The following is a 44,179-nucleotide window of genomic DNA, read 5'->3' as shown; positions in this document are numbered from 1 at the left end:
GGTCGAGCAGGCGGGCCTGGTGGGGGGCGTCGGTGCCGGTGAGGGCGGCCAGGACGCGGCGGCGCAGGGCGCTGGGGACGGCCTGCGGTGCCTTGACGGCGGTGACCGGGTCGGCGGGTTCCCCCGCCCCCGCCGCGCGCCACTCCTCGGCCAGGGCGGCGTGCCCGGTGGCGGTGAGCAGGTCGGGGACGGTCGCGGAGGTGAGGGTCGCGTGCAGGACCAGGCCCCGGCAGGCGTCCAGGGCCTGGAGGGCCTCCTCGGGGCGGTCGTCCTTCAGGCACCAGCCGGCCACCTCGAGCGCGGCGCCGGTGGCCTGGGCCGCGGCGACCGTCGCGTGGTCGGTACCGGACTGCAGCAGCGCCGCCCAGGCGTGCCCGCGCAGCGACTTCAGGCCGAGGGAGCGGGCGCTGGACCGGTCGCGGCGGTGCAGGTCGTCGCGGGTGCGGTGGGCGCGGGCGAGGGCGAGGCCGGTGTCGGCGTACAGCCGGTGCTCGGGGCCGCCGGTCTCCTCGAAGGCGCCCTCCAGCAGGGCGATGCCCTTGGCCAGCCGCTCCCGGCGGCGCACCCGGTCGATCTCCAGCTCGGACAGCGCGCAGTGGGCGATGCCGAGGCCGTTGGCGTAGCGCAGGCGGCTGTCGCTGCCCGGCTCGCACAGCTCGTGGGCCTCACGGAGCAGCCCGATGGCGGCGACGATGCCCGGCCCGTCCTGCTGGGTGACGGCGCGCACGAAGCGGGTCATGCCGGTGTCGCCGAGCACCCAGGCCCGGTGGTCGCGGGGCAGCCGGCGCGCCTGGCGGCGCAGTTCGGCGGGGCCGGGGCGGGCCGCGAGCATGGGCAGCGGCGGGACGCCGAGGTGCTGGGCCAGGTTGTCACGGCCGGCCCGGGCGTTCTCCAGGAGGGTGAGGATCTCGATGCGGGTGGGGTCCTCGTCGCTGAGCGCGGCGTGGCCGTCGGTGAGCAGGGCGATGTGCCGGTCGGCGGCGGCGAGGTCGCCGCGCCGGACGGCGGCGTGCGCCTCGAACCCGGCCTGCTGGAGGTCCATCAGCCGGCGCACGTGCCCGGGCAGGGCGGGGTCGGTGCGCAGCCGCCGCCAGGTCGCGGCGCCGGCCTCCATGTCGTCGTCGGCGCCGCCGGTCTGGCCGCGCTGGCTCTGGGCCACGAACCGGGCGAGGGTGAGGCCGTAGGCGTGTTCGTCGCCGCCGAGGCCGCCGCCCGCCTCCGCGAGGTCGAAGTCGGCGAGCACCTGGTCGAGGCCGGCGCCGGAACCGGCGCTCATCTCCTCGTGCAGGCGGGCGACGCCGGTGACGGCGTGCGCCCTGCCCCGCCAGGCCGGGTCGTGTTCCGCGCGCCGGAGCACCGCCTCGGTCAGTTCCCGGCGGTGCGCGGCGGTGATGTAGGTGCCCTCCGGATCGACGACGGTGAGGTTGCACAGCATCAGGGCGGCGAGTTCGGCCCGGCCCGGTGTGTCCGGGTCGAGGGAACGCAGCTGGGCGAGGGCCTGCTCGAAGCCCTGGATGCGGCGGTGCTGTCCGGCCACGTCCCGGGTCATGCCGCGCAGGAACTCCTCCTCGCCGAAGTCGACGAAGGCCCGGCCCTCGCGGAAGTCGTCCAGGAGGGTGGCGACGGACTCGCGCAGCAGGTCGGTGTCGAGTCCTTCCGGGCGCCCGTCGGTCTGGGGCAGGACGCCGTGGTCGGCGAGGGTGAAGCGGGCCCAGCCCTCCAGCATGCGGGCGGTCTGGGCGAGGTCGTGGACGTCGTGTTCGGCCTCCAGGACCAGGGTGGCCGCGCGCAGCACGTCCTGCGCGCGGGCGGGGTCGGGGTCGTCGTGGTGGCGGGCCTGCTGGAAGAGGGCGAGGAAGAGCGCGGCGGCGGTGACGTCGCCGTCGCGGGCCGGCTCCCACTGGTCGACGGCCCGGCGCACCAGGGCGATGCCGCGGTCGCGGCCCCCGGCGTCGTCGCGGGCCGCGGCCCGCTCGTACAGCAGCCGCCCGAACAGGTCGAGGTACTGAGGCAGCATCCGGTCCTCGGCGCCGGGCCGCTCCAGCAGCCGGCGCAGTTCGGTCTCGGCGGCGAGGCTCTGGCCGAGGTCCTTCCAGGTGGACCAGATCATGGCGCGTACGAAGAGGGCGTTGACCTCGGCCTCGAAGGCCCATTCGGGCTCGGGGCCGCCCGCCCGGCGGGTCTCGGTCAGGGCGGTGTCGAAGGCGTCGAGGGCGGATTCGAGGCGGGCGCGGTCGGCCCGGACGCGGCCGTGCACGAGGTCGGCGAGGCCCAGGCCGTAGCGCAGCAGGGGGAGGTCGGCGGGCGGGGCGGTGCCGAGCAGGGTGCGGTAGTGGCCCGCCGCCTCGGCGGCGGCGTCGGCGTCGGCGAGGTTCAGTGCGCGGTGCAGGTGCAGGTGGGCCGCCCCGGTCCGCAGCACCGTCTCCTCCTCGCCGCCCGGCTCGGTGTGCGCGAGCGCGTCGGTGTGCCGGTGCAGGGCCTCCTCCAGCAGCGGCGCGGAGTCCGGTTCGGCGAGGGCGCGCAGCTTGGCGCACAGGGCGAGCATGTAGCGCCCCCACGCCCGTTCCCAGGCGGAGCCGGGGTCGTCGGGGGGCAGGGCGGCCACGCCGTCGGACAGCAACCGCCAGGATTCCTCGACGAGTTGGCGGTCACCGCCGTCGGTGCCGCCGTCGTTCTCGTACTGCACGCCGCGCAAGTGCCCGAACCGGATCCGCCAGGACGCCCACCGCGGGCCCTGGCCGGGCGTGCGGAAGGCGTGCTCGAACGCCTCGGCGGCGAGGTCGAGTTCCTCGTCGCGGCCCGGGTCGTCGCGGAGCAGGTACAGCCGGTGGCTCAGCTCACCGGCGTACCCGCACAGGCCGGGCGCCTCCGGGTCGTCGGCGGACAGTCCCGCCAACCGGTCGTAGACGGCGTCCCGTTCGGCGGTGAGGTCGCCGAACGGGTCGGCCGGCTGGGCGGAGTGGTCCGGGTAGGAGGTCACCCGCCCATATTGCCTACACGAACACGCTCACCGCGCCCGCCATCGCGAACCCCGCCACGGAGAGCACGGACTCCAGGACGGTCCAGGTGCGCAGGGTGTCGCGTTCGCTGATGCCGAAGTACTTCGCCACCATCCAGAAGCCGCCGTCGTTGACGTGCGAGGCGAAGATGGAACCGGCCGAGATGGCCATGATGACGAGGGCCGTGAAGGCCTGGGAGTGGTGGCCCTCCGTCAGCAGCGGGGCGACGATGCCCGCCGTCGTGACGATGGCGACCGTCGCCGAGCCCTGGGCGACGCGCAGCACGAGCGAGATCAGGTACGCCAGCACGATCACCGGCAGGCCGACGCCGTCGAAGGTGTCGGACAGGGCCTGGGCGACCCCGCTGGCCTTCAGGACGGCGCCGAAGACCCCGCCCGCGCCGACCACCAGCAGGATGTTGCCGACCGGCTTGAGGGACGAGGTCGACACCGCCTCCAGGGACTTGCGGGACCAGCCGCGTCGGATGCCGAGCAGGTAGTAGGCGAGCAGCAGGGCGATGGTGAGCGCCACGAAGGGGTGGCCGAAGAACTCCAGGACCGAGCGGCCCGGAGAGGGGTCGAGGGCGATGGAGGAGAAGGTGGCGGCGAGGATCAGGACCAGGGGTGTGCCGATGATGGCGAGGACCGTGCCGAGCGGCACCGGCGTCTCCCGCGGCTGAACGCCCTGGGCCCGCTGTTCGGCGACGATGGCCCGCCTGGCCTCCTCGGCCGCCTCGACCATGTCCTGCGGTACGGCGACGAAGATCCGCCTCCCGATCCAGGCGGAGTACGCCCACGCGGCCAGGACGGCCGGGATTCCGCAGACGACACCCATGAGGATGACCCAGCCGAGCTGGACGTGCAGCAGTCCGGCGGCGGCGACCGGGCCGGGGTGTGGCGGCAGGAAGGCGTGGGTCATGGACAGGCCCGCGAGGAGGGGCAGGCAGTAGAGCAGGATCGACCTGCCGCCGCGCTTGGCGGCCGCGTACACGAGCGGCGCGAGCACGAAGATGCCGACGTCGAAGAAGACCGGGATGCCGAAGATCAGACCGGTCAGGCCCATGGCGAGGGGGGCGCGCCGCTCGCCGAAGAGGCCCAGCAGGCGGGAGGCCAGCACCTCGGCGCCGCCGCTGACCTCGAGGATCGCGCCGAGCATGGTGCCCAGGCCGATGATGATCGCGACGTGGCCGAGGATGCCGCCCATGCCGGACTCGACGGTGGAGACCGCGTCGGAGCGCTGGACGGTGCCGAAGAGTTCGGTGACCGAGAGGCCGGCCAGCAGGCCGACGGCTATGGAGACGGCGAGGAGGGCGACGAACGGCTGCAGCCGGACCTTGATGATCAGGAAGAGCAGCAGGGCTATGCCCACGGCGGCGACCGTGAGGAGTCCGGCGGTGCCGTCGACGAGGAGGAGCAGTCCTCCGGTGTGGGGTGGGGCGGCGGGGGCGGTTGCGGCGAGCGGAACGGGCATGCGGGGGTCCTCTGGGTAAGTGCATCGTGCTTTCGGGCAGGGGAGAGCGCGGCACGGCACCCGAAGGGGGTGCCGTGCCGTGCGGGACATGCGGGACATGCGGGAACTGCGTGATCGGCGGGATCGGCGTGATCGGGGGGGACTCGCGCCCGGAGGAGTTCCGTCAGCTCAGGACGGCGAGGGCGTCGATCTCGATCAGGAGGCCGGCCGGGAGACCGACGTAGACCGTGGTCCGGGCCGCGGGCGGCTGGGTGAGGTTCTGCTCGCCGAAGTACGCGTTGTAGATCTCGTTCATCTCCGGGAAGTGGTCCACGTCCGTCAGATAGACGCGGATCATCATGACGTCGTCCCAGCTCGCGCCGCCCTCTTCCAGGATCGCCTTGACGTTGGCGAGGGTCTGCAGGGTCTGCTCGCGCAGGGTGGGACCGGCCGGCGTGGGGGGCTTGCCCTCCTCGGCGGGCAGGAAGCCGACCTGGCCGGCGACCTGGAGGATGTTGCCCTTCCTCACGCCGTGCGAGAACCGCGCGGGCGGGGTGGTGTGGGTCTTCGGGGTGAGCGCGATCTTGTCGGTCATCGGGTCTCCTTCGTGGATAGCCGGGCCTTCAGGCCGGGGAGGAAACGAAGCTCCCGCGTAGGGGGGCAGGGAAAGACGAATCGCCGCCAGGGCGATGCGGCGTCTATGGCCACCGGCTGACACCCGCCGTTCACACGGAAACTGATAGAGTGTGAGCTATGGCGCAGCAGGTCAAGCGGGCGTTCAAGTACCGCTTCTACCCCACGGACGAGCAGGCAGCAGAGCTGTCGCGCACGTTCGGCTGCGTCCGTCTCGTGTACAACAAGGCGTTGGAGGAGCGCACGCGCGCGTGGTACGGCGAGCAGCGCCGCCTGTCCTACGTGCAGTCGTCGGCGGCGCTGACGGAGTGGAAGAAGACCGGGGAACTGGCCTTCCTGGCGGAGGTGTCCTCCGTCCCTCTTCAGCAGGCGCTGCGCCACCTTCAGACCGCGTTCGCCAACTTCTTCGCCAAGCGAGCGAAGTACCCGCGCTACAAGAGCCGGAAGAAGTCCCGAGCGTCGGCCGAGTACACCCGCAGCGCGTTCACGTGGCGTGAGGGGAAACTGACGCTGGCGAAGATGGTGCAGCCGCTGGACATCCGCTGGTCGCGTCCGCTGCCCGAGGGTGTGGAGCCGACTACCGTGACCGTGTCCCGCGACGCGGCCGGGCGTTGGTTCGTGTCCCTGCTGTGCGAGGACACCATCACCCCGGCCCCCGCCACCACGGCGGCTGTGGGCATCGACGCCGGGATCACTTCCCTGGTGACGCTGTCCACCGGGGAGAAGATCACCAACCCGAAGCACGAACGCCGCGACCGCGCCCGCCTCGCCCGCGCACAGCGCGAGCTGTCGCGGAAGGCGAAGGGCTCGGCCAACCGCGAGAAGGCCCGACATAAGGTCGCTCGCATCCACGCGCGGATCGCCGACCGGCGCCGCGACTTCCTGCACAAGCTGTCCACTCGGCTCGTCCGTGAGAACCAAACGGTCGTGATCGAGGACCTCACCGTCCGCAACCTGCTGAAGAACCACTCGCTCGCGCGAGCCATCTCGGATGCGTCGTGGACCGAACTTCGCTCCATGCTGGAGTACAAGTGCGCCTGGTACGGGCGCGAACTCGTCGTGATCGACCGCTGGTTCCCGTCCAGCAAGCTGTGCGGGGTCTGCGGCACGGTCCGCGAGAAGCTGCCGCTGAACGTCCGCGAGTGGACGTGTGCCTGCGGCGCCGTGCATGACCGCGACGTGAACGCGGCACGCAACACCCTGGCCGCCGGGCTGGCGGCGTCTGCCTGTGGAGACGGTGTAAGACCTCAACGGGAGTCCTCCCGGACGGGGCGGTCGTCGACGAAGCAGGAACCCCAGCGGGCGACCGCTGGAATCCCCCGCCTTTAGGCGGAGGAGGAAGTCAAACGGTGCGGTCCTTCACTGGGGTTCTTCCGGAGTACTCGCCGCTGATCGCGTCCGCCGTACGGCGCACCTGCGGGAGGAGGGAGAGGAGTTCCTCGGCGGTGACGACGACGTTCGGCGCGGAGACCGACATCGCGGCGACCACCCGGCCGTCGGCGCCCCGGACGGGGGCCGCGACACAGTTGATGGACTCCTCGTGGCCACCGAGGTCGGTGGCCCAGCCCTGTTCGCGCACCTGCTCCAACTCCCGCAGGAACGCGGCGGCGTTGGGGGTGGAACGGGACGTGTAGAGGGGATAGTCGAGCTTCTCCGCGAGAGCGCGGCGCTCGGTTTCGGGCAGGTCGGCCAGGAGCAGCTTGGCGACCGCGGCGACGGTGATGGCGACGGGCTTGCCGATGCGCGAGTACATGCGGACCGGGTAGCGGCTGTCGACCTTGTCGATGTAGAGGACCTCGTTCTCCTCGTGGACCGCGAGATGCACGGTGTGGCCGCACTGCTCGTTGAGGCGGACGAGGTGGGGGTGGGCGATCTCGCGGATGTCGAGGTTCTCCATCGCCTCCTGGGCGAGCGCGAAGAGGCGGGCGCCGAGGCGGTAGCGCTGGTCGGACTGGCGGTAGACCAGGCCGTGCTCGTGCAGGGTGCGCAGGAGGCGCAGGGCCGTGGACTTGTGGACGCCGAGCCGGTCGGCGACCTGTCCGAGGTCCGCGGGGCCCTCGGCGAGCAGCGGCAGGATGCTCAGGGCGCGGTCGACGGTCTGACTCATGGGGTGTTCGCCTCCTCCGGGGCCCGTTCGGCGTGGGTCCAGCCGGGGCCGAGTCGAAGTCTCCCCCATGCCCCGTCGTCCAGGGCGGCCAGCCGGTCGGCGTGGCTCCGGGCGGGCGGGGCGGCGAGGTCGCCGGGGACGGTGAGGGTGGCGGCCGCCACGAGGTGGCCGTGCCGGAGCCGTTCCCGCAGCGGCAGCCCGCGCAGGGTGCCGGAGAGGAAGCCGGCGGCGAAGGCGTCGCCCGCGCCGACGGTGGCCACGACGTCCACGGCCGGGGCGGGCTGGAAGACGGGCCGGGTGCCGTCCGGGTCGCCGTCCCCCCGCGCGAACACGGTCGCGCCCCCGCTCCCCTGTTTCACCACCAGCAGGCGCGGCTCGGGCAGCGCCGCCCGGATCGCCTCGGGTCCGCCGCCGGTCCCCCACGCCTGTGCGGCCTCGTCCTCGCCGACGAACACCAGGTCGGCGCGCCGGGCGAGGCCGAGCAGCACCCGGGCCGCGGCGGGGTCGGGCCACAGCCCGGGGCGGTGGTTGACGTCGAAGGAGACCAGGGGGCGCCCGGCGGCGGGCGCCGTGAGGACGCGCAGCAGTTCCAGGCAGTCCCCGGACAGCGCGGCGGTGATGCCGGACAGGTGCAGTACGCGCCCGGCGCGCGTCGCGGCCAGGTCGACGTCGGCGGGGCTCATCGCGGAGGCCGCCGAGCCCGCCCGGTAGTACGCCACCTCGTGGTCGTCCGTGTCCCGGTCCCCGGCGGTGCGGAAGTACACGCCGGTCGGCCGCTCGGGGTCCCGTCGTACCCGCGAGACGTCGACCCCGTACCGCCCGACCGCCTCCACCAGGTGCTGCCCGAACCCGTCGGCGCCGACCCGGCTCACCCACCGCGCCGAGTGGCCGTAGGCGCTCAGCGCGCAGGCCACGTTGGACTCCGCTCCCCCGATGCCCCGGTCGAAGGAGGGGACGTCGGCGAGGCGGCCGGGGCGGGTGGGCCGGAAGGTGACCATGGACTCGCCGAGCGCGACGACGTCCACGACGTCGGGTGCGGCGCTGAGGTGGCCGTCGGCGGTCACGATGGGAGAGGCTCCTCGTCGGTCGTCGGTCGTCGGGTGGCGGGCGTCGGTTCGGTCGTCGGGTGGCGGGCGTCGGTCGCCCGGTGGCGGCGGGAATCGTTGACCCCGTGTCGGCCGAGATGTTAGACAGCAGTGAGCGACATACGCAACGGACGTTGCATATAACGCAACGCACCAGATCAGGAGGCTTGGATGGCCCGCGACATCGGCACCGAAGCGCTCGCCCACCTCGCCGAGGACCGGGTCGACCACCGCTTCAAGGGCCTTCCGCCGGATGCCGTGGGTCTGACCGTCGCCGAGCTGGCCGGCCAGCGCCGCAACCTCTTCACCGACGGCTTCACCACCCCCGTGCTCGCCCTGTCCGCCGAGCGCCTGGAGCACAACCTGGCGCTCATGGAGACGTACACGGACCGGCACGGCCTGGCCTTCGCCCCGCACGGCAAGACGTCGATGGCCCCGCAGCTCTTCCGGCGGCAGATCGAGCACGGCGCCTGGGGCATCACGCTCGCGGTGCCGCACCAGGTGTGGGTGGCGCGGGCGTTCGGGATCGAGCGGATCTTCCTGGCCAACGAACTGGTCGACCCGGCCGCCCTGCGCCGGATCGCCGAGGACCTGGCGGCCGACCCGGACTTCCGCTTCGTCTGCTATGTCGACTCCGTGCGCGGGGTCGAGCTGATGGACGCGGCGCTGCGCGGCTCCGCCCGGCCGGTGGACGTCGTGGTGGAGCTGGCCGCGGGCGAGGGCGCCCGCACCGGCGTGCGCACGGAGGCGCAGTGCGCGGCCGTCGCCGACGCGGTGGCCGCCGCGGCGACGCTGCGGCTGGTCGGCGTCGCGGGGTACGAGGGCGAGGTGCCGCGGGCGGACCACCAGCGGGTGACGGCCTACCTGCGGCGGCTGACGGCGCTCGCCGCCGAGCTGGACAAGGGCGGACACTTCGCCGACACGGACGAGATCGTGGTGAGCGCGGGCGGCAGCGCCTGGTTCGACGCCGTCGCCGAGGTCTTCGCGGAGCTGCCCGCGCTCTCCCTGCCGGTCCTGAGGCTGCTGCGGTCGGGCGCGTACGTCTCGCACGACGACGGGCACTACCGCAGGCTCACCCCCTTCGCCCGGGTCCCCGAGGAGGGCGCCCTGGAACCGGCCTTCCGGCTGTGGGCGCAGGTCGTCTCCCGCCCCTCCGCCGAGCAGGCCTTCGCCAACGCGGGCAAGCGGGACGCGGCCCACGACCTGGACCTGCCCGACGCCCAGGTGATCCGCCGGGGCGGCACCGAGCGGCCGGCCGCCGGGGTGACCGTGACCGGCCTGTCCGACCAGCACGCCTGGCTGCGCACCGAGCCGGAGGCGGACCTGGAGGTGGGCGACTGGGTCGGCTTCGGCCTCTCGCACCCCTGCACGTCCTTCGACAAGTGGCAGCTGATCCCGGTGGCCGAGGCGGACGGAACGGTCGTCGACTACATCCGCACGTTCTTCTAGCCCGTACGTCCATCGAGCCCGTTCGTCCAGCCCGTTGGTCCAGCCCGTTCGTTCGTCCAGCCCGTTCGCACTTCGAGGGAGTGTCATGGAGGACCTGGTCATCCGGGACGCCGACGTCGTCGACGGCAGTGGCGCCGACTCCTACCGCGCCGACGTGGTGGTCGACGACGGCCGGATCGTCGCCATCGTCAAGGAGGCCGCGGCGGCCGGCTGCCAGCGGCCCGGCGCGCGGCGGGAGCTGGACGCGGAGGGGCTGGTCCTCTCCCCCGGCTTCATCGACATGCACGCCCACTCCGACCTCGCCCTGCTGCGCGACCCCGACCACAGCGCGAAGGCCGCGCAGGGGGTCACGCTGGAGGTGCTCGGTCAGGACGGGCTGTCGTACGCCCCGGTGGACGACCGCACGCTGGAGGAGGTCCGCCGGGCGATCACCGGCTGGAACGGGTACGGCGAGGAAGTCGACTTCGACTGGCGGTCGGTGGGCGAGTACCTGGACCGGCTCGACCGCGGGATCGCCGTGAACGCCGCCTACCTCGTCCCGCAGGGCACGGTCCGCGCCCTCGTGGTCGGCTGGGAGGACCGCGAGGCCACCCCGGCGGAGCTGGACCGGATGCGGCGCCTGGTGGCGGAGGGCCTGGAGCAGGGCGCGGTCGGCCTGTCCTCCGGGCTCACCTACACGCCCGGCATGTACGCCGGGGACGCCGAACTGACCGAGCTGTGCCGGGTGGTGGCGCGTTACGGCGGCTACTACTGCCCGCACCACCGCTCCTACGGCGCCGGCGCCCTTCAGGCCTACGCCGAGATGCTGGCGCTGACCCGGGAGGCGGGCTGCCCGCTGCACCTGGCCCACGCGACGATGAACTTCGGCGTGAACCGGGGCCGGGCACCCGAGTTGCTGGCCCTGCTCGACGAGGCGCTGGACGCGGGCGCGGACGTCACCCTGGACAGCTATCCCTACACCCCCGGCTGCACCACGCTGGCCGCGCTGCTGCCGAGCTGGGCGAGCGAGGGCGGCCCGGAGGAGGTCCTGGCCCGGCTCACCGACCCGGCGACGTCCGAGCGGATCCGGCACGACCTGGAGGCGACCGGCTCGGACGGCTGCCACGGCGTGCCCGTGGAGTGGGAGACGGTCGAGATCTCCGGGGTGGCCGACCCGGCGCTCGCGGACCATGTCGGCCGCACCGTGCGGGAGTCGGCGGAGCTGCGCGGCGAGAGTCCCTGGGCGACCGCGCGCCGGCTGCTCGTCGCGGACCGGCTCGGCACCACGATCCTCCAGCACGTCGGGCACGAGGAGAACGTCCGCGCCATCATGCGGCACCGCGCCCACACCGGCGGTTCGGACGGCATCCTGCGGGGCGCCAAGCCCCACCCGAGGGCCTACGGCACCTTCCCGCGCTATCTCGGGCACTACGTGCGCGAGCTGGGGGTGCTGACGCTGGAGGAGTGCGTCGCGCACCTCACCGGGCGCCCGGCGGCCCGGCTGCGGCTGCCGGACCGCGGGCTGGTGCGCGAGGGCCACCGGGCCGACCTGGTGCTCTTCGACCCCCGGACGGTGGGGCCCGGCGCCACCTTCGCCGAGCCCCGGACGCTGCCGACCGGGATCCCGTACGTCCTGGTCGACGGCCGCTTCGTCATCGAGGACGGCCGCCGCACGGACGTGCTCGCGGGCCGGGCGGTCCGCCGGACACCGGTGTGACCGCCCGGACCGGCGCTACGGCTTGGGCAGGGCGCAGCCGGACGCGCTCAGGTCGAGCTTGTTGCCGGTGGTGAAGCACGCCGGGATGAGGTAGGTCTCCTCGGCGTAGTTGATGCCCTGACGGACGGTCACGTTGCCGTTGGCGTCGACCTCGCAGGGGTTGTTCTCGGTGCAGCGCTCGCCGTCCTCGTTGCCCGTGTTGTTGACGGCGACCACCTTGCCGGTGGTCGTGTCGATCACGGGCGATCCCGAGGTGCCTCCGATGGTGTTGCAGGCGGAGGTGTAGCGGACCGAGTCCTTCCAGGTCCAGTCGCCCTCCTTCAGCCGGTACACGAACCCGTCGATGTTGCAGCTGTAGGTGCGCTTCCAGTAGCCGGAGACGACCTTGATGGCGGTGCCGGCGGTCGGGTGCGTGTCCTGCACGGTGAGCGGGCTGATCCCGTAGGTGCTCCTGATCGCCGCGTAGGTGGTGGTGGTGCGGTAGATCGTGACGTCCGTGTCCGTCATGGTCGAGTAGACGACCTGGTTGGCGCGGAGCGTGCCGACCCGGCTGCCGGAGGCGTTCAGCAGTCCGAAGCTGCGGCTGGAGGACTGGCCGGTGATGACCTGGCCGGGTGCCGGGAAGCCGGTCTCCAGGCAGTGACCGTTGGTCAGCACCAGCGCCGGGTCGGTGTCCGCCGAGTTCGGGAAGCGGATGACCGAGCCGGAGCAGTTGCTGAGCGAGACGGTCCCGGCGAAGTTGACGGTCACCGCCGCGGCCGCCTTGGCCTGGGGTGCGGCGACCGCGGGGGCCGCACCGACCCCGGCGATCGCCAGGGAGGAGAGTGCGGCCAGGAGAGGCTTGTTCATGTGGGGGTCCCCTCTGCAGACGTGAGCGACCGGAGATCTTCCGGCCGCCCGCTGTCTTGTCATGAGCATTCTCACGAGAGGGGCATGCCTGGGCAAGGAGGCGTCGGTGAGAGGTTTTCCCGACGGAGTGTCAGCGCTGGTCGCCCGCGGGCTTCCGGCCGCCGCCGTGACCGTGGCCCGGGCGCCCGGGGGTCCAGGTGGCCGTCGGCGTGCCGCTGAGCGTCGGTCCGGGCGCGGCGGACGTCGGGGCGGACGACGATCCGGACGGCGTGGCGGGCGGCGTGGTGGCCGCGCGCGTCGACCCGCCGGCCGTCGAGGCCGGCGCCGGGACGGCCGGGCTCGCCGGCGTGCCGGGCGGCGAGGAGACGACGCCGGGCGCGCCGGTGGTGGCCGTGACGGTCGGCGAGCCGCTCTCGGTCCCCGCGGACGCGGCATCCGGCGACACCCGGCCCCCGCTCGCCGGGTGCTGCCGGCCGCCCGGGGAGGAGGAACCGGTCAGCGCGGCGATCACCGCGACGGCACCGGCCGTGCCGAGTACTCCGGCGACGACGGCGACCCGCCGGCGCCCGCCCCGCTTGCGCCGCCGCCGGGCGTCGGCACGGCCCGGCCTCCCGGCGGGCTCGCGCGGCGCCGGGGGCACCGGGACGGGGGCGGACTCGGCCCCCGGCAGGGGTATCTGCACCGGCGGCAGCTCGCGGGTCTCGTCGTAGGCGTTCTGCCAGCCGTGGGCGGTGGCCGGATCGGCGTACTCGTCGTACGACGGGGCCGGCGCGTTCCGGGGGTGGTACACGTTCGGCGTGCCCCCCGGTTCGCCACCCGCTCCGTGTGCTCCGGACGCCCCCGCCCCTTGGTCGCGTTCGGTGGACATGGGCGCGAATTGTAGAGACGGGAGGGACTCCTGAGACAGCTACCGGCGATAACGGTGCAAAACTCCGTGTCTCACGTGGCGGATAACACGACCCGTGAGGCGTTACCGGGCCGTAAGCTCACGGGCATGCAGGTGATCCAGTCGACGAAGCTCGCCAACGTCTGTTACGAGATCCGGGGCCCGGTCCTCGAGGAGGCGATGCGGCTGGAGGCGGCCGGTCACCGCATCCTGAAGCTGAACACCGGCAACCCCGCCGCCTTCGGCTTCGAGTGCCCGCCGGAGATCCTGGAGGACATCCTCCGCAACGTCTCCACGGCGCACGGCTACGGCGACGCCAAGGGCCTGCTGGCCGCCCGCCGCGCGGTCGTCATGCACAACCAGACCCTCGGCATCGAGACGGACGTCGAGCACGTCTTCATCGGCAACGGCGTCTCCGAGCTGATCGTGATGGCGATGCAGGGCCTGCTGGACGACGGCGACGAGGTGCTCGTACCGGCTCCGGACTACCCGCTGTGGACCGCCGCCGTCTCCCTCTCCGGAGGCACCGCCGTCCACTACCGCTGCGACGAGCAGTCCGACTGGATGCCCGACCTCGCCGACGTGGAACGCAAGGTCACCGACCGCACCAAGGCGATCGTGATCATCAACCCGAACAACCCCACGGGCGCGGTCTACGACGAGGCGGTGCTCAAGGGCCTGACCGACATCGCCCGCCGGCACAACCTGCTGGTCTGCTCCGACGAGATCTACGACAAGATCCTCTACGACGGCGCCACGCACACCCCGACCGCCAAGATCGCCCCCGACCTGCTGACCCTCACCTTCAACGGCATGTCCAAGGCCTACCGGGTGGCCGGCTACCGCGTGGGCTGGATGTCGATCTCCGGCCCGCGGGCGCACGCCGACTCCTACATCGAGGGCCTGACGATCCTGGCCAACATGCGGCTGTGCGCCAACATGCCGGGCCAGCACGGCGTGGTCGCCGCGCTCAGCGGCCGCCAGACGATCAACGACCTGGTGCTGCCGGGCGGCCGGCTGCGGGAGCAGATGGACGTCGCCTACGAGCTGCTCACCCAGATCCCGGGCGTCAGCTGCGTGCGGCCCAAGGGCGCGCTGTACCTCTTCCCGCGGCTCGACCCCCAGGTCTTCAAGATCAGGGACGACCGGCAGATGGTCCTGGACCTGCTGCGCCAGGAGAAGATCATGGTCGTCCAGGGCACCGGCTTCAACTGGCCCGAGCCTGACCACTTCCGGGTGGTGACCCTCCCCAACGCGGGGGACCTCAGGGACGCGGTCGGCCGGATCGCGAACTTCCTGGACGGGTACGGCCAGCCGTAGCGCAGCGGGGCCACCGGACCGCGTTCCGTGACACGACTCAACTTTAGACGAATTCCAAGCTAGGATGGTTTCCTGTCAGCGCACAGGAGGCCGTCCCATGTACGAACCGATCCGCACCCAGTCGGTCCACAGCACGCCGGCCGGCCCGCCGTCCGACTTCCCGCACCGCTCGCGCGAGGAGGAGCTGGACATCCAGCTCGCCGGGCACCTCGCCGCGCTGCTCGCCGTCACCGACGACCTGCGTGCCCTGACCCCGTCGGCCGACCTGGACACCGCCGCCGAGCGGCTCGCCCGCGAGGTCTGCCGACTGCGGGGCGGGCGGGCGCCGTTGCGCGCGGCGCCGGGCGCCTCCGGTGACCCCGCCGGCCTGCACCGGCGCGCGCACGCCCTGGCCGGCCGCGCGCTCGTGGTCGCCGCCTCCCGGGCCGACACCGCGGCGGCGATCCTCGCCGCCGAGCGGATGGACGCGCACACCGCCGCCCTGGCCGGCTCCAAGGAGCTGAGCACGACCCGCTGACCCGCCCGGGTCCCCCTGAACGGCCCCGGTCCGCGCGCACCCGCAGCGACGTGCGGACCGGGCGCCACACACCGTGTGGACCGCCGGCCGGACTCCCCGCGCGCGGCGGCGGCAGACCCCGTACGGCACAGATCGAAGGCCCCGCACGCCGTTGTGCGGGGCCTTCGGGGTGTCACCACGGCCGGCCGTGACGATCGCTGGTCAGGGCATCCCAACCGGCCGTGGAGTCCGTGCGGCGGGATCAGCCCAGGCGCTGCACCAGCGCGCGGTACTGGTCCCACAGCTCCTTCGGGGTGTGGTCACCGAAGGTGTTGAGGTGCTCGGGGACCAGGGCGGCCTCCTCGCGCCAGACCTCCTTGTCCACCGTGAGCAGGAAGTCCAGGTCGGACGCGGACAGTTCGAGACCGTCGGTGTCCAGGGACTCCTTGGTCGGCAGGACACCGATGGGGGTCTCGACGCCCTCGGCCTTGCCGTCGAGGCGCTCCACGATCCACTTCAGGACCCGGCTGTTCTCGCCGAAGCCCGGCCAGACGAACTTGCCCTCGTCGTTCTTGCGGAACCAGTTGACGTAGTAGATCTTCGGCAGCTTGGACTGGTCCTTGTCCTTGGCCACGTCGACCCAGTGGGCCATGTAGTCGCCCATGTTGTAGCCGCAGAAGGGCAGCATCGCGAACGGGTCGCGGCGCAGCTCGCCGACCTTGCCCTCGGCGGCGGCGGTCTTCTCGGAGGCCACGTTGGCGCCGAGGAAGACGCCGTGGTTCCAGTCGAAGGACTCGGTCACCAGCGGCACGGCGCTGGCGCGGCGACCGCCGAAGAGGATCGCCGAGATCGGCACGCCCTTGGGGTCCTCCCACTCCGGCGCGATGATCGGGCACTGGGAGGCGGGGGTGGTGAAGCGGGCGTTGGGGTGCGCGGCGGGCTCGGCCGAGTCCGGGGTCCAGTCGCGGCCCTTCCAGTCCGTCAGGTGGGCCGGGGTCTCCTCCGTCATGCCCTCCCACCACACGTCGCCGTCGTCGGTGAGGGCGACGTTGGTGAAGACGGAGTTGCCCCACAGGGTCTTCATCGCGTTGGCGTTGGTGTGCTCACCGGTGCCGGGCGCGACGCCGAAGAAGCCGGCCTCGGGGTTGATCGCGTACAGCCGGCCGTCCTCGCCGAACCGCATCCAGGCGATGTCGTCGCCGATGGTCTCCACGGTCCAGCCCGAGATCGTGGGCTCCAGCATGGCGAGGTTGGTCTTGCCGCAGGCGCTCGGGAAGGCCGCGGCGACGTACTTGGACTCGCCGTGCGGCGGGGTGAGCTTGAGGATCAGCATGTGCTCGGCGAGCCAGCCCTCGTCGCGGGCCATCACGGAGGCGATGCGCAGGGCGTAGCACTTCTTGCCGAGCAGGGCGTTGCCGCCGTAGCCGGAGCCGAAGGACCAGATCTCGCGGTCCTCGGGGAAGTGCGAGATGTACTTGGTGGAGTTGCACGGCCACGGGACGTCCTGCTCGCCCGGCTCCAGCGGGGCGCCGAGGGTGTGGACGGCCTTGACGAAGAAGCCCTCGTCGCCCAGCTCGTCCAGGACGGCCTGGCCCATGCGCGTCATCGTGCGCATGGAGACGGCGACGTAGGCGGAGTCGGTGATCTCCACGCCGATCGCGGACAGCGGGGAGCCGAGCGGGCCCATGCAGAAGGGCACGACGTACATCGTGCGACCCCGCATCGAACCCCGGAACAGGCCCTTGTCACCGGAGAAGATCTCCCGCATCTCGGCGGGGGCCTTCCAGTGGTTGGTCGGGCCGGCGTCCGCCTCCTTCTCGGAGCAGATGAAGGTCCGGTCCTCGACGCGGGCGACGTCGGTCGGGTCGGAGGCGGCGTAGTAGGAGTGCGGGCGCTTGATCGGGTCCAGCTTCTTGAAGGTCCCCTTGGCCACGAGCTCGTCGCACAGCCGCTCGTACTCGGCCTCGGATCCGTCACACCAGACCACGCTGTCCGGCTGGGTCAGTTCGACGATCTCGTTGACCCACGAGATCAGTTCCTGGTGCTGGGTGGGGATACCGGTGGGAGCCGCGATGTCGCGCGCCACGATTGCTCCTAAAAGAGGGATTTTTTGTCTTGTCGCCCCGTGGGGGCCGCGACCCGGATGCTTCACGATGGTGACCTTGGGCGCTCATCCGGTGCCGACCGCACTCATTTGATCATCCGATTCTAGTGCCCATATGTCCAGAGGGCATCACAGGTGAGCGACGTGACGAATCCCACGGTTTCCGTGATTCTTTGCGTACACGTGGAGTTCAGCAGAAGAAATTTTTGCGTCACGGCCGCTCGCCAGGGCGCGCTGACGCGCGACTTACGGGGGCGTAGGTACCATGCCCCGCATGACTGCGTCCGCATCCGACGCGCCCAAGGACACGCCGGCCGACGGCCGCGGTCCCGTCGCGCTCTCCCTGCCGCACCCGGTGAAGCCCAGGCTCCGCGGTTGGCTGCACCTCGGTATGTTCCCGGCCGTGCTCATCGCGGGGCTGGTGCTCACCGCCCTCGCCGACTCCCCGCGCGGCCGTATCGCCTGCGGCATCTACACCCTCACGGCATGCCTGCTCTTCGGCGTCAGCGCGCTGTACCACCGGGGCGACTGGAGCCCCCGGATGGACGGGGTGCTGCGCCGCCTCGACCACGCCAACATCTTCCTGATCATCGCGGGCACCTACACCCCGCTGACCATGCTGCTGCTGCCGAGCAGCAAGGGGCAGTGGCTGCTGTGGGGCATCTGGGCCGCGGCCGTCGCGGGCATCGCCTTCCGCGTGTTCTGGGTCGGCGCCCCGCGCTGGCTCTACACCCCCTGCTACCTCGCGATGGGCTGGGCGGCCGTCTTCTTCCTGCCCGACTTCATGCGCGCCGGCGGCATCGCCGTCCTGGTCCTGGTGATCGTCGGCGGCCTGCTCTACAGCGCCGGGGGCGTCGTCTACGGAATCAAGCGCCCGAACCCCTCACCGCGCTGGTTCGGCTTCCACGAGGTCTTCCACTCCCTCACGCTCGCCGCGTTCGTCGTCCACTACGTCGGCATCTCGCTGGTGGCCTACCAGCACGCATAGCCCCACCCCCGCCCGCTCCGGCCACGGCTTCCCGCCGTGGCCGTTTCTCGTGCGCCCGGCACCACCTGGAACGAACCACATACTGGCAGTTCCATTGTTTTGACAGCTGATTTCATTTAATTGCTACTGTCACCGACGCCGACGAGACGCGGCGCGACCCGCGGTGGACGGCGCGGCTCGGTGCCCGGAGTCCTGGCCGACGGCGTGGACGCCGTGATCGCCGCCCGCGCGGTGGCCGGGGACCCCGGCCGTGGCCACCGCCGTGGCGGATGCCGGACAATGACCGCATGACGGCCGCACGTTCCCCCCTCACCTCCGCCGACCGGCCGCAGCCGGGGCTGCGCGAGCGCAAGAAGATCAAGACCCGCGAGGCGATCCGCACCGCCACCTACGCGCTGGTCAGGGAACAGGGCTACGACGCCACGACGATCGACCAGATCGCCGAGCGCGCCGAGGTGTCGCCGTCGACCGTCTTCCGGTACTTCCCCACCAAGGAGGACATCGTCCTCACGGACGAGTTCGACCCCGTCATCCTGGAGGAGATCAGGCAGCGGCCCGCCGAGGAGCCCTGGCCGGACACCATCCGGTACGTCATGCGCCGGGCCGTCCGGCTCGGCGCCTCCGAGGACCAGGAGGTCTCCCGGCTGCGCGCCCACCTCACCGTCCAGGTCCCCGCGGTGCGCTCCCGGATGATGGAGAGCATGTCGGCCACCGGCCGCATGCTCTGCGCGGCCATCGGCGAGCGCACCGGCCGCGACCCGGACGGCCTGGAGGTCCGGGTCTACGCCATGTCCCTGATCGGCGGCCTGATGGAGACGTCCATGTACTGGGCCGAGACCGGCTACCGGGACGACCTGACGGCGCTGATCGACCGCACCCTCGACGTCCTGGAACACGGTCTGCCCAGCCGGAAACCCTGAGGCCCCGCACCCGCCCCGCGTACGATCCTGACACCGTGAACGGACCCGAGATCCACGTCGAAGTCGCCCCCGAGCTGCACCTGTTCGTGCCGGCCGCCCGGCGGGCCGGCGGCACGGCGCTCGGCACCGACGGCGTCTCGACGCTCGGGCATGTCGTCGAGTCCCTGGGCGTGCCGCTGACCGAGGTCGGCGCCCTGGTCGTCGACGGCCGCGAGGTGCCCGCCTCGCACGTGCCCAAGGCCGGCGAGAGGGTCGAGGTGCGCCCGGTCGGCCGCCCCCAGCCGGTCCCCGGCGCCCCGCTGCGCTTCCTCCTCGACGTCCACCTCGGCACGCTCGCCCGCCGGCTGCGCCTGCTCGGCGTGGACACCGCGTACGAGTCGACCGACATCGGCGATCCGGCGCTCGCCGCCCGCTCGGCGGCGGAGCGGCGGGTCCTGCTCAGCCGCGACCGCGGGCTGCTGCGCCGCCGCGAGCTGTTCGCCGGGGCGTACGTGTACAGCACCCGCCCGGAGGACCAACTGCGGGACGTCCTCGAGCGCTTCGCGCCCGACCTGCGCCCCTGGACCCGCTGCACCGCCTGCAACGGCCTGCTGCGGCAGGCCGCCAAGGAAGAGGTGGCCGCGCAGCTCAAGGGCGGCACCCGGCGGTCGTACGACGTGTTCGCGCGGTGCGCCGACTGCGGCCGGGCCTACTGGAAGGGCGCGCACCACGATCAGCTGGAAGCCGTCGTGGAGCGCGCCCTCGCGGAGTTCAGCGGGCGGGACTAGCCCTTGCGCACATCCGCCTTTCCGCAGGCCACACCATCCCGGTCGCGGTCGAGGCCCAGCGGGTCGTCACCGCCGTTGACCTTCAGCCGGCCGTAGTGGTTCCGCGCGAGCCAGGCGCAACGGGCCGCGGCCGTCTTCTTCACCTGGCGCGGGAAGACCGTCGGCACGCACACGTTGATCGAGCCGTAGTGCCGGTCGCAGCCGGAGATGGTCGGGCTGACCGGCTGCGACGTCCGCTTCCTGCCGGGCCCGGAGACCTTGCCGGACAGGGCGTCGGCGAAGGAGTGGACGTGCGGGGCGGCCGCCTTGGCGTTCAGCGCCGCCGGCCCCGTCAGGTGCACCCACTTGGCCACCGACGGCACCCCGTTGGCGTCCACCGCGAACAGCATGTACCAGCCGGGAGGCGCCAGGTTGGGGTTGTTGGTCACGTTCAGGTCGACGTTGTTGCCGCTCACCGACAGCGGCAGGTCGACGAAACGCTGGTTGGGGTCGGAGGAGTGGGTGACCGCGGCCGGACGGATCAGCTCGGCCTTGGCGATGGGCCGGTCGACGGTGATCCGCTGGGTGTCGCCGTACTTCCACTCCTGGTTGATCACCGAGGTGATCGCGGGCCGGGTGCCCTTGTAGAGGTAGGGCGGGGTGTAGATCGACACGTTGTGGTTCCAGGTGCCGTTGCCCGGGTTGTCGCCGGTGGCCATCACCCGGCCGTCGGGCAGCAGGAACGCCGAGGAGTGGTAGCCGCGGGACTCTGGGTCGGCGGCCACCGGGTCGAAGGTGTTGCCGCCCGGGTCGTAGATCGAGGACTCGTACACCGGGTTGGCGCGGTTGTGCAGGGCGCCGCCCGTCTCCAGCACCTTGCCGTCGGGCAGCAGCACCGCGGAGACGTACATCTTGCCCTGGCCGCCGGTCTCGGCGATCTTGCCGTTGCCGAGGTCCACCTTGCCCTGCGGGATCTGCGGCCCGGCGACGTACGACGGGTTCGCCTGCTTGAGGTCGATCACGTCGGTCAGGCGATTGGCGTCCGGGTTGGAGTCGATGTTGCCGCCGCCGATGGTGAGGACCTTCTGGTCCTGCGCCGGGGGCAGCAGCACGCTCGCCGACTGGTCCCGCTGGTCCTTGTTCTGCAGTCCGGAGATCTGCGTGACGGTGTTGGCGCCGTAGTCGTAGATCGCCGAACCGGTGCCGGGGATGTTGTTGCCGAAGACGTGGCTGCCCGTGTAGAAGAGGCGGCCGTCCTGCATCAGGACCATCGCCGGGTACAGACCCCAGTACGACCAGGTCTGGTTGACCTTCCACAGCGGCTGCCACTGCTGGTCCTTGTCGGACCACAGCTCGGCGGTCACCGAACCGGTGGAGTCCTCGCGCAGCCCGCCGAAGGAGATGACGTCACCGTTGCCCAACTCGGTGGCCGACGGGTACCAGTGCCCGTCGTTCAGGTCGTTCGTCTTGCTGTACGTCTCGGTCTTCGGGTCGAAGATGTACGAGTCCTTGAAGCCCTCGTAGCCGTGGCCGCCCACGACCGGATAGGCCTTGTTGCCGCTCATGACGAGGACCCGCCCGTCCTGGAGCTGCACGTGCCCGGCGCAGAACATGTCCTTCGGGGTCGGGATGACCTTGTACGTGCCCTTCGCCGGGTCGTACACCGCGGACGTGAACGTCCCGGCGTTGAAGTTCTCCTCGCTGTTGCCGGAACCGGCGATCAGCAGCACCTTGCCGTTGTTCAGGACGACGGAGTGCATGGAGCGCACCGGGTTCTGCGTCGGCAGCACCGACCAGCTGCCGTCGGCGCACTGCGTGCTGGTGCCGGTGCACGAGGCGGGCGGGACCACGTCCGGGACCTGGTCCATGGTGTAGTCGTCGGTGGTCGCCGAACCGGTGCCGTAGACCGAGACACCCCAGGTGATCCGGTCGGTGCCGGCCGGCACCTCGGGCGTGCGCACGGTGGCCTTCGTCCAGGCCGACGCCATGTCCAGCGTCTTGAGGTCGGTCCAGTACTGCCAACCGGCCGTCGCGTCGTGCCGGAAGACGGTGATGTTGGCGTCCGGGGTGGTCGTCTTGTACCAGAGCCCGAGGTCGTACTGCTTGCCGACGCTCACCGCCGGCGCGCACGAGGCGGACTCGGTGATCAGCGCCTTGCGGTCGCCCTCGGTGCGCCGGGTCAGCGTCACCTTCATCGCCTTGGCACCGGAGTGCGCGTCGGCGACGGTCTGGAAACTGAAGTCGTTGTCGCCCCACCCCGACTTCTCCCAGCAGTACGGCATGTCGTCCGTACCGGCGGTCTCGAAGCCGGGGTTCTGCACGAGGTTGGCGGCCACGGCGTGCTCCGGCGAGCTGAGAAGCAGACCCGCGGTCAGGGCGCCCACCCCGACCAGCGCGGTCCGTCTGCGGCGTATGTTCACACGGCTCTCCTAGCGGTCGTACGAGCCCCGCGGCGGCGGCGCGGGAGGTACACCAGCGCTTCGGTCCCCACGAAGCGCAGGACGAACGTCAGCACCAGCGCGAGCGCGGTGGCGGGGAGCGCGCCCATATGGAACCGATCCACCAGCAGCGCGATCAAGGGGATGCGCAGCACCAGATCGGCGTTGGCGAGCAGCCCGAACCGGCCCAGCCGATCCCACCAGCGGCGGTGCGCCCGCCGGTCGCGGAACAGCAGTTGCTCGATGAGCAGGAAGTTCCAGGCGACACCGAACTGGTTGGCGACGATCTCGGCGGGCACGTAGTGCAGGCCGAGGACGGTCAGCGCCCACAGGCCGACGAGGTTCGGCACGAACCCGCTCGCGCCGATCAGCCCGAAGCCGACCATGCGCGCCAGCGGCGAGGCGGTGCGCAGCCCCGCCAGGTGGTGCAGGAAGCGCAGACCCTCCCGCGCGGTCGACTTGGACTCCCCCGCGAACCGGTCCTGGAAGACGAACGGCACCTCGGCGACCTGCCGGGGCCGGCTGCGCACGGCCAGCTCCAGCAGGATCTTGTAGCCGAGCGGCTTGAGCACATCCGCGGTGACCGCGCTGCGCCGGATGGCGAAGAAGCCGCTCATGGGGTCGCTGATGCCGTGCAGCCGGCGCGGGAACAGGGCCTTGGTCAGCCAGGTCGCGCCGCGCGAGACGGCCACCCGGTAGCTGCCGGCCAGACCGGCCCGGCTGCCGCCCTTGATGTACCGGGAGGCGACGACGAGACCGGCGTTCGCCCGCTCCCCGGTCGCCACCAGCTCGGGCACCAGGGACGGCGGGTGCTGGCAGTCGCCGTCCATCACCACGATCCACTCCGAGGTCGCCGCCCGCAGGCCCTCGACCACCGCCCCGCCGAGGCCGCCGACCGGTTCCTCCCGGTGCAGCACGGCCACCGGGAACGGGCAGTCCTGGGCGGCCCGCCGGATCACCTCGGGGGTGTCGTCGGTGGAGTCGTCCACGAAGACGACCTCGCAGGGCAGCCGAGCGGGCACCGACTCGGTGATCTGCCGCAGCAACTGCCCGATGTTCGCCGCCTCGTTGAACGTCGGGACGACGATCGTGACGGCGCCGGGCTCGGCGACCTCGGCGGCGTCCAGGCCGGGGGCCGGGACGGTGTACTCGTGGCCGCTCATCGCACGCCTCCCGCGACTGCCGTCCGGACCTGCCGGATCTCGATGCGGTCCGCTCCGGTGCCGAAGACGGCGACCGGATCGGAGTGCCGGATGGCCGCCTTGACGTTGGGCAGGTCCCGGGCGTCGCGGCGGACGGTGGGCGAGGCGACGACGTAGTCGATGTCCCGCCAGCCGTGCGGCATGGTCTTGGTGACGGCCGGGTCGAGGTCGGCCTTGTAGAACCAGATGGCGCCGAGCCCGGGCCGGTACCCGGCGTGCACCAGGTCGAGCCAGAGGGCGTCGTCGACGAGGACCCGGGTGTGCGCCGGGTCCTCGACCCGGGTGCCGAGCCAGGCGGACGCCTGCCGGTAGGGCTTGTTGGCGTCGGCGGTCAGTGCCGTGCGGTCGCCGTCGTACCAGTGCGGGATCACGTAGGCGCCCGCCGCCAGGGCCAGCGCGGCGGCCAGCGCGTACCGGAACCCGGTGAGGTGGCGCTTCTCGCCCGCGGCCCGCCGGCGGCGCAGCACCGCGTGCGCGACCGAGGCGGTGCCGCCGGCCAGCACCAGGGCCAAGAAGGGCAGCGCGCCGATGACGTACATGGCGGGCAGGTAGCCGCCCGGCCGCAGGGCCACCGCGGCCAGGATCGCGACGGTCAGCGCCGGCCCGGCCAGGGCGCGGGCGGTGACCGACCAGCGCCAGGTGACGAGCAGCAGCAGGGCCCCGGCCAGGCCGCCCAGCGGCAGCACCCGGTCGTAGTACAGCCAGGAGTGCAGCACCCCGTACGAACCGGAGGAGGTGTCCAGAATGAAGCCGGAACCGGGCCTGGACATCTGGTACTTGATGCCGTCCCACAGCGACACGTGCCCGGCGCCCGGCAGCAGCTCGCCCTTCAGCAGGGCGAACAGCGGGTACGAGAAGCCGATCAGGACGCACGCGGTGACCGCACCGGTGAGGGCGAACTTCCGGGTGTCGCGGTGGCTGTGCCGCCACATCGTGACGAACAGCGCGGGCAGCACGACGAGCATCGTCTCCTTGGTGAGCACGCCCGCCGCCGCGGCGAGGCCCGCGCCGAAGTGGTGCCACAGGTGCCGGCTGGGCGAGGCCGCCAGGCAGAACGCCAGCAGCAGCCACATCACCGCGATGTTGTCGAGGAAGATCTCCCGCTGGAGGACCACCGCCAGCGGGGACAGACCGAACAGGAGCATGCCGAGCCCGGCCGCCCAGCGGGGCAGCGAGAGCCGGCGTCCCAGCACGTACACCAGCACCGCGCTGACGGCGCTGACCACCAGCATGACGGCCCGCATGCCGCCCACGTTCATCGAACCGGGGCTCACCGCCGACGGGATCCAGCTGAGCAGGGCTATCTGGACCCAGCCGAGCGGCGGGTGGTCGTACCAGTAGGTGTAGTGGGCCAGGCCCCTGCCCTGCTGGACGGCCCAGGCCTGGGCGAGGTAGGTGCCCTCGTCGTCGCTGAGGGTCGGGTAGTCGGCGATGTTCCAGCCCTGCACCACCAGGATCGCCACCAGCAGCAGACCGCACAGCAGCAGGTCGGAACGGGAGGAGCGGAGCCGCTCCGGCGGGCGCGGCAGCCCGCCCGGACGGCCTTCGGGCGCGGCTGTGCGCTGCGCGGGGACCTTGGGAGCGGTCACCGCGTTGAGAGTGGAGGTCACGCGGGAACGTCCTCTCGGATCGGCTCGGCCGCGGCGAGGTGCGCGCCGACGTGCGTGGTCAGCTCCCAGTCGTTGCGGCCGCGCTGCTCGCGCCAGACGGCGCGGATCGCGGCCCCGGCGAGGAGGACCTGGTAGAAGGGGCCGCCGACGATGAGCTTGGCGTAGTGGACGTAGCGGACCCTGAGCCCGTACTGCCGGCCGAAGTCGTGCAGCCCGACCACCTCGAAGACGAAGGTGACGGCGGCCGTCACCAGCGGCAGGAAGGTCAGGAAGGCGATCCCGACGGGCACGTCGAGGAAGAGCGCGACGGCCGCGTTCAGCGGGATGATCACGCCGGAGAACGCCTGCAGGAACGGCGTCATCAGCGTGTACCGGGCGAGCAACCGCTGCCCGAAGGACGGCAGTTGCTTCCAGTCCTTCTTCCGGTACACCTGGAGGAAGCCCTGGTTCCAGCGGGTGCGCTGCTTCAGCAGCGACATCAGCGAGCCCGGGGTCTCCTCACGGGTGACCATGTCGGAGTCGTAGGCGACGACGACCTTCTTGCCGACGCTGGACAGGCGCACGCCCAGGTCGCAGTCCTCGGCGAGGCAGTCGGGGTCCCAGCCGTCCGCCTCCCTGAGGACCTCCGTGCGGACGAAGACGGTGTTCCCGCCGAGCGGGATGAACCCCTTCTGCGCGTGCAGGTGCAGCCGGGAGCGGAACCAGAAGAAGTACTCCAGGCAGTTGCGCAGGCTGTACCAGCTGGAATGGAAGTTGATGAGCTGGACGCCGCCCTGGACCACGTCGGCGCCGGTGGTCCGGAACGCGTGGTCGACGTGGGCCAGCAGCTCGGGATGGACCTGGTCCTCGGCGTCGAAGACCCCGACGACGTCGCCGCGGCAGTGCGGCAGCGCCGTGTTCATGGCCTTCGGCTTGTTCTTCTTGTCGTGGGTGTCGACGACGACACGGACGCGCGGGTCGCGTTCGGCGGCCAGTTCGGCCACCGCCGTGGTCTCGGGGTCGTCGTGTCCGACGATCACGATGATCTCGAAGTCGGTGTGTGTGGACTCCAGCAGTCGTTGGATGGTGTGGTCCAGTACGGCTTGCTCGTGCCGGGCGGGCAGGAGCAGCGAGAACGACAGATGCTCGCCCCCGTCCGGAGCGCTGAACCGGGTGGAGGCCAGCACCTCGGGCGTACGCCACGCGTGCATCTGCCACCACAGGGTGAAGGCAGCCATCCAGAACAAGGCGAGTGAAACGGCAGCGATGAAGACAGACGTCAGCAAGATCCCCCCAGATCTTTGATACCCCCAGCGACGCCACGGTGCGTCACACTCGTGACGTCGCTGTGCAGAGACTAGGGGGGATATGTGAAACAGGACAGCCGTTCCGATAAATAGTGTGTTTCGGAACCGTGGTCGACTAGTGGGATCTAACCGAACACCTGCTCACATTCGGACAGTTCGCCTTCCTGTCCCCGCGCGTCTTCGCCGGTCAGGACCGGTTGAGCGCCCTGCCCAGCCGTTCCGCGTCCGTCGTAGGAGCGTCACAGGTGAAGTTACGGCAGACGTACGCCGCCGGTTCACCACCCACCAGCGGACGGTCGGCAAGCAGGGGGAACTCGTCACTCTCCGGAGTCCCGACGGCGACCACCGCCCCCGGGGCGGTGCCGAGGAGCGCCGTGCGGTGCAGGGCGGCCGTCCGCTCGTCGGCGACCGACGGCCCGACGACCGCGACCTCCTTCGGCCCGTCCAGCAGCGCCTCCGCGACGGCCAGCCCCCACCCGATGAAGCGCGGCACGCGCGGCCCGAGCGTCTTGACGACGCCCAGCGCCCGCTCGGCGGCGGTCCGGTGGGCCTCGGAGCCGGTGTGGGCCGCGTAGCCCAGCAGCGCGCCGGCCGCCGCCGTCCAGCCCGACGGCGTGGCGTTGTCGGTGGGGTCCTGGGGCCGGCGGATGAGCCGCTCGGCGTCGGCCGCCGTGTCGTACAGGGCGCCGCTCCCGGCATCGGTGAACCGGGTCGTCACCTGGTCCAGGAGCAGCCCGGCGAACTCCAGCCAGACGCCCTCGCCGGTGACGGAAGCGAGCGCGAGGAAGCCCTCGGCGACGTCGGCGTAGTCCTCCAGCACACCGGCGTTGGGCCCCACCCGGCCGTCCCGGCTGGTCCGCGCGAGCCGCGCGTGGTCGTCGAGGTGCACCCGTACGAGAAGGTCGGCGGCGGCCACCGCGGCGTCGATCAGGTCGGGCCGGCCGAAGTAGGCGCCGGTCTCGGCGAGCGCGGCGATCGTGAGCCCGTTCCAGGCGGCGACGACCTTGTCGTCCCGGCCGGGCGCGGGCCGCTCCGCCCGGGCCGCCAGCAGCCGCGCCTTGATCGAGTCGACCCGGCCGGCGTCGAACACGCCCTCGCTCTGCGGGAGCTGGAGCACCGACCGGCCGTGCTCGAAGGTGCCCTCCTCCGTCACCCCGAAGTACTGCGCGGCGAGCTCGGCGTCCTCCTCGCCGAGGACCCGGCGCAGCTCCTCGGGGGTCCACACGTAGTACACGCCCTCGACGTGCCGGCCTTCGCCGTCGTCGCTGTCGGCGTCGAGCGCCGAGGCGAACCCGCCCTCGCCGGTGCGCAGTTCGCGCACCAGGAAGTCGGCGGTCTCCAGCGCCACCCGCCGGGCCAGGTCCGACCCGGTGGCCCGCCACAGATGCGCGTACACCCGGCAGAGCAGGGCGTTGTCGTACAGCATCTTCTCGAAGTGCGGCACGACCCAGTCACGGTCGACGGAGTACCGGGCGAACCCCCCGCCGAGCTGGTCGTAGATGCCACCCCGGGCCATCCGCTCACAGGTGTCCCGGGCCATCTGCAGCGCACCCTCGGCGCCCGTGCGCGCGTGGTGCCGCAGCAGGAACTCGAGCACCATGGACGGCGGGAACTTCGGCGCGCCGCCGAATCCGCCGCGCTGCTCGTCGTACTCGCGGGTCAGCCCGAGGAGCGCCTGCGCGGTCTCCTGCTCGCCCGGCACCTGGGCGCTCTGGTAGGCGATCTCCCGCTGGGCGAGGTCGCGCACGATCTTCCCGGCCACCTCGCCGACCTCGTCCCGCCGCTCGTGCCAGGCGTGCCGGACCCCTTCCAGCACCTGCCGGAACGAGGGCATGCCGTGCCGGGGCTCGGGCGGGAAGTACGTACCGAAGTAGAACGGCTCGGCGTCCGGCGTGAGGAACACGGTCATGGGCCAGCCGCCCTGCCCGGTGGCCGCCTGCACGGCCTCCATGTAGACGGCGTCGACGTCGGGCCGCTCCTCACGGTCGACCTTGACGCTGACGAAGTGCTCGTTCATGAAGGCGGCGGTGACTTCGTCCTCGAAGGACTCGTGAGCCATGACATGGCACCAGTGACAACTCGCATAGCCGACGCTCAGCAGGACGGGCTTGTTCGCCCGGCGGGCCTCGTCGAACGCGGCGGCCGACCACGGCCACCAGTCGACGGGGTTGTCGGCGTGCTGGAGCAGATACGGGGACGTCTCATGGGCCAGTCGGTTCACCGTTCCACTCTCCCACGCGCTCCGGCACCGCGTAGAAACGCATCGACACCGGGCGCGCCCCGTCGGGCGCTTCCTCGCGAGGGTGGCCGTGGCGCTCGATCAGCGCGTGGTAGTCGCGCATGAAGGCGAGCAGTTCCTCCCTGGTCATCCAGGTGCCGTTGCGCTGGACCTGGGCCCAGCCGTCGGGGCCGCGGTACTCCTGGTGGGCGCGGCGGAACAGGGCGGTGTCGACCTCGATCTTGAGGTGGGCGAGCTGTTCGGCGGCCGCGTACTCCTCGGGGGGCATCGACGCCGGGTCCGGGGTGGTGTGGCTGAAGGGGAGGGCGCGCCACCAGCGTTCGCGGCCGCCGGACTTCTCCGGGATCTCCTCGATGAGCCGCTGCTCGGCGAGTTTGCGCAGGTGGTAGCTGGTGGTGCCGGAGCTCTCGCCGAGTTCGCGGGCGAGCACGGTGGAGTTCGCCTCGCCGTGCCGGCCGAGGTAGTCGAGGATCCGGCGGCGCAGGGGGTTGCCGAGGGACTTGTACAGAGCGGTGCGCTCCAGGCTGGTCATCTCGGGCATGCCGTCGCTCATGTGGGTCACCGTAACCCTGGGGACCCTGAGGCGTCCCCGATGTCCGCCGAATTTTCTTTGCAGAATTTTCTCTGCGGTCTAGTCTGGAGCGCACGGGATGGGAAGACGACCGAAGGGGGCTCTGATGAAAGCGGAGTTGAGGTGGGCGCTGCTCCTGCTCGGGACGGGGGCCGTCCTGCTCGTGCCGTGGATGGTCGTACTCGCCGTGACGCTGCCGGGCAGCACACAGGTGCGGCACTGGTCCCTGGCCTGGATCGGCCTCGACGTGCTGCTGGCCACCGGGTGCGCCGCGACCGCGCTGCTCGGCCTGCGCGGGGACTCCCGGGCCCGTCTCACGGCCTCCGCGACGGCGGCGGTGGCGGTGCTCGACGCGTGGTTCGACATAACCACGGCGTCGGCCGGGGCCCAGCTCGCCCAGGCGGCCGCCTGCGCGGTGGCGGAGGGCTCGCTGGCGGCGGTGTGCGCGGTCCTGGCCCTGTCCGAGGGGCGCACCCGCCGGGGCACGCGGACGGCGGCCGCGCGCGAGGGGGTCACCACGACATCCTCACCCGCCCCTTGATCCTCGCCCTCTCGCGCTCCCGCCGTCCCCGAAGGACACTCGTGGACAAGGGAGTTGCGGCCGGAGGGGGACGGGACATGCGGGACGGTCATCGGGTGGAGGCCGAGCGGTTGCTGGTGCGGGCCGTGGAGGAGGAGGTGCGCCGCTCCGGCGGGCGGACCGACGAGCAGGTGCTGCTGGCGCGGGCGCGCGGCGCGCTGGACTCGATGGCGCGGACGGCCGCCGAGGAGTACGACGCGTACACGGCCGCGCTCGACGCGTCCGAGGCCGGCCGTCTCACCTTCGGCCAGCGGTACGCGCGCGAGGGTGCCGGTACGGCGTTGCTGGTGGCCGCCGTCGCGGCGGTGGCCGCCGCCGTCGCCGACCTGTCCCTCGGCACCGGCGCGGGCGCGGCCGTCGGAGCGGGCGCCACCGCGGGGGTGGCGGGGGCCGCCGCAACCGTGCTGAAGGTGGCCGGCTCCCATCTGCCCGCGGCGCATCACCGCGCGGGCGAGGCCGGACAGCCCGGCGGGGCCGAGCAGTTGAGGTTGCAGTGGCTGACGGCGCTGGAGGTGCGCGGCATCCGCCCGTTCCTGGACCAGCAGCGGGTGCTGACCGCCTCCACCGGTCGGAAGAAGGCGAGCGGCCCGGCGCTGCGCGGGGCGGACAAGAGCGCGGCGGCCCGCCGCCGCACGGTGCTGGAGCAGTCGTTCGGCCAGCTTCCGGAGCCCGACGGCCCGTTCGCGGGCCGCCGCCAGGAGCTGGCGCGGATCAGGCAGTGGGCGCAGTCGGCCCGGGCCGCCACCGAGACCCGGCCCACGCTGGTGGTGCTGCACGGTGAGCCCGGCTCTGGCCGCACGACGCTCGCGGTCCGCGCGGCGCACGACCTCAGGGACCACTTCCGCGGCGCGGTGGTGGTGGACCTGCGCGGGGACAGCCGGGAGGAGCCGCCGCTGCCCGTCCGGGACGCCCTGCTGCATCTGCTCAACCGGCTCGGCGCGCCCCGCGAGCAGTTGCTGTTCCGCGAGCGGTCCTCCCCCGACCAGCAGGTGAAGCGGCTCGGCGAGCTCTACCACCGGCATCTGACCGGCCTGCCGGTGACGATCGTGCTGGACGACGCCCTGGACGCGGAGCAGGTGCGCGCCCTGGTGCCCGAGCGCTCCGACAGCCTGGTCCTGATCACCGCGAGGACCCCGCTCGACCTGCCCGCCGATCTTCCGGCGTGGGTGCACCACCTGCCGGTCGAGGCGCTGGACGCGGCGGGCGCCGAGGAACTGCTGGGCTCGGCCGCGCAGGACGCGTCGGGTCCGTACGACGCCGAGTCCACCGACCTGATCCACCGGCTGTGCGGCGGCCTGCCGCTGGCGCTGCGGGTCGCGGGCTCGGCACTGGGTCCGCGCTCGCCCCGGCAGCTGGCCTCCGATCTCGGTGCCTACGGCCCGGTGGAGCCGGTGGAGCGGGTGCTGTGGCTGCGCTACACCGACCAGCACGAGAGCGCCCGCCGGCTGCTCAGAAGGCTGGCGCTGGCCGGCCGGGCCTCGCTGGGCACGGCAGCGGCCGCGGCACTGCTGGGCACGGACGAGCCGGAGGCCACGCGCCGGCTGGAGGAACTGGCCCGGGCCGGCCTGATCGACCATGTGCGCGGCAGCCGTTACCGGCTGCACGACCTGGTGCGCGCCTTCGCGCAGGCCCGGCTGCTGGACGAGGAGGAACCGGCCGAGCGCACGGCGGCGCAGGAACGGCTGATCGTGAACTACGCGGAACTGGCCGACTCGGTGCTGCGGCTCGTCGACGGCAACATGTCGACGCGTTCCGACCGGTTCGGCTCGCACGGCTTCACCTCGCTGGACGAGGCGTTGCGCTGGCTGGACGACGAGTCCAGCTTCATCACGGCGGCACTGCGGCACGCGGAGGGCGTGGACCGGTCCGCCGTGCTGAACCTGCTCGGCGCGCTGTGCGACTACTGCCTGCTGCGCGGCGATCTCTACCGCCTCGGCGAGATCAACGAGCTGGCCCAGGCGGTGGACGAGGGCCTGCTGGTGCGCTCGGTTCAGTGGCGTACCGGCATCGCGGCCCGGCAGCTCGGCGAGCTGGACAAGGCGCGCGCCACACTCACCTCGGTGGTGGACCTCTACCGCGAGGCCCACCACGACGCGGGCGCCGCCCGCGCCCTGACGTCCCTGGGCATCACACTGCACCACCAGGGCAATCTCACGGAGGCCGCCGAGCGGCTCCAGGAGTCACTGGATCTGCAGGCCGCCCCGGAACTGGCGACGGACCGGGCCTGGACGATGCACGCGCTGGCCGCGGTGCAGCGCGACCGGGGCCGGCTCGCGGAAGCCCTGGACCTGCTGACGCGCTCGCTGGTGCTGCACCGCGAGGGCGGCTCGGTGCACGGTGAGGCGTGGGCGCACTTCCAGCTCGGGCAGGTGGCCCTGCGGATGGGGGACGTCCCGCTCGCGGAGACGGAGCTGCGGGCGGCCCTGGAGCGCTACGGCCGTACGCACGACGCCCGGGGCGAGGCGTGGGCGCTGACCCAGCTGGCCAGGGCGCGGCTGGTCGGCGGGGACCCCTCCCCGGCGGTGGAGGAGCTGCGCCGGGCCGCGGCCCGGCACCGGGAGAACGAGGACGCGCGCGGCGAGGCGTGGTCGCTGTACTACCTCGGACAGGCGCTGGAGGAGACGGGAGACCTCGACCGGTCGGTGCGGGACCTGGAGCACTCGCGGCAGATGTTCTCGCGGATGCGTGACGTCTACGGCCTGGCCTGTGCCCGGCACCATTCGGCCCGGGTCACGCGTGACCAGCGGGCGGCGCAGACCGGGTCGCTGCGCAACTCGGGCTTCGCGCGCCAGCTGCTGGTGGACGCGCGCGCCGACTTCCAGCGCATCGGGGTGGCGCACGGGGAGGCGTGGACCTGCCTGGAGCTGGCGGTGGTGGACGCGGGCAACGCCCGGATCCAGCAGGCGCTTGGCCTGTGCGACGAGGCGCTGACCCTGTTCACGTCCTACGGGGACCGGCGGGGCGAGGACTGGGCCCGCTTCCTGCGCTGCACCCTGCTGCCGTACGCGGCTCCGGGCGGGGTCGAGGTGGGCACGGCGGTGGCCCAGGAGGAGCTGGCCCTGCTGGGCCGGGCCGCCCATCCGCTGCGGGACGAGAAGCTGGACGAGTGGGTGGCGGCCTATGCCGTGCTGCTGGAGCGCGGGGTCAGCCTGGAGGCGGGGTGGCAGGCGTGGCGTCTGCGCATGACGCCGGACCGCCACGCCCGGGAGGTGATGGGGGTGGCGGTTCCGGCGGGTCGCTGACGCCGGGGTCAGCCCCGCCCGGACGTGGCGTCGGTGCCGACCCGCTCCTCGTGGTCCGGGGCCTCCTTGAAGTCGACCTTCTGCATGTGCTTGTTCATCGACTTCATCAGGCCCCACACGGCCAGGGCCAGCACCGCGAACACGATGAAGCCGAGGACACCGGGGGTGACCTTGTTCTCGTCGACCTCCTTGGCGAGGGGGACGAGGTGCGTCACTGCCAGGCTCACGCTTGCGCTCATGTCATGCATTGTCGCGGATGCCCGCGAAGAGGTCGTCCTCGGGGAGGGAGGTATCGACGAGGGACTTCGCCAGCTCGTACTCCTCCGTCGGCCAGACCTCCTTCTGGAGCTCCATGGGCACCCGGAACCAGCCGCCGTCGGGGTCGATCTGGGTGGCGTGCGCGATGAGCGCCTTGTCGCGGATCTCGAAGAAGTCCGCGCACGGGACGTGCGTGGTCAGCGTCCGCTCCTTGCGCTCGAACTCCTTCCAGCGCTTGAGCCACTCCCCGTAGGGGGACTCCAGGCCGCGGTCGAGCATGGCCTGGTGCAGGGCCTCGGTGCGGGGGCGGTTGAAGCCCTGGTTGTAGTAGAGCTTCGCCGGCTGGTGGGCCGGGCCGTACTCGCTCTCGGGGTACTTCTCGGTGTCCGCCGCGCCCTCGAACGCCACCATCGTGATCTTGTGGGTCATGATGTGGTCGGGGTGGGGGTAGCCGCCGTTCTCGTCGTAGGTGGTGATCACCTGCGGGCGGAAGGAGCGGATCTGCTTGACCAGCTCACCGGCCGCCTTGTCGACGTCCTCCAGGGCGAAGCAGCCCTCCGGCAGCGGGGGCAGCGGGTCGCCCTCGGGCAGGCCGGAGTCGACGAAGCCGAGCCACTCCTGGCGGACGCCGAGGATCTCGCGGGCCTCGTCCATCTCCTTCTTGCGCACCTCGTGGATGTGCTCCTCGATGTACGTGTCGCCCTGGAGCTTCGGATTGAGGATGGACCCGCGCTCTCCGCCGGTGCAGGTCACCACCAGCACGTCCACCCCCTCGGACACGTACTTCGCCATGGTGGCCGCGCCCTTGCTCGACTCGTCGTCGGGGTGCGCGTGAACGGCCATCAGTCGCAGCTGGTCAGTCAAGACTCAATCCTCGTAAGTCGGCGCCCCCGCGTCTTGGGGTGCGATCGCGGCTTCTATAGTGACCGAATCGGGGGGCGATTAATTCCGCGGAGAGGACGATCATGAGCACGGCGCACGCGCGGCTGCCCGAGGGCCGCTACGGCCGCTCCTCGGACGAGCGCGCCGACCGCAAGCTCAAGATCGCCGGCTCGGTGCTGGGCGCGGTCCTGCTGGCGCTGGTCGGCTACTTCGCCTACCACTACGTCGCGCAGAACGAGATCAGCGCCCAGGTGATCACCTTCGACGCCTCGCAGGACGCGGTCAAGGTGCATCTGGAGGTCCACAAGGACTCCGGCGCCGGCGGCTACTGCACCCTGCGCTCCCAGTCGGCCGACGGGGCCGAGGTGGGCAGGGCGGACTTCCGCTTCTCCGGTGCGGCGACACGGATCGACAAGGTCGTCACGCTGCGTACGACGGCCAAGGGCACGACGGCCGAGCTGCTGGGCTGCCACACGGGCTGATCGGGCCGGTCCGGCCGCCGTGTCACCCGGAATACGGAGGCACTGACCTGCGTTGATGTAAATCTGGTGGCTTATGTCCTCCCCCTTTCGCCATTGAATTGTTAGGCTCGTGGTTTCGCCCATCCATGAGGGAACATTCTTCTGGGTAGGGCGATGCTTTGTATTCCCAGTACCGACGAGGAGCACCCTGTGACCCAGACCAGCGAGAACGTCACCTGGCTGACCCAGGAGGCGTACAACAAGCTCAAGGACGAGCTTGCGTACCTTACTGGTCCTGCGCGCACGGAGATCGCCGCCAAGATCGCGGCCGCGCGCGAGGAGGGCGACCTGCGCGAGAACGGCGGGTACCACGCTGCCAAGGAGGAGCAGGGCAAGCAGGAGCTGCGTGTGCGCCAGCTGACCCAGCTTCTGGAGAACGCCCAGGTGGGCGAGGCTCCGGTCTCCGCGGACGGTACCGTCGCGCCCGGCATGGTCGTCACGATCGCCTTCGACGGTGACGAGGACGACACGCTGACGTTCCTGCTCGCGTCCCGCGAGTACGCGAGCTCGGACATCGAGACGTACTCACCGCAGTCCCCGCTCGGCTCCGGTGTCTCCGGCCACAAGGTCGGCGAGGACGCGGAGTACGAGCTCCCGAACGGAAAGAAGGCTTCGGTGCGCATCCTGAAGGCCGAGCCCTACTCGGGCTGACCCGGCACCACCCGGCCCCCGGGCCGGACACCGCGCCCCCGGCGTCCCTGTGACGCCGGGGGCGTCGCCGTACCGTCAGGCGGTGGCCGAGCGGTACTTGCGGACGGCGAGGGTGCGGAACAGGACGATGATCAGCACCGAGTAGATCAGTGAGGCCAGGACCGAGTGCTGCATGGGCCAGGCGGTCGAGGTCGACTGGCCGGGGCTGCCGAACAGCACACGGGCCGCCTGCACGGTGGCGCTGAACGGGTTCCACTCGGCGATGTGCCGCAACCAGGGGGTCATGTTGCTGGTGTCCACGAACGCGTTGGAGAGGAACGTCACCGGGAACAGCCAGATCAGACCGCCGGAGGTCGCCGCCTCCGGAGTCCGCACGGTCAGGCCGATCAGGGCGCCGATCCAGGTGAACGCGTACCCGAGCAGCAGGAGCAGGCCGAAGGCGGCGGCGACTCTGAGGGCGTCGGTGTCGTGGAAGGTACCCACCCGCCAGCCGACCAGCAGCGCGACGACGGCGAGGACCAGCAGGGTGAGCGCCGTCTGGACCAGGTCGGCCAGGGTCCGGCCGGTGAGCACCGCGCCGCGTGCCATGGGCAGAGAGCGGAAGCGGTCGATGAGCCCCTTGTGCATGTCGTCGGCGATGCCGGCGCCTGAGCTGGCGGTGGCGAAGGTGACGGTCTGCGCGAAGATGCCGGCCATCAGGAAGTTCTTGTAGTCGGTCGCGCTGGTGCTGCCGTCGATCTTCATGGAGCCGCCGAACACGTAGGTGAACAGCACCACGAACATGATGGGCTGGATGAGCCCGAAGATCACCATCTCAGGGATCCTGGACATGCGAATCAGATTGCGCTTGGCGACGATCAGCGAGTCGCGGACGGACCGGGCGATCGGGTTGCCGGGGGCCGCGAGGGGCGCGGCTTCGCTGACGGCACTCATTTCACGGCCTCCTTGCCGTTGTCCTCGTCTCTCGGGGCGGCCTCGGCCGCGTGGCCGGTGAGAGACAGGAAGACATCGTCGAGCGTGGGGCGGCGCAGTCCGATGTCGTCGATCTCGATGCCCCGGGTGTCCAGCTCGCGGATCACCTCGGCGAGCAGCTTGGCGCCGCCGGTGACGGGGACGGTGAGCTTGCGGGTGTGCTCCTCGACCGTGGTGTCCCCCTTGCCGAAGCCGCGCAGCACCTCGGCGGCGGTGTCGATGTGATCGCGCTCGTGCACCACGACCTCGACGCGCTCGCCGCCGGTGCGGGCCTTGAGCTGGTCGGAGGTGCCCTGGGCGATGACCCGGCCCTGGTCGACGACCGCGATGTCGTGGGCGAGGTGGTCGGCCTCTTCCAGGTACTGGGTGGTGAGCAGCAGGGTCGTGCCGCCGGAGACGAGCTGCTTGATGACTTCCCAGAGCTGCTGGCGGTTGCGGGGGTCGAGCCCGGTGGTCGGTTCGTCCATGAACATCACGGGCGGTGAGACCACGAGTGCGGCGGCGAGGTCGAGCCGGCGCCGCATGCCTCCGGAGTAGGTCTTGGCGGGGCGGTCGGCGGCGTCCGCGAGGTGGAACTGCTCCAGCAGCTCGGCCGCCCGCTGCTTGGCCGCCTTGGCCCGCATCTGGTAGAGCTGCCCGACCATCTGGAGGTTCTCCCGGCCGGTCAGGTACTCGTCGACCGCCGCGAACTGGCCGGACAGGCCGATGGAGCGGCGCACCGCATCGGGGTGCTTGAGCACGTCCACGCCGGCGACGACGGCCCTGCCGCTGTCGGGGCGCAGCAGGGTGGTCAGGCAGCGGACCGTCGTCGTCTTGCCGGCGCCGTTGGGGCCGAGCAGGCCGAGGACGGTGCCCTCGGGGACATCGAGGTCGACGCCGTCCAGTGCTCTCACGTCGCCGAAGGTCTTCACCAGACCTTCGGCATAGATGGCGCCTGGCATGTGGTCTCCACGTCGTCGGGGATTCGGGAATTCGTCAGGGGTCTTCGGAGAAGGCTAGGTTTCGCGCGTCCGGCGTCGCCTGTGGTTTTCCACCTGCGGTTTCCGCGGGGATGCGGCGGGACCGGTGGCGTGGCCAGTGGCGACCACTCACACACTAACGCGATGTATCGCGTCTCTCAATGGATTTCCCCGAACGAGGGACCACCGCCTTCTCACGGCCTGGTCCGGCCTCAGCCGATGACCGTGTAGCCCGCCTCGCGCAGGGCGTGGCCGACCTCGGCGCAGTGCGTCGGCCCCTTCGTCTCGAGGTGCAGCTCCACCTCCGCCTCGGTGAGCCCGAGCCGGGGGTCGGTCCGTACGTGGCTCACGTCGAGGACGTTGGCATCGACCGTCGACAACACCCCGAGGAGCGTGGCGAGGGCGCCCGGCCGGTCCGTCAGCCGCAGCCGTACGGCCAGGTAGCGGCCCTGCGCGGCCATGCCGTGCCGCAGCACCCGCTGGAGCAGCACCGGATCCACGTTGCCGCCGGACAGCACCGCGACGACCGGGCCGGGGAAGGCGCCGGCGCCGCCGAGCAGCGCCGCGACCGGGCTCGCCCCGGCCGGTTCCACGACCAGCTTGGCTCGCTCAAGGCACAGCAGCAGCGCGGCCGACAACTGGTCCTCGCTGACCGTGCGCACCTCGTCCACCAGCTCGTCGACGATGCCGAACGGCACCAGGCCGGGCCGCCCCACCTTGATGCCGTCGGCCATCGTGGCCGGGTGCTCCACCGACACCGGCCGGCCGGCGGCCAGCGAGGGCGGGTAGCAGGCGGCGCCCTCCGCCTGGACCCCGACGATGCGCACGTCGGGGCGCAGCGCCTTCACGGCGACGGCGATGCCCGCCGCGAGGCCGCCGCCGCCCATCCCGACGACGATCGTGCCCACCTCGGGGCACTGCTCCAGGATCTCGAGACCGACCGTGCCCTGTCCGGCGATGATGTCGGGGTGGTCGAAGGGGTGGATGAACACCGCGCCCGTCTCGGCGGCGTACTCCTCGGCGGCGGCCAGCGTCTCGTCGACCACCTGGCCGTGCAGGCGCACCTCGGCGCCGTACTCCCGGGTCGCGCTGATCTTCGGCAGCGGGGCTCCCCTGGGCATGAAGACGGTGGCGTGGACGCCGAGCAGCGAGGAGGCGAGCGCCACGCCCTGCGCGTGGTTTCCGGCGCTGGCGGCCACCACGCCCGCGGCCCGCTCCTCCGGCAGCAGCCCGGCGATCCGGACGTAGGCGCCGCGCAGCTTGAACGATCCGGTGCGCTGGAGGTTCTCGCACTTGAGGTGGACCGGCGTGCCGACCAGCTGGGACAGGTGCCGGCTGCCCTCCATGGCGGTCGCGCGGGCCACGCCCGAGAGCATCTTCTGGGCTCCGCGCACGTCGTCGAGGGTGACGGAGCGCAAGGAGCCGGCCGTGCCGTAGCTCATGACTCGAGTCTCGCAGTTCACGGTCGGGCACGACGGGTGTGACCAACCTCCGAGACCGGATTGCGCAGCGCCGGTACGGTCCGCGCCCGGGCCGCGTACCCTGTCCCCCAACCCAGCAGCCCTCCATGAAGCGAGCCTCCGGCCATGCCCACAACACCTGAAATGTCGATGGACATGACGACCGTCGGTGACCCCGGTCTTCTCGACACCCTCCAGCACGAGGTGGCGGTGTTCGCCCGCCGTGCCGAACAGACCCGGCTCGGTGGCGTCGGGCAGGTGCGCAACACCATGGACCGAGCCGCGTACCTGCTGCTCAACCGCCTCGACAAGGAGGGGCCCATGGGCGTCAAGGCGCTGGCCGCGAGCATGGGGATCGACTCCTCGACGGTCACCCGGCAGGTCGCTCCCCTGGTCGACACCGGGCTCGTCAAGCGCACCTCGCACCCCGAGGACGGGCGTGCGGTGGTGCTCCAGCTGTCCCCACGCGGGGTCTCCCGGCTGGACGAAGTGCGCCTTTCCCGGCGTCAGTTGATGGCCGAGCTGACACACGACTGGGCGCCGGAGGAGCGCGAGCAGTTCTGCACGCTCCTCACGCGCTTCAACACCGCGCTCTCCGCGCGGACCACGGTCCAGGGCGTGCCGGCCGTGGAGCAGCCGCCCGCCTCCTGAGCGGCACGGGCACCGGTACGGTCCGGAGTATTGACCCCGGGGCGGCGGCTGGCCTCATATGAGATCGGGTCCTGCGGCGTACGCGGTGCGACCGTCCCGTACCGGACAGGGCCCCCTCAGGGGGGAGGCGCGGTGCGTGATCGGCAGGCGTTGCGCGATGCCCGCCGGGCCCGGGAGTTCGAGGCGTTCGTCGCGGGTGCGGCGGGACGGCTGCAGCACACCGCCACGCTGTTCACGGCGGAGGCGCCGGGCGCCAACCCGCGCGCGCGGCGGCTGCTGACCCTGGCGCTCGCCCACACGTACGCCTGCTGGGAGCGGCTGCGCGGCGATGATCCCTATGAGTGCGCCCGCCAGTACCTCGCCACGCGCTTCGCGCACGGCACCTGGCACGAGCGGGTCTTCCTCGGCCGGGCCCGGCCGCATCCGGGCAGCCCGCTCGCCGTTCTGACGGCGCAGGAGCGGCTGATCCTGGTGCTGCGGATGTACGAGGGGGTGGCCGAGGAGCAGACGGCGGCACTGCTGGGCCTGCCCGTCGAGCGCGTCCACGCGATCTGCGACCGGGCGACGGCCACCGTGCTGCATCCACCGCGCTCGACGGCCCCGCGCGCGGTGGGCGCCGAGGTGGCGCCGTCATGAGGCGGCGGTCGCGAGGGAGGGCGCGGTGAACCGTCCCCAGCGGGAGGCCGCCGTCCGGCGGATCCTGGAGCACACCCCGGCGCCCGTGCCTCCGGACCTGCACGGCGACGCCGTCCGCCGGGGCGACCGCCTGGTGCGGCGGCGCCGGCTCGTCCACCGGGTGCTGTGGCTGCTGCTGTGCACGGCAGCGGTGGCGTTCAGTGTGTGGGCGGCCGGGGCCCACCCCTGGGTGGAGCCGCCGTCGCAGACGACTCCACCGGTCACCGGCTGGTGACGGGGCGGTCAGCCCAGGGCCTGCTGCAGGTCCTCCAGCAGGTCGTCGACGTTCTCGATGCCCACGGACAGGCGCACCAGGTCGGCGGGGACCTCAAGGGCGGAACCGGCAGCGGAGGCGTGCGTCATCCGGCCGGGGTGCTCGATGAGCGACTCGACACCGCCGAGGGACTCGCCGAGCGTGAACACCTTGGCGCGGTTGCACACCTCGACGGCGGCCTCCTCGCCGCCCTCGACCCGGAAGGACACCATGCCGCCGAACGCCTTCATCTGCTTGGCGGCCGCCTCGTGCCCGGGGTGCTCGGGCAGGCCCGGGTAGAGCACGCTGGTCACGCGTGCGTGCCGGGTCAGCATGTCGGCGATCCTGGTGGCGTTCTCGCTGTGCCGGTCCATGCGGACCGCGAGGGTCTTGGTGCCGCGCAGCACCAGCCAGGAGTCGAAGGGGCCGGCGACGGCGCCCATCGCGTTCTGGTGGTAGGCGAGCTCCTCGCCGAGCGTCTGGTCGGAGACGATCAGCGCACCGCCGACCACGTCCGAGTGGCCGCCCATGTACTTGGTGAGGGAGTGCACGACGACGTCGGCGCCGAGCGACAGCGGCTGCTGGAGGTAGGGCGTGGCGAAGGTGTTGTCGACGACGAGCCGCGCGCCCGCGTCGTGGGCGACCTGGGCGACGGCGGCGATGTCGGTGATGCCGAGCAGCGGGTTGGAGGGGGTCTCCACCCAGACGGCCTTGGTGTTCGGGGTGATCGCCGCGCGGACGGCGGCCGGGTCGCTGGTGTCGGCGACGGACCACTCCACGCCCCACCGGGTGGCGACCTTGGCGAAGAGGCGGAACGTGCCGCCGTAGGCGTCGTTCGGGATCACCACGTGGTCGCCGGGGGTGAGCAGCGTACGCAGCAGGGTGTCCTCGGCCGCGAGGCCGGACGCGAACGCGAGACCGCGGCGGCCGCCCTCCAGCGCCGCGAGGTTCTCCTCGAGGGCGGTCCTGGTGGGGTTGGCGCTGCGGCTGTACTCGTAGCCGCCGCGCAGGCCTCCGACGCCGTCCTGCTTGTAGGTCGAGACCTGGTAGATCGGCGGGACGACCGCGCCGGTGAGGGGATCCGCGGTGTTGCCCGCGTGGATCGCGAGGGTCTCGAAGTGCTGACTGATGTGCCTGTCGCTCATGTGCACCGAGCGTAGTGCGCCCGGCGCGATGGTGGCGTCCCGCCGGGGTCCGGCACGGGTCCGGGACGTGTCGGGCTCGCGCCGGGCGGGGGTCCGGCGGAGTTTTCCACAGGGCGGCGGGCGGGGTTGGCCAATTGTCGGCGGTGTCTGGTTCGCTTGACGCATGGCGATTCTCTGGCTGCTCGCGGCGCTGCTCCTGATGAGCTTCATGCTTCTCCCGTTCCTGCGGCGCAGGCGCGGGGCGGTCGGGCTGGTCCCCGCGGGCCACCCCGACGCCGCCGACCCGGCGGCCTACGGCTTCGTGCGGCAGGAGGAGCTGGACGTGCGGATGCCCGGCCCGGACGAGGACCTGCTGAACGTCCTGGACCTGGTGGAGCGCACCGGGGACCACCGGGCGGCGCATCAGCTGCTGGCCGGTACGGAGGCCGAGGGCGAGGTGCGCTGGCAGCGGGTGCAGGCGTTCGCCGGTGCGGCGTCGCTGGAGCTTCAGCAGCGGCCGGGCGGGGTGCACGAGACGCCGGGCGGTCAGTGGCTGCGGGTGTGGCGGGCCGAGCAGCCCAAGGACGCGGGTGGTGCGGCGGTGCACGCCGAGTTCCTGGTGCAGCAGGCGTGGCGGACGTCGACGCCGGGCACGGACGAGTTCCGGATCATCATGGAGGAGGCCAGGAATGCCTGCGGCCAGGCGGCCCTGCTGGCCCCCGGCGACCCGGTGCCGTACATCGTCGAGCTGTCGATCGCGCGGGGGCTCGCCTACCCGCAGCCGGAGTACGAGAAGCTCTGGCTGAACATCCTGGACCGCGCGCCCCACCACATGGGCGCGCATCTGGCCGCGCTGCACTACTGGTGCGAGAAGTGGCACGGCTCGCGCGAGCAGGCGTACGCCTTCGCCGAGGCCGCGGCGGCCCGCGCCCCCGAGGGTTCGCTGCTCGCCGCGCTGCCGCTGTTCGCCGTCTTCGAGCACCTCCCGGAGGTGAACCTGGTGGCGAGCTTCTACCGGAGCGAGGTCGTCACCAAGGCGATGCACGGAGCGCTGCACGCGGTGCACGCGGCCGACCCCGACGATCCGGTGCTCGCGCACGTCCGCCATCTGCTGGTCTTCTTCCTGGTGCGGGCCGAGCGCTGGGCGGAGGCGCTCGACCAGCTGCTGCACGTCGACGGCCACGTCGGCGCGCTGCCCTGGACCCTCTCCGCCGATCCGGCGGCCGACTTCGCCGTCTACCGCGCACTGGCGGTGGCCGGGTACGAGGCGAACGGGGGCAGCCCGGCCAACCTGCCCGGCTGACCTGGTCCTGGGACCAGGGGCAGGGGTCCGGCGCTCGGGCGGGAGCCGGGCCGGTCACCGGCGGCCGCGGTTCAGAGGGCACCCCGGGCCATCCCTTGAAATATGCGTTCTCCCCGTGTGCCCAAATGGTCGATGGCTACCGAAATCAACGACCGAACGCGGGTCAAGGAGGTTATCCAGGGGAGCAAAAAAGCGGAATAGGAGATTCTTCGATTTCCGTTTGGCCACCTCAGCGTACCCCCTGATCGACCAGCCCCCAGGGGCCGTTGGGCCCATGCGCACCCGGCCGGGCGTGCAGGTAGGCGATTGAATTTCCCGGGAAAGGTTGCCTTTTCACGGCAAAGAAAAGGCAAAAGTAAATGATTGGACTTTCGCACGGCAGCCACCTATTGTCGACCCGGTGAAAAGCCATATAAAGAGACGCACATCACAAAGGCATCGCGCACGCGGGCGTGGTGCCTTTCTCATGGCCGCAGGAATGGTGGCCGGTCTGGTCACGACGTCGGGCGGGGCCGGAACGGCGGCTGCCGCCGACGCATCCGGGAAGGCCGCGCCGCGCTGGACCGCGGCGGCCGCGCACCGCTTCTGGACCGACCGGCGCATGGCCGCGGCGAAGCCGCTGCCCGAGGACCGGCCCTCCGCCCGGACCGACACCCGCACCCCGGCCACGGACCCGGCCGGGTCCCGCGCGCGGCGGGCCGGGACCGGCCCCGGCAGCTCACACTTCGGCGGACTGCCGATGATCGGGCGGATGTACGTGCAGAGGGGCAGCGGCTCCTACTTCTGCACCGCGAGCGTGATCAACAGCCGGCACCACGACGTCGTGCTGACCGCGGGCCATTGCCTGGACTCCAGGGCCGGGTCGGGATCGCTCGCCTTCGTGCCGCAGTGGACCGCGGCCACGCCGCGACCGCACGGGATCTTCCCGGTCGCTACCGACTCCCAGGGCCACAGCCAGGTCTGGATCGACCGGCGCTACTACGACCGCGGGCATGTCAAGGGCGCGCCGTGGGACGTGGCGTTCGCCCGGCTCGGGACGCGCTCCGACGGCAAGCAGGCGCAGGACGTCGTGGGCGGCAACACCCTCGCCACCGGGCGCGGTTACGCGTTCCCCAAGATCCGGCTGGTCGGCTACCCGAACTCGGACCGGCAGCCGCTGACCTGCACCGACTCCACGACCCGGTTCACGCCTAACGACGGCGCCCCCGGCTCGTACCTCAAGATCGCCTGCGACGACTACCGGTCGGGCACCAGTGGCAGCCCCTTCCTGGCGAACTTCGACACGCGCACCGGCAAGGGCGACGTGGTCGGGAGCATCGGCGGCTGGAAGACCGGCGGGCCCACCGCCGACGTCTCCTACAGCCCGAACTTCGGTTCCGACATCCAGCGGCTGTACGACGCTGCCGTGGCCGGCACCCCGCCCGCCCGGCCCGGCGCGCAGCCGCGGTGACGCGACGACGGTGACGCGCCCCGCGGGTGAGCGCGGGCGCGGAACGGGGGGGGGGGGGGGGGGGGGGGGCGGGGGGCGCGGGGGGGGGGGGGGGGGGGGGGGGGGGGGGGGGGGGGGGGGGGGGG

Annotated in this window: 37 protein-coding genes; 17 read left to right on the top strand and 20 right to left on the bottom strand. The window is 72.0% G+C overall.

Going from position 1 to position 44,179, the window contains the following annotated elements; all coding sequences use genetic code 11:
- From V7E45_RS11915 to V7E45_RS11905, 3 genes are all read right to left on the bottom strand, one after another.
- The coding region (locus tag V7E45_RS11915) for a CHAT domain-containing protein (RefSeq protein ID WP_333774086.1) at positions 1 to 2,980 on the bottom strand (2,980 nt) is incomplete at its 3' end.
- A gap of 13 nt (positions 2,981 to 2,993) precedes the next feature.
- Positions 2,994 to 4,469: a GntP family permease gene (locus V7E45_RS11910; protein WP_333774085.1), complete on the bottom strand. Its 1,476-nt coding sequence runs from the start codon at positions 4,467 to 4,469 to the stop codon at positions 2,994 to 2,996.
- A gap of 163 nt (positions 4,470 to 4,632) precedes the next feature.
- Positions 4,633 to 5,043: a RidA family protein gene (locus V7E45_RS11905; RefSeq protein WP_333774084.1), complete on the bottom strand. Its 411-nt coding sequence runs from the start codon at positions 5,041 to 5,043 to the stop codon at positions 4,633 to 4,635.
- 158 nt (positions 5,044 to 5,201) lie between these two features.
- On the opposite strand from V7E45_RS11905, the gene V7E45_RS11900 reads away from it, so the two are divergent.
- Positions 5,202 to 6,410: an RNA-guided endonuclease InsQ/TnpB family protein gene (locus V7E45_RS11900; protein ID WP_333774083.1), complete on the top strand. Its 1,209-nt coding sequence runs from the start codon at positions 5,202 to 5,204 to the stop codon at positions 6,408 to 6,410.
- Between the two features lie 13 nt (positions 6,411 to 6,423).
- Here the strand turns inward: V7E45_RS11900 and V7E45_RS11895 are convergent, their stop codons facing one another.
- Together V7E45_RS11895 and V7E45_RS11890 are read right to left on the bottom strand one after the other, a co-directional pair.
- Positions 6,424 to 7,188, bottom strand: coding sequence for an IclR family transcriptional regulator (locus tag V7E45_RS11895; protein WP_333774082.1), 765 nt, complete (start codon positions 7,186 to 7,188; stop codon positions 6,424 to 6,426).
- Positions 7,185 to 8,252, bottom strand: coding sequence for a sugar kinase (locus V7E45_RS11890; RefSeq protein ID WP_333774081.1), 1,068 nt, complete (start codon positions 8,250 to 8,252; stop codon positions 7,185 to 7,187). The genes V7E45_RS11895 and V7E45_RS11890 overlap by 4 nt, the downstream gene beginning before the upstream one ends.
- Positions 8,253 to 8,444: 192 nt before the next feature.
- On the opposite strand from V7E45_RS11890, the gene V7E45_RS11885 reads away from it, so the two are divergent.
- Positions 8,445 to 9,722 (top strand): amino acid deaminase, encoded by a 1,278-nt coding sequence (locus tag V7E45_RS11885; protein WP_333774080.1) that lies wholly within the window; start codon positions 8,445 to 8,447, stop codon positions 9,720 to 9,722.
- Positions 9,723 to 9,807: 85 nt separating this feature from the next.
- The gene (locus V7E45_RS11880; RefSeq protein WP_333774079.1) at positions 9,808 to 11,418 is read left to right on the top strand and encodes an N-acyl-D-amino-acid deacylase family protein; all 1,611 of its coding nucleotides are present in this window, start codon (positions 9,808 to 9,810) and stop codon (positions 11,416 to 11,418) included.
- A gap of 15 nt (positions 11,419 to 11,433) precedes the next feature.
- Here the strand turns inward: V7E45_RS11880 and V7E45_RS11875 are convergent, their stop codons facing one another.
- Together V7E45_RS11875 and V7E45_RS11870 are read right to left on the bottom strand one after the other, a co-directional pair.
- Positions 11,434 to 12,267, bottom strand: coding sequence for a trypsin-like serine peptidase (locus V7E45_RS11875; RefSeq protein WP_333774078.1), 834 nt, complete (start codon positions 12,265 to 12,267; stop codon positions 11,434 to 11,436).
- Positions 12,268 to 12,397: 130 nt separating this feature from the next.
- Positions 12,398 to 13,135, bottom strand: coding sequence for a hypothetical protein (locus V7E45_RS11870; protein ID WP_333774077.1), 738 nt, complete (start codon positions 13,133 to 13,135; stop codon positions 12,398 to 12,400).
- Positions 13,136 to 13,261: 126 nt separating this feature from the next.
- On the opposite strand from V7E45_RS11870, the gene V7E45_RS11865 reads away from it, so the two are divergent.
- Together V7E45_RS11865 and V7E45_RS11860 are read left to right on the top strand one after the other, a co-directional pair.
- Entirely contained in the window at positions 13,262 to 14,473 is a 1,212-nt protein-coding gene (locus tag V7E45_RS11865) for a pyridoxal phosphate-dependent aminotransferase (RefSeq protein ID WP_333774076.1), read from the top strand.
- Between the two features lie 97 nt (positions 14,474 to 14,570).
- A complete protein-coding gene (locus V7E45_RS11860) occupies positions 14,571 to 14,990 on the top strand; it encodes an SCO4983 family protein (RefSeq protein ID WP_333774075.1) in 420 nt (139 codons plus the stop codon).
- Positions 14,991 to 15,231: 241 nt separating this feature from the next.
- Here V7E45_RS11860 and V7E45_RS11855 read toward each other — a convergent pair whose 3' ends face one another.
- Positions 15,232 to 17,055, bottom strand: coding sequence for a phosphoenolpyruvate carboxykinase (GTP) (locus V7E45_RS11855; RefSeq protein ID WP_333774074.1), 1,824 nt, complete (start codon positions 17,053 to 17,055; stop codon positions 15,232 to 15,234).
- A gap of 292 nt (positions 17,056 to 17,347) precedes the next feature.
- Here V7E45_RS11855 and trhA point away from each other — a divergent pair, with 292 nt between their 5' ends.
- From trhA to V7E45_RS11840, 3 genes are all read left to right on the top strand, one after another.
- Positions 17,348 to 18,061 carry a PAQR family membrane homeostasis protein TrhA gene (trhA, locus tag V7E45_RS11850; RefSeq protein ID WP_333774073.1) on the top strand — a complete coding sequence of 238 codons (714 nt, stop codon included), beginning with the start codon at positions 17,348 to 17,350 and terminating at the stop codon, positions 18,059 to 18,061.
- A 287-nt stretch (positions 18,062 to 18,348) separates the two neighbouring features.
- Entirely contained in the window at positions 18,349 to 18,981 is a 633-nt protein-coding gene (locus V7E45_RS11845; protein ID WP_333774072.1) for a TetR/AcrR family transcriptional regulator, read from the top strand.
- A gap of 35 nt (positions 18,982 to 19,016) precedes the next feature.
- On the top strand, positions 19,017 to 19,748 hold the full coding sequence (locus V7E45_RS11840) for a Mut7-C RNAse domain-containing protein (RefSeq protein WP_333774071.1): 732 nt from the start codon (positions 19,017 to 19,019) through the stop codon (positions 19,746 to 19,748).
- Here V7E45_RS11840 and V7E45_RS11835 read toward each other — a convergent pair.
- The 6 genes from V7E45_RS11835 to V7E45_RS11810 all read right to left on the bottom strand — a co-directional run bounded on the left by V7E45_RS11835 (position 19,745) and on the right by V7E45_RS11810 (position 29,055).
- Positions 19,745 to 22,147, bottom strand: a complete 2,403-nt coding sequence (locus V7E45_RS11835; protein ID WP_333774070.1) for a galactose oxidase early set domain-containing protein — start codon at positions 22,145 to 22,147, stop codon at positions 19,745 to 19,747. The genes V7E45_RS11840 and V7E45_RS11835 overlap by 4 nt on opposite strands.
- Positions 22,144 to 23,328: a glycosyltransferase family 2 protein gene (locus V7E45_RS11830; protein WP_333774069.1), complete on the bottom strand. Its 1,185-nt coding sequence runs from the start codon at positions 23,326 to 23,328 to the stop codon at positions 22,144 to 22,146. Before V7E45_RS11830 ends, V7E45_RS11835 begins: the two co-directional genes overlap by 4 nt.
- Positions 23,325 to 24,977 (bottom strand): ArnT family glycosyltransferase, encoded by a 1,653-nt coding sequence (locus V7E45_RS11825; RefSeq protein WP_333774068.1) that lies wholly within the window; start codon positions 24,975 to 24,977, stop codon positions 23,325 to 23,327. Before V7E45_RS11825 ends, V7E45_RS11830 begins: the two co-directional genes overlap by 4 nt.
- Entirely contained in the window at positions 24,974 to 26,242 is a 1,269-nt protein-coding gene (locus tag V7E45_RS11820) for a glycosyltransferase (RefSeq protein WP_333774067.1), read from the bottom strand. The genes V7E45_RS11825 and V7E45_RS11820 overlap by 4 nt, the downstream gene beginning before the upstream one ends.
- A gap of 208 nt (positions 26,243 to 26,450) precedes the next feature.
- Positions 26,451 to 28,484: a thioredoxin domain-containing protein gene (locus V7E45_RS11815; protein ID WP_333774066.1), complete on the bottom strand. Its 2,034-nt coding sequence runs from the start codon at positions 28,482 to 28,484 to the stop codon at positions 26,451 to 26,453.
- The gene (locus tag V7E45_RS11810) at positions 28,465 to 29,055 is read right to left on the bottom strand and encodes an ArsR/SmtB family transcription factor (RefSeq protein WP_333774065.1); all 591 of its coding nucleotides are present in this window, start codon (positions 29,053 to 29,055) and stop codon (positions 28,465 to 28,467) included. Before V7E45_RS11810 ends, V7E45_RS11815 begins: the two co-directional genes overlap by 20 nt.
- A gap of 124 nt (positions 29,056 to 29,179) precedes the next feature.
- On the opposite strand from V7E45_RS11810, the gene V7E45_RS11805 reads away from it, so the two are divergent.
- Together V7E45_RS11805 and V7E45_RS11800 are read left to right on the top strand one after the other, a co-directional pair.
- On the top strand, positions 29,180 to 29,614 hold the full coding sequence (locus tag V7E45_RS11805) for a hypothetical protein (protein WP_333774064.1): 435 nt from the start codon (positions 29,180 to 29,182) through the stop codon (positions 29,612 to 29,614).
- Positions 29,615 to 29,691: 77 nt separating this feature from the next.
- The gene (locus tag V7E45_RS11800; protein ID WP_333774063.1) at positions 29,692 to 32,895 is read left to right on the top strand and encodes a tetratricopeptide repeat protein; all 3,204 of its coding nucleotides are present in this window, start codon (positions 29,692 to 29,694) and stop codon (positions 32,893 to 32,895) included.
- An 8-nt stretch (positions 32,896 to 32,903) separates the two neighbouring features.
- Here the strand turns inward: V7E45_RS11800 and V7E45_RS11795 are convergent, their stop codons facing one another.
- Both V7E45_RS11795 and mca read right to left on the bottom strand, forming a co-directional pair.
- The gene (locus V7E45_RS11795) at positions 32,904 to 33,143 is read right to left on the bottom strand and encodes a hypothetical protein (protein ID WP_333774062.1); all 240 of its coding nucleotides are present in this window, start codon (positions 33,141 to 33,143) and stop codon (positions 32,904 to 32,906) included.
- Entirely contained in the window at positions 33,136 to 33,996 is an 861-nt protein-coding gene (gene mca, locus V7E45_RS11790) for a mycothiol conjugate amidase Mca (protein ID WP_333774088.1), read from the bottom strand. The genes V7E45_RS11795 and mca overlap by 8 nt, the downstream gene beginning before the upstream one ends.
- Before the next feature lie 122 nt (positions 33,997 to 34,118).
- Here mca and V7E45_RS11785 point away from each other — a divergent pair, with 122 nt between their 5' ends.
- Together V7E45_RS11785 and greA are read left to right on the top strand one after the other, a co-directional pair.
- On the top strand, positions 34,119 to 34,517 hold the full coding sequence (locus V7E45_RS11785; RefSeq protein WP_333774061.1) for a DUF4307 domain-containing protein: 399 nt from the start codon (positions 34,119 to 34,121) through the stop codon (positions 34,515 to 34,517).
- A 189-nt stretch (positions 34,518 to 34,706) separates the two neighbouring features.
- Entirely contained in the window at positions 34,707 to 35,207 is a 501-nt protein-coding gene (gene greA / locus V7E45_RS11780; protein ID WP_333774060.1) for a transcription elongation factor GreA, read from the top strand.
- A gap of 75 nt (positions 35,208 to 35,282) precedes the next feature.
- Here greA and V7E45_RS11775 read toward each other — a convergent pair whose 3' ends face one another.
- The 3 genes from V7E45_RS11775 to ilvA form a co-directional block, all read right to left on the bottom strand.
- Positions 35,283 to 36,140, bottom strand: a complete 858-nt coding sequence (locus V7E45_RS11775) for an ABC transporter permease (RefSeq protein WP_333774059.1) — start codon at positions 36,138 to 36,140, stop codon at positions 35,283 to 35,285.
- Positions 36,137 to 37,120 carry an ATP-binding cassette domain-containing protein gene (locus tag V7E45_RS11770; RefSeq protein ID WP_333774058.1) on the bottom strand — a complete coding sequence of 328 codons (984 nt, stop codon included), beginning with the start codon at positions 37,118 to 37,120 and terminating at the stop codon, positions 36,137 to 36,139. The genes V7E45_RS11775 and V7E45_RS11770 overlap by 4 nt, the downstream gene beginning before the upstream one ends.
- A 230-nt stretch (positions 37,121 to 37,350) precedes the next feature.
- Positions 37,351 to 38,580: a threonine ammonia-lyase gene (ilvA, locus tag V7E45_RS11765; protein ID WP_333774057.1), complete on the bottom strand. Its 1,230-nt coding sequence runs from the start codon at positions 38,578 to 38,580 to the stop codon at positions 37,351 to 37,353.
- Between the two features lie 162 nt (positions 38,581 to 38,742).
- Between ilvA and V7E45_RS11760 the strand changes: the two genes are divergently transcribed.
- The 3 genes from V7E45_RS11760 to V7E45_RS11750 all read left to right on the top strand — a co-directional run bounded on the left by V7E45_RS11760 (position 38,743) and on the right by V7E45_RS11750 (position 40,159).
- Positions 38,743 to 39,249 carry a MarR family winged helix-turn-helix transcriptional regulator gene (locus tag V7E45_RS11760; RefSeq protein WP_333774087.1) on the top strand — a complete coding sequence of 169 codons (507 nt, stop codon included), beginning with the start codon at positions 38,743 to 38,745 and terminating at the stop codon, positions 39,247 to 39,249.
- A gap of 132 nt (positions 39,250 to 39,381) precedes the next feature.
- On the top strand, positions 39,382 to 39,885 hold the full coding sequence (locus tag V7E45_RS11755; protein WP_333774056.1) for a sigma factor-like helix-turn-helix DNA-binding protein: 504 nt from the start codon (positions 39,382 to 39,384) through the stop codon (positions 39,883 to 39,885).
- A gap of 25 nt (positions 39,886 to 39,910) precedes the next feature.
- Positions 39,911 to 40,159 (top strand): hypothetical protein, encoded by a 249-nt coding sequence (locus V7E45_RS11750; RefSeq protein WP_333774055.1) that lies wholly within the window; start codon positions 39,911 to 39,913, stop codon positions 40,157 to 40,159.
- Positions 40,160 to 40,167: 8 nt separating this feature from the next.
- Here V7E45_RS11750 and V7E45_RS11745 read toward each other — a convergent pair whose 3' ends face one another.
- A complete protein-coding gene (locus V7E45_RS11745) occupies positions 40,168 to 41,322 on the bottom strand; it encodes a cystathionine gamma-synthase (RefSeq protein ID WP_317445073.1) in 1,155 nt (384 codons plus the stop codon).
- Positions 41,323 to 41,485: 163 nt separating this feature from the next.
- Between V7E45_RS11745 and V7E45_RS11740 the strand changes: the two genes are divergently transcribed.
- Together V7E45_RS11740 and V7E45_RS11735 are read left to right on the top strand one after the other, a co-directional pair.
- The gene (locus V7E45_RS11740; RefSeq protein ID WP_333774054.1) at positions 41,486 to 42,604 is read left to right on the top strand and encodes a hypothetical protein; all 1,119 of its coding nucleotides are present in this window, start codon (positions 41,486 to 41,488) and stop codon (positions 42,602 to 42,604) included.
- 466 nt (positions 42,605 to 43,070) lie between these two features.
- Positions 43,071 to 44,054: a trypsin-like serine peptidase gene (locus V7E45_RS11735; RefSeq protein WP_333774053.1), complete on the top strand. Its 984-nt coding sequence runs from the start codon at positions 43,071 to 43,073 to the stop codon at positions 44,052 to 44,054.
- Positions 44,055 to 44,179: the final 125 nt, after the last annotated feature.

The organism is Streptomyces sp. IBSBF 3136, assembly GCF_036815105.1.
In the GTDB taxonomy this organism is placed as follows: Bacteria; Actinomycetota; Actinomycetes; order Streptomycetales; family Streptomycetaceae; genus Streptomyces.
The sequence above is the reverse complement of the archived record's forward strand: the minus strand, read 5'-3'. Positions and strand labels throughout refer to the sequence as shown.

What these genes read in the sequence shown, in the direction of transcription:
- V7E45_RS11910 (WP_333774085.1), bottom strand. Translation starts at nt 4,469, where the DNA reads ATGCCCGTTCCGCTCGCCGCAACCGCCCCCGCCGCCCCACCCCACACC.
- V7E45_RS11905 (WP_333774084.1), bottom strand. Translation starts at nt 5,043, where the DNA reads ATGACCGACAAGATCGCGCTCACCCCGAAGACCCACACCACCCCGCCC.
- V7E45_RS11900 (WP_333774083.1), top strand. Translation starts at nt 5,202, where the DNA reads ATGGCGCAGCAGGTCAAGCGGGCGTTCAAGTACCGCTTCTACCCCACG.
- V7E45_RS11895 (WP_333774082.1), bottom strand. Translation starts at nt 7,188, where the DNA reads ATGAGTCAGACCGTCGACCGCGCCCTGAGCATCCTGCCGCTGCTCGCC.
- V7E45_RS11885 (WP_333774080.1), top strand. Translation starts at nt 8,445, where the DNA reads ATGGCCCGCGACATCGGCACCGAAGCGCTCGCCCACCTCGCCGAGGAC.
- V7E45_RS11880 (WP_333774079.1), top strand. Translation starts at nt 9,808, where the DNA reads ATGGAGGACCTGGTCATCCGGGACGCCGACGTCGTCGACGGCAGTGGC.
- V7E45_RS11875 (WP_333774078.1), bottom strand. Translation starts at nt 12,267, where the DNA reads ATGAACAAGCCTCTCCTGGCCGCACTCTCCTCCCTGGCGATCGCCGGG.
- V7E45_RS11870 (WP_333774077.1), bottom strand. Translation starts at nt 13,135, where the DNA reads ATGTCCACCGAACGCGACCAAGGGGCGGGGGCGTCCGGAGCACACGGA.
- V7E45_RS11865 (WP_333774076.1), top strand. Translation starts at nt 13,262, where the DNA reads ATGCAGGTGATCCAGTCGACGAAGCTCGCCAACGTCTGTTACGAGATC.
- V7E45_RS11860 (WP_333774075.1), top strand. Translation starts at nt 14,571, where the DNA reads ATGTACGAACCGATCCGCACCCAGTCGGTCCACAGCACGCCGGCCGGC.
- trhA (WP_333774073.1), top strand. Translation starts at nt 17,348, where the DNA reads ATGACTGCGTCCGCATCCGACGCGCCCAAGGACACGCCGGCCGACGGC.
- V7E45_RS11845 (WP_333774072.1), top strand. Translation starts at nt 18,349, where the DNA reads ATGACGGCCGCACGTTCCCCCCTCACCTCCGCCGACCGGCCGCAGCCG.
- V7E45_RS11830 (WP_333774069.1), bottom strand. Translation starts at nt 23,328, where the DNA reads ATGAGCGGCCACGAGTACACCGTCCCGGCCCCCGGCCTGGACGCCGCC.
- V7E45_RS11810 (WP_333774065.1), bottom strand. Translation starts at nt 29,055, where the DNA reads ATGAGCGACGGCATGCCCGAGATGACCAGCCTGGAGCGCACCGCTCTG.
- V7E45_RS11805 (WP_333774064.1), top strand. Translation starts at nt 29,180, where the DNA reads ATGAAAGCGGAGTTGAGGTGGGCGCTGCTCCTGCTCGGGACGGGGGCC.
- V7E45_RS11800 (WP_333774063.1), top strand. Translation starts at nt 29,692, where the DNA reads ATGCGGGACGGTCATCGGGTGGAGGCCGAGCGGTTGCTGGTGCGGGCC.
- V7E45_RS11795 (WP_333774062.1), bottom strand. Translation starts at nt 33,143, where the DNA reads ATGCATGACATGAGCGCAAGCGTGAGCCTGGCAGTGACGCACCTCGTC.
- mca (WP_333774088.1), bottom strand. Translation starts at nt 33,996, where the DNA reads ATGGCCGTTCACGCGCACCCCGACGACGAGTCGAGCAAGGGCGCGGCC.
- V7E45_RS11785 (WP_333774061.1), top strand. Translation starts at nt 34,119, where the DNA reads ATGAGCACGGCGCACGCGCGGCTGCCCGAGGGCCGCTACGGCCGCTCC.
- V7E45_RS11775 (WP_333774059.1), bottom strand. Translation starts at nt 36,140, where the DNA reads ATGAGTGCCGTCAGCGAAGCCGCGCCCCTCGCGGCCCCCGGCAACCCG.
- V7E45_RS11770 (WP_333774058.1), bottom strand. Translation starts at nt 37,120, where the DNA reads ATGCCAGGCGCCATCTATGCCGAAGGTCTGGTGAAGACCTTCGGCGAC.
- ilvA (WP_333774057.1), bottom strand. Translation starts at nt 38,580, where the DNA reads ATGAGCTACGGCACGGCCGGCTCCTTGCGCTCCGTCACCCTCGACGAC.
- V7E45_RS11760 (WP_333774087.1), top strand. Translation starts at nt 38,743, where the DNA reads ATGTCGATGGACATGACGACCGTCGGTGACCCCGGTCTTCTCGACACC.
- V7E45_RS11745 (WP_317445073.1), bottom strand. Translation starts at nt 41,322, where the DNA reads ATGAGCGACAGGCACATCAGTCAGCACTTCGAGACCCTCGCGATCCAC.
- V7E45_RS11740 (WP_333774054.1), top strand. Translation starts at nt 41,486, where the DNA reads ATGGCGATTCTCTGGCTGCTCGCGGCGCTGCTCCTGATGAGCTTCATG.
- V7E45_RS11735 (WP_333774053.1), top strand. Translation starts at nt 43,071, where the DNA reads ATGGCCGCAGGAATGGTGGCCGGTCTGGTCACGACGTCGGGCGGGGCC.